This is a genomic window from Rhizobium sp. 01N447_2 (assembly GCF_056399245.1).
Genome location: NZ_JBFTQY010000012.1, coordinates 56499 through 110939, shown reverse-complemented (window position 1 = coordinate 110939; position 54441 = coordinate 56499). Strand labels below are relative to the sequence as shown.

Here is a 54441-nt window from a genome sequence, read left to right as displayed (position 1 = left end):
CCGCATTCAGCGGCGCGGGCAGATCCTGCACGGCATCGAGAAACATGCGCCGGGCCACCGCGACATTCGCATTCGCCGCAAGCTGGACGCCCCAGGGCGCCCATTCACCCTCCTGACGCCAGGGCGTGTCCTTCAACGTCCGTCTCTCCGCAAGCGCCACGCAGCCATCGAGGAARGACTTGTCCTTGTCGAGCGGGGCGGCCGCATCTTCCGGTGGGTTATCCTTCCATTCCTCGACCGTATGCGCGGTAATCGCCATGACGTAGCCACGCGTCTCGTAAGGTAATCTGCCTGACGTAAGGTAAGTAGAAAGGCCGTTTTCACCGGCATTATAGGCGGCGGCGGCAAGGCCGAGATTGCCGAAACGATTGCGCAATTCGTCGAGATACTGCGCCGATTTCCGCAGCGCTTCCAACACCTGGTAGCTGTCTTCAAGACCGCGCAGTTTCGCCGTTCCGGGCATGAATTGCGCAATCCCCTGGGCTCCCTTGAAGCTGACTGCATCGGGGCGAAAGGTGCTTTCTCGCCAGATGAGACGGGCGAAATAATCCGCTGGCAATTGATTGGCGCTGGCGAAATGCTCGATCGCGACGCAAAGGTCGTAGTTGAAACTGTCTTTCCGGATGCAGAGCGTCTCACCCGATCCCGCCGCCGAAGGACCTGAATAGAGACAGGCCGGCGCCCCAGCGCTTCCTTCCGGTTGGGCCATGATCGTGTCCACTTGAGAAAACAGAAGACAGAGCGAAAGCATGGCCTTCGTCGATCTCCTCGCAATGTCGGACTGACGCTTTCGACGTATCATCGGATCTCGGCAGGTTCGAACTTCCATCGCGACGCTGGATTCTAGATACCATCGATGAAGGCGTGACGCCTCCCCCATTTCCATACCTGCACCCGAATTGGTGCCGGGGACGGTCACAGGTTTCTAATTTCGCCATCGATTTTGGAACAAACATATTCGACCTGCCATGGTCGTAGCGTCATCCTGTTTGCCAGGAAATCCCGAGCAAACGAGGATACGCAGATGATTGATCTCCACTACTGGCCGACGCCGAACGGCAAGAAGGTTTCGATCTTCCTGGAGGAAACCGGCACGCCCTATCGGCTGGTGCCGGTCAATATCGGCCGGGGCGACCAGTTCAAACCCGATTATCTCAGACTCAACCCCAATCACCGCATGCCTGCCATCGTCGACCATGAACCTGCCGATGGCGGCGGCCCGTTGAGCGTGTTCGAATCCGGCGCGATCCTCTTCTACCTCGCCGAGAAGACCGGCAAATTCTGGCCGCAGGATCTGCGCGGCAAATACGAGGTGACGCAATGGGTGATCTGGCAGATGGCCAACCAGGGGCCGAAACTCGGCGAGGCCGGTCATTTCCGTCGCCTTGGTGATCGCGAAGGCGATCAGTCCTATGCGGTGCGGCGCTTCACCGACGAAGCCAACCGACTTTACGGCGTTCTCAACATGCGGCTTCGCGACCGGCGCTATCTGGCCGGTGACAAATTCACCATCGGCGACATCGTCAGCTATCCCTGGACCGTCAACTGGCAAGCACAGGGTCAGGACATCGACGAGTTCAAGCATTTCAAGCGATGGTTCGAGGAGGTTGGCGCAAGGCCCGGCGTCCAGCGCGGTCTYGCGGTCGGCGCCGATCTTGGCACCGACAACAGCAAGCTCTCCGAAGAGGAACAGGCGCGCATCCGCAAGATCCTCTACAACCAACGCGCCCTTCCCGTTCCGGATTGAGCACCGGCCCGGCCAAGGAAACTCGCTTCTTCGAGCCTCGCCTTGTTCAGGCTTTTAACGGACCTGCCTTGGCGGTCGCAAAAGCTCTTGCACCTGCATCGCGACCAAGGATAACCATATAGTGACAACCGAGCCGGCAGTCAGCCCGAGGCCGGTTCCGGTTTCGCGGCGTTGCAAATCACCTGCCCGAGGGGCCAGGCGGCTTGGGTGGCAGGCGTTGCGACTTGGGGTGTGACAAGCAATGGCAAGACCTGTAATCGGCATCATCGGGAACGCCCGCATCATCGAAAGCCGCTTCTCGACCCAGCTTGTCGGAGAAAACAATTTGCGGGCCGTGGCCGATGTCGCCGAAGCGTTGCCGCTGATGTTTGCCGGCAATCCTAAACTGGCCGATATCGCGGATCTACTGGCTGTCGTCGACGGCATTCTGCTGACGGGTGCCAGAGCCAATGTCCATCCCAGCCGATTCAACATGGTGCCGGATCCCAAGCATGAGCCTTATGATGAGGATCGTGACGGGCTGGCGCTGCCATTGATCGAAGCCTGTGTTGCGCAAGGCGTTCCTATTTTCGGCATATGTCGCGGTTTTCAGGAAATGAATGTCGCCGCCGGGGGCTCGCTACATCCCGAAATCCGGGAATTGCCCGGACGCATGAATCACCGAATGCCGCGCCTTGAGACCGGCGAGATCCATCCCGACCCCGCCATCGTTTTCGGCGATCGTCACGACGTTCGACTTATAGAGGACGGGATGTTTGCACGCATCCTCGGTCGGGAGACGATCCGGGTGAACTCCCTGCATGGGCAGGGCATCCTCGACCTAGGCGAAAGAGTCGTTGCCGAAGGCATTGCCGAGGACGGGACGATCGAGGCGATACGGTTCAAGGACGCGCCGGGATTTGCGCTCGGTGTGCAATGGCATGCCGAATACGATCCGCAAACCAACCCTGTTAATCGTGCGCTGTTTCAGGCATTCGGCGATGCGGTGAGAGCCCATAAAGCCATCGCTTAGTCTGATCAGTAAAAAGCCGCCGCGAAGTGCTTTCACGGCGGCTTAGGGAATGGCTTGAAAGCAGTAGTCAGGCCGTCGGCTGCTTGGTCTTCCTGAGATAGGGCAGAACCGTATCGAAGGAGCCGAAACGCGTGATTGCGTCTTCGTTGGAAACCGCGGCGGTGATGATGACGTCCTCGCCCTGGTTCCAGTTCGCCGGCGTGGCCACCTGGTGCTTGGCCGTCAGCTGGATGGAATCGATGGCGCGCAGGATCTCATTGAAATTGCGGCCCGTCGTCATCGGATAGGTCAGGATCAGCTTGATCTTCTTATCGGGACCGATGATGAAGACCGAACGCACGGTGGCATTGTCGGCAGGCGTACGGCCTTCCGAGCTCTCGCCGGCGCCGGCCAGCAGCATGTCGTAGAGCTTGGCGACCTTGAGGTCCTTGTCACCGATCAGCGGATATTCGACGTCGAAGCCGGTGGCGGTCTTGATGTCGTTCTTCCACTTGGCATGGCTTTCCACCGGATCGACGGAGATGCCGATGACCTTGGCGCCACGCTTGGAAAATTCCCCGGCCAGGCCGGCCATGGCGCCGAGCTCGGTCGTGCAAACCGGCGTGAAATTCTTCGGATGCGAGAACAGGACGGCCCAGCCGTTGCCGATCCACTCATGGAAGCTGATCGGTCCCTGGGTGGTGTCGGCGGTAAAATCGGGGGCAATATCGTTGATGCGTAAGCTCATGGTCGGCCCTCCAAAGCCTTGTGTTCAATGTTGTTTATCTCAAATCGAAGCCATGGGATCCGTCCGCCGGAAGCGGTAGCAACATTGCGGTCAACAGGACCGCACCGGCCGAAGGTAAAAACTTCCCATTCCAGGATTTTAAGTAAGTTATATACCACGATCCCCGAAGGCATGCTCTTTCGATTTCCGGCCTGCTCCGGCATTATTTTTCCGGCAAGTGYGCGCGATGAAGAGACCGACGGTTTTCCATCGGTCCCCGTTCAAAGCTGCAGCAGAACCGTCCGCCGCTTGCTCAGGCGGCCTGGATCGATTTGATCCTGTCGATGCCGCCGACAACCGGCGCGAAATCGTCCCACACACCCTGGGCGCCCTTCTGCCATTCGTCGAAGGCTTCCGGCTTAAAGAGCTTTCCGCCGTTGGCAAGCGCCGTCTCGACGGACTTGGACTCGTCGTCGACGATCAGCTGGTTGAAATAGGCAGCCCCCTCGCTGGAAGCCTGCTGGAACACCGCCTTCTGCTCGTCATTGAGACCGGCCCAGAAGGTCGAGGCATAATAGATGACGCCGGATGCCCAGATGTGACCGGTCTCAGTCATGTCAGGCACGACCTCATAGAGCTTGAAACCGGCATAGGCCGATTTGGTCAGGTCCATCGCGTCGGCGACACCGGTTGCGAGCGCRTTATAGGTCTCAGTGATCGGAATGCCGATCGGCGTCGTGCCGAATGCGCTCCAGAGCTTCGTGTGCAGCGGGCTCTGAATGACGCGAATGCGCTTGCCCCTGAGCTGCTCTGGCCGCGTCACCGGTTCCTTGGTCAGGAGATGGCGGGCACCGTAATTGATGAAATCGCCGACGACGAAATTCTGCGCCTGCAGTTTCTGCTTGAGATCGGCGCCGACATCGCCGCCAACGGTCCTGCGGACATGGTCGGCATCGCGGAAGAGGAAAGGCAGATCGAGGATCTGCAGTTCCGGCGCCCAACCGGAGAGCGACGAGACCGTTGAAAGGCTGGCCTGGATGGAGCCGAGGCGCACGCCTTCGGCCACTTCCTTCTCGCCGCCGAGCGCACCGTTCCTGACGATATTGAACTTGAACTGGCCGGGAAGCTTCGCTTCGACCAATTCGCCGATCTTCACCCAGATCTTCGTCTCCGGCTTGTCGTCGCCGAGCAGCGAGGCGATCGTGATCGTCGTCGTGCGGGCGGCGGTCGTGCGGACGAAGGCGGGCGCTGCTAGCGCCGTTCCGGCGAGAGCGGCAGTCTTCAGGAAATTGCGTCGGTTGAAATTGTCCATGGGGTTGTCCTGTTTACGAGAAGATGATGGCCCAGGCGCAAAGGATTGCCAGCGAGACCAGGAGGGCGAGCAGATAGGGAACCACCGCCCGGAAGAGCTCTGAGGCGGGAATGCGCGTGACGCCGCTGACGACGAAGATCAGCATACCGAGCGGCGGCGTCAGCCCGTGGATCATCAGGTTGACGACGATGATCACGCCGAACTGAATGGGATCGATGCCGGCGGCGACCGCCGCCGGCAGCAGGATGGGGCCGAAGAGTAGGATCGCGGCGCCGATATCGAGAACGAGGCCGACCACCAGCAGGATGACGTTCGACAGCAGGATGACCGCAAGCGCACTGCCGCCGAGCACCGTCGTCAGATGCGAGATCAACCCGGATACGTCGTCAACCGCCAACAGGAAGGCAAAGGGGCCGGCCGTGCCGATGAGAAGGCCGATCGCTGCTGCCTCCACAGCCGCCTGACGAAAAGCGGCATAAAGTGAAATAATGCCGAGGCGCGCGCCGATGCCGAGTAGCAGTGTGTAGAAAGCGGCAAGCGCTGCCGCTTCCGTGGTGGTGACGATGCCGATGCGGATGCCGACGACGACGATGACGCCGAGCCCGAAGGCTGGGATCGCCTGGACCGCCGATTGCCAGCGCTGTCTCGCATTTGCGCGCGGCAAAGGCACCTGCTCACGCACGGTCAGATGGATAGCGACCGCCAGGCATATGGCCATCAGGCCGCCGGCGAAGAAGCCACCGACGAGCAGCGAGCCGACGGAAAGATTGGTCGCGGTCGCAAGGATGAGAAATGCGATCGACGGCGGGATGACATTATCGAGAACCGATGTCGAGGCGATGATTGCGGCCGCCTGCGCCGGCCGATAGCCGTGTTTGACCAGCTCGGGTTGGAAGGTCGATGCGCCGAAAGCGGCATTTGCGACCGACGAGCCGGAGGCGCCGGAAAAGAGAACGCTGGTGAGCAGTGTCGTCTGCGCCAGTCCGGCCCTGCGATGGCCGACCATGGCGGCTGCAAAGCGCACAAGCTGGTTGGCGACGCCGGAGGCAGTGAGAAGACCGCCGGCGAGCAGGAAGAAGGGAATGGCGAGCAGCAGGAATTTCGAGATGCCAGTGACAGTCGCTGAAACGATCGCCGGCTCCGGCAGGCTGCTGCCGAAGGCGACGACGACATAGGCTGCGGCAAGAAAGGCGTGCGGCAGCGGCGCAGCAAGCACGAGACCGACCGCGGCGATCAGTCCGAGGAAGATGCTCGGCGGCCAGTCGAGATCGAGCGCGACATGCGGGATACCGGCATAGAGCGCAACACCGACGGCAAGCGAGATCACAACCGGCAGGATCTTACCTTCGGCGATACGCTGCAGAAGCAGCATGACGAGGATCAGCGCGCCGCCGGCACCGAGGAAGCCGAAGCGGATCCATTCCGGCACACCGAGCGTCGGTGAGACACCGCCGAGCATCGTCATGATCTCGCTGCCGCCGAAGCTCAGAATCAGCGCCGAAAGCACCGTGAAAACATCGGCGCCGATCCGCGTCACCTTCTGCAGGTTTTCCGGCAGCATCTTGACGAAGACATCGAGGCGCATAGCAAGCGCGCTGTTGAGGCTGAGTGGCGCGCCGAGCGCGATCAGGCCCACATGCAGCCAGATGCCGAGATCCTCGGCACCGATGAAGCCGGCGCTGAAGAAATAGCGCAGGCACACTGTGACCAGCACCATCAAGAGCAGCACGGCGAGAACGAGTGCCGCAGCAATGCCGAGAATCGCTTCGACCACCCTCAGAACGCGTGCCGCCATGCGGTCATCCGGAGCAGTCTGTTCAATCGGATGAAATTCGCCGGTAGCCACTCAACTTACCTTCCGCCCTGAGGATCAGGCGTCCTGACAATCAAAAGATCGCGATCAACAAGTATCGACCGGGTGTCCTTCGAGACTCCCTGCTGAGACCGAACCGCGGCTGCACCTTTTCGCTGAAACAAAAGACTTCCTCAAGCAGCCGCATGCAGGAAAAGACAACAGATCGACGTCAGCCATTGATCGGATTAGAATGTATGCGAGACTATAACTGCGCCTAAAAGCGGYAGTTTGATTATTTTTTGTGCGCATGCATTTATGCACACTTTTAAGGCGGGCGCGCTTGCCAAAATTGCTGCAGTGCGTCATGAGTATAACAATGACGCATCTCGATCTGACAATTCTGGTGATCGACGAAAATGCCATACGCGCCTCCATCATCGAAGAAGGACTGCGCGAGGCAGGGCATGTGCGCGTCACCGTGGTCCACGAGGTCAACGGCATCGCGCGAATCATCGAAACGCTGACGCCCGACGTGATCATCATCGATATCGAGAACCCCAACCGCGACATGATGGAGCATCTGTTCCAGCTGACGCGCACGGTCAGCCGCCCGATCGCCATGTTCGTCGATCGCTCCGACACGGCCTCGATCGAGGCTGCCGTCGATGCCGGCGTCTCGGCCTATATCGTCGACGGATTGAAGAAGGAACGCGTCAAACCGATCCTCGACATGGCCGTCAGCCGCTTCAATGCCTTCAACCGGCTACGGCGGGAGCTTGCCGATGCCCGCTCCGCGCTCGAGGAACGCAAACTCATCGAGCGCGCCAAGGGCATATTGATGAAGATGCGCGGCCTGTCGGAGGAAGAGGCTTTCGCCCTGCTGCGCCAGACAGCGATGAACGAAAAGAAGAAGATGTCGGAAATCGCCCAGAGCGTCGTCACTGCCGCGGGGCTGTTGATGTAATGGCCGACCTGATGAATTTCCGGAGGAAACCGGAGTGGATATGATGACGAAGACCTCCAACCCCGGCGGCGAGCTGCCCTCGCCCGTGCGGGTGAACAACGAAGGACCGAAAGTGCTGCGGGCCGGTTTCATTCCGCTCGTCGATGCATCGGTGCTGATTGCGGCGGCGGAATTCGGCTTCGCGCGGAAGGAAGGCCTGACGCTCGATCTCGTCAAGGACGTCTCCTGGGCGAATGTGCGTGACCGCCTGGCATTCCGCCAGTTCGACATTGCCCACATGCTGTCGCCGATGCCCGTCGCCTCCATGCTCGGTCTCGGCTCCAATCCCTCACCGACGATCACGCCGTTTTCGCTGGGGCGCGGCGGCAATGCGATCACGCTGTCGACGCGGCTCTTCGACAGGATGCGGGATGACGCGGGATTGCAGGAAACGGCAAGCGCGCTCGACAATGCCCGCGCCCTGGCAAAAACTTTGGCGGCAATGAAGGCCCGTGGCGAGCCGCTGCCGACTTTTGGGGTCACCTACCCCTTCTCCTCGCACAATTACGAATTCCGCTACTGGCTGGCAGCCGGCGGCATCGATCCCGACAAGGACGTCAAGCTTGTCGTGGTGCCGCCGCCCATGACTTCTGATGCACTGGCAGCCGGTGCGATCGACGGTTTCTGCGTCGGTGCGCCGTGGAACATGGTCGCTTCAGAGCGCGGCGTCGGCCGCATCGTCGCCGCCAAACAGGATATCTGGCCGTCGGCACCTGAAAAGGTGATCGGCATGCGGCCGGACTGGGCGGAAAGCCATCCGGAAACCGTTTCCCGGCTGATCGTGGCGCTCGACGCGGCAGCCCAGTGGTGCGATCGGCCGGAAAATCACGATGCGCTGGCGGCAGCTCTTGCCGACCCGCGCTATATCGCTGCCCCCGTCGAGATCATTCGCCGTGTACTCGCCGGCGAATTCAGCCTCGACGCAAAGGGTAACCGCCGCATCATCACCGATTATTTCATGTTCCATTCCGGCTTCGCCAATTATCCCCGACCGAGCCAGGCGCTGTGGATCTACAGCCAGATGATCCGCTGGGGACAGGCCGAGATCAGCCTTAACATGGCAAGGGCCGCAGCATCCGCCTACCGCCCGGATCTCTATCGCACGGCTCTGGGTGACGACAACGCACCTGAAGATGCCGATATCCGCATCGAAGGCAGTGACGAGGGCAACCGTTTCATGGACGGCCACGTCTTCGACCCGGCGAGGCTGCCGGACTATGTCGCAGGTTTTGCCGTCAAAAGCGCCCTCGCCTTCGTTTCCGTCGACGAGGTATAACCGATGCCGGCCTGCACAAAACGCCAGCAAGCATCTGCCCGCCTCACGACAAGCGCACAAAATATTTGCATGAGCGGGTGGCGGCCCGAAAAACAAGCAGGCGGCGCGTTTCGTAAAATATCATTTTTATTCAGCAGCTTGAACGTAAATCACCAAACTGGCACGCAGCTTGCATGACCTTTATAGCGCCGGTCAATGACGATCAGCGCAGAATGAGCGCGCGATAGACGCTCACGGAAGACACAGAAATTGCTCTTCAGATTGAAGAGGTAGGTTTTAGCTTGAGCAATCCGGCCAACGGATTGCCTCCAGGCAAATGGGCCAGAAGGCCCAAGAATTCGGCGTCCAACGGCGGGCGCCACCAGCAAAGCCGCTGATCAGGATATTTCGCGCACCTCGTGTATGCGCGTCCTGACCAGCGGCTTTTTGTTTTAACCCTCAGCGATGGATCGGCACGACCTTGTCGGGCCCCGGAGAAGTTATGTCTGTCATCGAGAAAGCACAGCCCATGTCGGCCGGCGAACCAGCCAAAGCATTGTGGATCTCCACTGTAGCCTTCACCCTCTGTTTTGCCGTCTGGACGATCTTCGCGATCATCGGCATTCGCATCAAGCAGGATCTCGGCCTGAACGAGGCCGAGTTCGGATTGCTGGTCGGCACCCCCGTGCTCACCGGTTCGCTGGTGCGTATCGTTCTTGGCATCTGGACGGGCCGTTACGGCGGCCGTCTCGTTTACACGCTCACCATGCTGGCCGCCGCATTGGCGACCTTCCTGCTCTCCTACGCCCAGACTTATACGCAGATGCTGATTGCCGGCCTCGGCGTCGGCCTAGCCGGCGGCTCCTTCGCAGTCGGTGTCGCCTATGTCTCGCCTTTCTTCCCGGCGGAGAAGCAGGGGACCGCGCTCGGCATCTTCGGGGCAGGCAATGTCGGCGCGGCCGTGACCAAATTCGCCGCTCCCTTCGTGCTGCTCGCATGGGGCTGGCAGGCAGTTGCAGAAATCTGGGCAGTCTGTCTGGCGCTGATGGCAATCGTCTTCTGGTTCACCACGACCGATGATCCGGCCTTTCGTCTGCGCCGCGAATGCCGCGCTGTCTCCAAGAGTTTCGCACAGGAATTCGCGCCGCTGCAGAACGTTCAGGTCTGGCGCTTCTCGCTCTACTATTTCTTCGCCTTCGGCGGCTTTGTCGCCCTGTCGCTGTGGCTGCCGCGCTACCTAGTCGGCGTCTACGGCTTCAACCTGGAAACCGCCGGCATGGTCGCCGCCGCCTACTCCATCCCGGGCAGCATCTTCCGCGCCTTCGGCGGCGTGCTGTCGGATAAAAAGGGCGCGCGCAGCGTAATGTATACGATGCTTGCCGTATCGGCTGTGGCCACCCTCATCCTTTCGCTGCCGGCTGCTTCTGGTGGCGGGACGGGTCCGGCGTTCGGCATCACCCCTGTCATCTTCATCGTCGTCATCTTCGTGCTCGGCTTCTTCATGAGCCTCGGCAAGGCTGCCGTCTACAAGCACATCCCGGCCTATTACCCCGAAAACGTCGGCGCAGTCGGCGGCGTCGTCGGGATGATGGGCGGCCTTGGCGGCTTCATCCTTCCGATTGCCTTTGGCCTCCTCAAGGACATGACCGGCCTTTGGTCCAGCTGTTTCCTGCTGCTCTTTGCGATCGTCGTGATCTCTCTCATCTGGATGCACCTGTCCGTCAAGCAACTGTCGCGCCAAGGGCACTCGGCGCCCGTGGCTGCAACCTGATCTAAGGACCTGGAAATATGACCGAAAAACTTGTCATCATCGGCAATGGCATGGCGCCCGGGCGCATGCTGGAGCACCTCTTCGAGCAGGCGCCGGGTCGCTATGAAGTTACGATCTTCAATGCCGAGCCGCGCGTCAATTACGACCGCATCATGCTGTCGCCGGTTCTCTCCGGAGAAAAGGACTACGAGCAGATCATCATTCACGGCGACGGCTGGTACATCAAGCATGGCATCATGCTCTACAAGGGCCACAAGATCGTCAACATCGATCGCGCCGCCAAGACCGTGACCTCCGACCACGGCGTCACCGAAAGCTACGACAAGCTGGTGATCGCAACCGGTTCCGTGCCCTTCATCATTCCCGTTCCCGGCAAGGATCTGCCCGGCGTCATCACCTATCGCGATCTCGACGACGTGCAGGCGATGCTGCTTGCCGCCCAGTCGCGCGAAAAGGCTGTCGTCATCGGCGGCGGCCTGCTTGGCCTGGAAGCAGCGGCCGGCCTTGCCCAGCGCGGCATGGACGTCACCGTATTGCACGTCATGCCGACGCTGATGGAGCGCCAGCTCGACCCCGCCGCCGGCTATCTGCTGCAGAAGGCAGTCGAGGAACGCGGCATCAAGGTCATCTGCAAGGCCAATACCAAGGCGATCGTCGGCAATGGCAAGGTCGAGGGCATCGAGCTTGACGACGGCCGCATCATCCCGGCAACGCTGGTCGTGATGGCCGTCGGCATTCGTCCGAGTGTCGGCCTGGCGAAGGACGCCGGTATTGCTGTCAATCGCGGCATCGTCGTCGATGCAGGCATGCAGACCTCGGACGGCGATATTCTCGCGCTCGGCGAATGCGCCGAGGTGGGCGGCATGGTCTATGGCCTCGTTGCGCCGCTCTATGAAATGGCCCGTATCGCCGCCTCGCATCTCTCCGGCGATCGCTCGCCCGCCTTCGTTCACGCGGATACGCCGACCAAGCTCAAGGTCACCGGCATCGAGCTTTATTCGCTCGGCGATTTCGCCGACGGCGACGACCGCGAGGAGATCGTGCTGCGCGATGCTTCAGCCGGCGTCTACAAACGTCTCGTTCTGAAGGACAATAAGATCATCGGTACCGTGCTTTACGGTGAGACCGCCGATGGTGCCTGGTTCAACGACCTGAAGAAAAAGGCGACCGATATTTCGGAGATGCGTGAGACGCTGATCTTCGGACAGGCCTATCAGGGAGGGTCGCCGCTGGACCCTATGGCGGCCGTTGCAGCCTTGCCGGATGACGCGGAGATTTGTGGCTGCAACGGCGTATGCAAGGGCAAGATCACTTCGACGATTTCAGGCAAGGGGCTGACGTCGCTCGACGACGTACGCGCCCACACGAAGGCATCCGCCTCGTGCGGTTCCTGCACCGGCCTCGTCGAACAACTCATGGCGCTGACTCTCGGCGACAGCTACAATCCGACTGCGGTCCAGCCGATGTGCACCTGCACCGAACTCGGCCATGACGACGTTCGTCGGCTGATCAAGGCCAAGGGTCTGAAGAGCATCCCTGCCGTCATGCAGGAGCTCGAGTGGAAGACCTCGTGCGGCTGCGCCAAATGTCGGCCGGCGCTCAATTATTACCTGGTCTGCGATTGGCCGGACGAATATGCCGACGACTACCAGTCGCGGTTCATCAATGAACGTGTGCATGCCAACATCCAGAAGGACGGCACCTATTCCGTCGTTCCGCGGATGTGGGGCGGTGTCACCAATTCGAACGAGTTGCGCGCCATCGCCGATGTCGTCGACAAGTTCGAGATCCCGATGGTGAAGGTGACCGGCGGCCAGCGCATCGACCTGCTCGGCATCGAGAAGGAAGACCTGCCCGCCGTCTGGGCCGATCTCGGCAAGGCCGGCTTCGTCTCCGGCCAGGCTTATGCCAAGGGCCTGCGCACCGTGAAGACCTGTGTCGGTTCGGACTGGTGTCGTTTCGGCACGCAGGATTCCACCGGCCTCGGTATCCGCATCGAAAGGTTCATGTGGGGCTCCTGGACGCCGGCCAAGCTGAAGATGGCCGTCTCCGGCTGCCCGCGCAACTGCGCGGAAGCAACCTGTAAGGACATCGGCGTGATCTGCGTGGATTCCGGTTTCGAGATCCATTTCGCAGGTGCGGCCGGTCTCGACATCAAGGGCACGGAGGTCCTTGGGCTTGTCCGGACCGAGGACGAGGCGCTGGAGCATATCGTGGCGCTGACGCAGATGTACCGCGAGCAGGCCCGCTATCTCGAGCGCATCTACAAATGGGCCAAGCGCATCGGCCTGGAGGAAATCCGCCGCCAGATCATGGGCGATGCCGAAAAGCGCAAAGCCTATTACGACCGCTTCGTCTTCTCCCAGAAATTTGCCCAGGTCGATCCCTGGTCGGAGCGTGTTTCCGGCAAGGACAAGCATGAGTTCAAGCCGATGGCGACGATCGGCTATCCGCAGGCTGCAGAGTAAGGAGATGGACATGAACTGGATCGCAATCGGTGACATCTCCGACATCCCGCTGCGCGGGGCGCGCTGCGTGAAGACGCCGCAGGGCAAGATCGCCGTCTTCCGCACGGCCGAAAACGAGGTCTTCGCCATCGAGGATCACTGCCCGCACAAGGGCGGCCCGCTCTCCCAGGGCATCGTCCACGCCAAGTCAGTCACCTGCCCGCTGCACAACTGGGTGATCTCGCTGGAAACAGGCAAGGCGCTCGGCGCCGACGAAGGCGAGGTCCGGACGATACCGGTGCTGAACGAAGACGGCAGGCTGTTCATCGCCTTGGAAAGCCTGATGATGGCGGCGGAATAGATGGCGGCTGAGGTCAAGACCACCTGTCCCTATTGCGGTGTCGGCTGCGGCGTTCTCGCCACGATCGACGAGGCAGGCGCAGTCAGCGTCAAAGGAGATCCCGAGCATCCGTCGAATTTCGGCCGGCTCTGCTCGAAGGGTTCAGCCCTTGCCGAAACCATCGATCTCGATGGCCGGCTTCTCTATCCCGAGATCGAAGGCGAACGGAGTGATTGGGACGAGGCGCTTGATCTGGTCGCCCGGCGTTTTTCTGAAACGATCGCCGAACACGGGCCTGACGCCGTTGCCTTCTACGTCTCGGGCCAGTTGCTGACCGAGGATTATTATGTCGCCAACAAGCTGATGAAGGGCTTCATTGGCTCCGGCAATATCGACACCAATTCAAGGCTCTGCATGTCCTCTTCCGTGGCGGGGCATCGCCGCGCTTTCGGCGCCGATACGGTGCCCGGGACCTATGAGGATATCGAACTTGCGGATCTGGTGGTCCTGACCGGCTCCAACCTTGCCTGGTGTCATCCCGTCATCTATCAGCGGCTTGCCGCCGCAAAGACGGCGCGGCCAAACATGCGGATCGTCGTCATCGATCCGCGCCGGACGATGACCTGCGATATCGCCGACCTGCATCTCGCCATCCGCCCGGATGGTGACGTCGCGCTGTTCATGGGACTGCTTGCCCATATCGCGACAAGTCCGGCAATCGACCAGAATTATATCGCCGCCCATACCGAAGGTTTCGGCGACGCTTTTGCCGCCGCCGCCGCGCTCGATATCAACGATCTCCTGGAACGGACCGGCCTGCCAGCCATGCAGATCAGGGAATTCTTCCGCCTGTTCGAGACGACGCTGAAAGTCGTGACCTGCTACAGCCAGGGCGTCAACCAATCCTCCTCCGGCACCGACAAGGTCAATGCCATCATCAACTGYCATCTGGCGACCGGCCGCATCGGCCGCCCTGGCATGGGACCGTTTTCGCTGACCGGCCAGCCGAACGCCATGGGCGGGCGCGAGGTCGGCGGTCTTGCCAATATGCTTGCCGCCCATATGGCGATCGAAAACGCCGAAGACCGGGATCGCGTACAGCGCTTCTGGAACTCGCCCGTCATCGCCGCAAAGCCCGGCCTGAAGGCGGTCGACATGTTCCAAGCCGTGGCCGACGGGCGCATCAAGGCGCTCTGGATCATGGCGACCAATCCCGTCGTCTCGATGCCGGATGCCGACAGTGTCGAAAGCGCGATCGCCGCCTGTCCCTTCGTCGTCGTCTCGGACATCCTGAAAGAGACGGATACGACCCGGCACGCAAATGTGCTTTTGCCCTCGCTCGGCTGGGGCGAAAAGGATGGCACCGTCACCAATTCCGAACGGCGCATTTCAAGGCAGCGACCGTTTCTCGACGTCCCCGGCGATGCAAGGGCCGACTGGTGGCAGCTTGCGGAGGTGGGACGCCGCATGGGATTTGCCGGCGCCTTCGATTTTGATGCACCGGCCGCAATCTTCGACGAACACGCCGCGCTTTCCGCCTTCGAAAATAACGGCAGCCGCGATTTCGACATCGGCGCGCGCGCCGGCATGAGCGGCGGCGCCTATGACGAACTGTCGCCCTTCCAGTGGCCGCAGGCGGCAGGGACAGAACCAAGCATCACCCGCTTCTTCGCCGAAGGTGGTTTCTTCCACCCCGATCGCAAGGCGCGCTTCGTCGCGGTCAAACCGCCCGCAACGGATCGCACCAATGCCGAGCACCCCTTTACGCTGAATACCGGGCGCATCCGCGACCAATGGCACACGATGACGCGAACCGGAAAGAGCGCGCGGCTTTCCGCCCATATCGCCGAACCCTTTGCCGAGATCCATCCGCGCGACGCGATCGAGACCGGCATATCAAGTGCGGGCCTCGTCGAAATCGACAGCCCGCACGGCAAGGCAATCGTCAGGGCGCTGGTCACCGATCGCCAGGCGCGCGGCGGCATCTTTGCGCCGATGCACTGGAACGACCAGTTCGCCGCAAGAGCGCGGATCGACGCCGTGGTCGCACCGATCACCGATCCTGTTTCCGGTCAGCCGGCATCGAAGAACGTTGCCGTCGCCGTCCGGCCGTTTCGCGCCACCCATTACGGTTTCGCCGTCTCCGCCACAAAACCTGCCACACCTGACGCCGCCTATTGGGCGCTGGCAAAAGCCGCCGGCGGCTGGCGGCTGGAGCTTGCCTTCGGAGAAAACGTCGAAGACTGGACGGCCTGGTGCCGGGCGGTTTTCGCCATTCCGGCAGAGATCGAACCGCTTGGTTATGCCGACCGGCAATCCGGCGACCTCAGGCTCGCCTTCTTCGATGGCGAGGTCTTGCTTGCCGCGCTATTTCTGGCTCGCGAGCCCGTCGCCGTCGCGCGCAACTGGGCGATCTCGCAGCTTTCAGCCTCGCATGGCGACCTCAGGAAGCGCTTTGCGCTCGTTGCGGGTCGTCCCGGTGCCGGCAGGCCGGATCCGGGCGCCACCGTCTGCTCCTGCTTCAGTGTCGGGGTCAACCAGATCGCTGCTGCCGCGCGCGGCGGATGTCACAGCGTCGAGGCGGTCGGCAAGGAAACCAGCGCTGGAACCAATTGCGGCTCCTGCCGCAGCGAAATCGGCAGGATCATCGATCGCTGTCTTGCAGCCGCCGCGGAGTGAACCGCGCAAAAGCAAGCAGGACGCGATCGGAGCACTTTCAGGCCGCGTTCGGGACGATAAGCATCCTGTGATCGGGGGAGATGCGGATCGAGATCTCGTCATAGGATGACAGGGTCAGGTGCGGCGTCTCCATCTTGTCGTGATGTGTTGCCGTGATGACCATGACATCGGCACCCGCCGCCTCGCCGGCGGTGATGCCGGCTGCGACATCCTCGAACACAAGGCAATCCTGGGTGCTGACGCCGAGGCGCTCGGCGCCGAGAATATAACATTGCGGGTCGGGTTTTCCGACCTTCACGTCCTCAGCCGTCACCATGAATTTCGGCAACGGCAAGCCTGCTGCCTCCAGTCGCCGGTGAGCAAGGCGCAACGGCGAGGAGGTGACGATCGCCCAGCGATCCGGCGGCAATGAACTCAGAAAGGTCGCGGCGCCGGGAATGGCAACGACGTCACTGACATCGGCGATTTCGGCCTCGGTCACCAGCTTCGATTCATGTTCGGGATCGACTCCCGGCAGGTTCAGCCGGGTGATCGTGTCAATGCCGCGCGATCCATGCATCTTCGGCAAAAAGGCGGCGACATCGAGCCCATGACGTCTCGCCCAGTCGCCCCACACACGCTCGGCCGCGCGGATCGAATTGAGGATGGTGCCGTCCATATCGAACAGGAAGGCGGCATAGGGCTTCTCGAAGCCGTGGGGCATCGGCATAGACAAAAGGCTGGATCCTTCAGGGAAAGAGTCGGACGGTGGACGCTATCGAGCGATGAAACGGCAAATCGCTGCGTTTTGCAAGCTTCCGGAAGATGGGCGGTGACCGCCTTCAAACTGCCTTCGCCTAGAAAGCCGCAGTACCGGAGGTGACGATCAAATCGCAGGAAAGCCGGAGGCCGATCAGGTCATGGCAGAGGTCATCGGCACCATCGGCGAGTTCCAATGCGGCCGGAGCATCGGCGCGCAGGTAGGCCTGCGTAGTCGGATCGACGCGCATCGGAGCGGCGGTCCATAACGAGGGACGGCTGACGTCGAGCGCCGAAATACCAGCCTTCTCGCCGCCCACGGCAGACGACGCGATCGCCATGCCGCTTGCCGTCAAGGCGAGCGCAAGCGCTATCTGGAGACTGAGATCGGCGGCTTCGCGAAAAGAAACGAACATAGCGGCCTCATGCCACGGTTTTTTAGTATCTCCGCATGCAGGTAGGGCATGCGCCGGCGCCGATCCAGCGACATCGCCCGTTAAGGTTTACGCATAACCATGCCGTACAGGCCGCGCCTGAATGCAGGTTTTCTGCAAATTTCGGAACAATGAATCCATCAGGCAGTTACCCCAAGGTCATCCAAGATGAAAATCAAAGGAGGATATCCTATGACTAAATCCCTCATCGCCGCTTCGCTACTTGCCATCGGCATGGCGTCGTCGGCCTTTGCCCAATCGAACCCGGATCCGATCGGGCCAACGAACGGCGGTTCGACCGACCCGAGTTCCGGCACCTATTCGTCCGATTACACCAATAGTGACAACGGCATTCATCCGGTAACGGTCTCACCGGTCGATCCGACGACCACCCAAAGCATCGGCCAGCCGAGGACGATTGAATGCCCTGGCATGCCGCAACAAATGTCCGGCGTCGACACCCGCGGTGGCCAGAGCGGCGCATCCATCAGCGAAGCCTGCCGCGAGTACGACAACTAAAGCGCGTCGCGATCTTTCAGATTCGCTCCTTGCGCTTTAGGTCTTTGTTTTTCCGCATGTCGTTATCGCAAAACCGCTGCACACTTTTGCGCGACATGCTTTAAGCGACAGACTCCCGCTCTCAGAAAAAGGCCGGTTCACGCCGGCCTTTTTCATGTCGCCGACAGCCGTGAAAACTTTTTCCACCGGATGAAACTTTTGATCCGGGTGGTCCGTACATCCGTAGCGGGTTGAAAAGAACACAAGCGGGGAACGGCTTCATTGGCAAAGGACGCGGCACCACCTGTTATCCTCTGGTTTCGCAAGGACCTGCGACTTGACGACAACCACGCGCTTGACGCCGCCCACCGCTCCGGACGGCCGATTATCCCGCTCTATATTAGAGAACCGGAGGCAGCAGGCACCGGTCCGCTGGGTGCTGCGCAGGCATGGTGGCTGCATCATTCACTCGAAGCGCTGGACAGGTCGCTGCGCAAGCGGCAGGGACGGTTGGTGCTTGCAAGCGGCGAGGCGCTTGAAGTGCTCTGCGCCTTTATCAGGGAGAGCGGTGCCGAAGCCGTCTTCTGGAACCGACGCTACGATCCATCAGGGACGTCGATCGACATCCGTATCAAGCGCGAACTGGAGAAGCAGGCGATCGACGCGAGAAGCTTCGGCGGCCAGTTGCTGCACGAACCTTCCCGGCTGATGACCGGCAACGGCACGCCCTATCGCGTCTACACGCCATTCTGGCGCGCGCTGGAGGGCTCCGGTGAACCGCAGCCGCCGCTGGACGCGCCGGCGAAGCTGCGGCTGGCATCGCAATTTCCGGCATCGGAAAGGCTTGAGAGCTGGAAGCTGCCGCCGACGAAGCCGGACTGGGCAGGCGATTTCGTTGATCTCTGGACGCCCGGCGAAGATGCCGCGCATGAGAAGCTCCGCGCCTTCGTTGAAGACGCGCTCGAGAGCTACAAGGAAAACCGAGACTATCCAGCGAGACCGGCGACGTCGATGCTGTCGCCGCATCTGGCGCTGGGCGAGATATCCCCTGCCCGTATCTGGGATGCGACACGCGGCCTGTCGCAACGGGTGCCGGCGGCCAACATCGTGCATTTCCGCAAGGAGATCGCCTGGCGCGAATTTTCCTATCACCTGCTTTTCCATTTTCCGCGTCTTGCCTCAGCCAACTGGAACGATCGATTCGACGGCTTCGAATGGCGCAACGACAGCGGAGATTTCGAGGCGTGGCGCCGCGGCATGACCGGCTATCCGATCGTCGATGCCGGCATGCGCCAGCTCTGGCACCATGGTTGGATGCACAATCGCGTGCGCATGATCGTCGCCTCCTTCCTCATCAAGGATCTGATGGTGGACTGGCGCCGGGGCGAAACCTGGTTCCGGGATACGCTTGTTGATGCCGATCCCGCCAACAATGCCGCAAGCTGGCAATGGGTGGCAGGTTCGGGAGCCGATGCCTCGCCGTTCTTCCGCATCTTCAATCCGGTGCTGCAGGGCGAAAAATTCGATCCCGACGGCGACTATGTCAGGACCTATGTGCCGGAGCTTCGAGGGCTCGAGTCAAACTACATCCACCGGCCGTTCGAGGCGCCGAAGAGCATGCTCGACGAGGCCGGCATCACGCTTGGCCAAACCTATCCGAAACCAATCGTCGATCACGCGAGCGCCCGCAACCGGGCGCTCGCCGCTTACAACGCCACGAGGGATGCTGCATGAACGCGCACTTCCGTCCCGCTCCACGCCGGCTGAGGATCGCCGTCATCGGCTCCGGCATCTCCGGCGCCTCCGCAGCCTGGGCGCTGTGTCAGGTGCACGACGTTACGCTTTATGAAAGCCAAGCGCGGGCCGGAGGCCATACGGCGACGGTCGACGTGGATTACGACGGGGTTCAAATTGCGGTCGATACCGGCTTCATCGTCTACAACGAACAGAATTATCCCAATCTCACGGCGCTGTTTGCCGAGCTCGGCATCGCGACGCATGCAAGCGACATGAGCTTTTCGCTTTCGCTCGACCGCGGCAGACTGGAATGGAGCGGCGGCGGGCTGTCCTCGGTCTTCGCGCAGAAGCGCAACCTGCTGAGGCCGTCTTTCCTGTGGATGATCCGCGAGATCCTACGCTTCAACCGCACCTGCCTCGAAGATCGGGCAGCCGGTCATCTCTCCTCGCGCTCGATCGGCGATTATCTCGACTGGCGCGGCTTCTCGCCCGGTTTCACCAACAACTATCTCGTGCCGATGGCGGCGGCGATCTGGTCGACACCATCAGCCCGCATGCTGCAGTTTCCCGCCGAGCAGTTCGTCAATTTCTTCGACAATCACCGGCTGATCTATCGCCGGCAACACCAGTGGCGCACAGTGACCGGCGGCAGCCGCACCTATCTCGACCGGCTGCTTCGGCCGCTCGGCGAACGCGTGAAACTTTCCTGCGGCGTACGTGGGGTCATCCGCTCCGAGCGCGGCGTCACGATCATCGACGAGACGGGGATCGAACACCCGTTCGACAAGGTGATCTTCGCCTGCCACAGCGATCAGACAGCCCGTCTGCTCGCCGATGCCACCGATCGGGAAAGCAGGCTGTTTGCGGCCATTCCCTACCAGCCGAACCGAGTCGTCCTGCATCGCGACCAAACGCTGATGCCGCAGCGGCGCAAGGTTTGGGCCTCATGGAATTATCTGCGTTCCAGCCGTGAAGACGGAAACGCGGACGTCGCCGTGACTTACTGGATGAACCGGCTGCAGGGCATCGACGAAAAATTCCCGCTGTTCGTGACCCTCAATCCCGACCGCGAGCCGGCCCCCCATAAGATGTTTGCCGAATTCACCTACGAACATCCGCAGTTCTCGGCGGACGCCATGGCTGCGCAACAGGCGCTTGTCACCATTCAGGGACAGAACAATTGCTATTTCGCCGGTGCCTGGACGGGGTACGGATTTCACGAGGATGGACTGGTTTCCGGTCTGGCGGCGGCAGAGGCCTTGGGCGGGATCATACCCTGGCGAACGGCCCTCACCTCCCGACAACCTCAACCGGATGCGGCGGCATGACAGGGCACGGCGAAAAACGTGGCATGAACGCGGTGGCCAACGGTGCGCCACCGAATGCTGCGGCGGCGCTCTATGTCGGCGAGATCATGCATCAACGCATGAAGCCGTTCGGCCATCGCTTCCGCTACCGTGTCTTCTCGCTGCTTATCGATCTCGACAGGCTGGACGAGGCCGGCGGGCTGTCGGTGCTATTTTCCGTCAACAGACGCAATCTCGTCTCGTTTCACGAGAAGGACCATGCCGACATCGGGGACACGTCGCTGCGCGCCTATGCCGACCGGCTGCTCGCCAAGGCAGGGCTCGACCGCGCGGACAGGATCCTGCTCGTCTGCTATCCCCGAATTCTCGGCTATGTCTTCAACCCGCTTTCCGTCTATCACGCCTATGATGCCGGTGGCACGCTCGTCGCGATGATCTACGAAGTGCGCAATACTTTCGGCGAGCGGCACAGCTATATCTGTCCGGTCGGCCACGGCGAGATGTCGGAAAGCGGGCTTCGCCAGAGCTGCGACAAGCTCTTCCATGTCTCGCCCTTCATCGGCATGACGGCGCATTATCATTTCCGCATGCTGCCGCCCGGCGCCGAAATCCGTTGGCGCATCCTGGAAAACGACAGCGAAGGCCCGCTTCTCTCGGCGACGTTTTCCGGACGGCAGGTGCCGTTGACCAGCGCCTCGCTCCTGGGGTTGACGGCGCGCATCCCCTTCCTCACCTTCAAGATCATCGCCTGCATTCATTGGGAAGCGCTGAAATTGTGGCTGAAAGGCGCGCGCTACGTCAGGCGTCCAGCGCCTCCGCCAGAAGTCAGCATCCGGCAACCCCTCCCGCTTGCGGACGCGGCGGAATGACATTACAGCGCCGCGCGTCTTTTCAGACGCGCAAAGGACGCTGTAACGCTTTGAACTGCTGCATAATTTTATCCGCAAATCGGTTCCGATTTACGGAATTATGCAGTAGCCTTCGGTGCAATAGCCGGGGGTCGGTCGAGCGCATCGTCGCGGATGTATAAGCATCTCTAACCGGCAAGAGAATACTGGAGGAGGAGAGATGAGCAAGGCGCAGGACTGGAATCTGCTGGCCCGCGACGCGGTGACGCTGACGGGGGAAAACATATCTCGTCTGGTGAAGGGTCTGCCCTTCAAGGCGAAGTTGGCGTTGCGCGGGCTTCTGCGCATGCAGCACGGCTCGCTTGCCGTTACTCTCCCCGACGGTCGCAAGCTGCTGGTGGAGGGCAAGCAGCCCGGGCCGAAGGCGGCGCTCAGCCTCAACAACTGGAATCTTGCCTATCGGGCGCTGACGAGCGGCACGATCGGGGTCGCCGAAACCTATATGGACGGCGACTGGGACAGCCCCGACATCACCGCCTTCCTCGAACTCTTCCTCGTCAACGGCGAGGCCGCGCACAGCTATGCCAATGGCAAGGGCGGCCTTGGCCGCCTCTTTGAGCGCCTCCGCCATTGGATGAACACCAATACCAAGACGGGCTCGAAGCGCAACATCTCCGCCCATTACGATCTCGGTAACGATTTCTACAAGGAATGGCTCGATCCGAGCATGACCTATTCCTCAGCGCTCTATTCCACGGGCGCCAACGATCTTCAATCGGCCCAGAATGCCAAATACCGGGCGCTCGCCGAGGCAACCGGCATCGGGCCCGGCGATCACGTGCTGGAGATCGGTTGCGGTTGGGGCGGTTTTGCCGAATTTGCCGCAAGTGAGCTGAACTGCAAGGTGACCGGGCTGACGATCAGCCGCGAGCAGCTCGCCTTTGCCCAAGAACGTATCCACAAGGCCGGCCTCGACGACCGCGTGGAGTTCCGCTTCCAGGATTACCGAGATGAAGCAGGGCTCTATGACCGGATCGTCTCGATCGAGATGTTCGAAGCGGTCGGCGAGAAATACTGGCCGTCCTATTTCTCCAAACTCAGGCAATGTCTGAAGCCGGGCGGCAAGGCTGGCCTGCAGATCATCACGATCAAGGACGAGTCCTTCGACCAATATCGCAGCAATCCCGACTTCATCCAGAAATACGTCTTTCCCGGCGGGATGCTGCCGACGCGCAACCATCTGGCCGAACTCGCCGGCAAGGTCGATCTGTCGCTGGTCAAGGACTTCGGCTTCGGGCTCGATTACGCCCGCACGCTTGCCGAATGGCGCGAGCGCTTCTGGTCGGTCTGGGAACGCATCCGCCCGATGGGCTTCGACGACCGTTTCAAGCGGCTCTGGGAATTCTATCTGTTCTATTGCGAGGCCGGCTTTCGCGCCCGCAATATCGATGTACGCCAGGTCGTGTTCTCGCGCCGTTGATCATTCCGCCGCATGCGGCGTCACCGGATGGTGACCCGTCAATGACGGCCGCTCCCGCCAGCCGGTCACGCGGTTCACCAGCGTGAAATAAGCGCCATAGGGGAGCAGGCGGGCGAGCTTCAGCATGGTGGTGAAGCGCTTCGGGAACGTGATCTCGAAGGCCTGCGATTTCAACCCGGCAGCAATCTCCCGGGCGGCCTCCTCGACCGATACCAGAGCCGGCATCGGAAAGGCATTCTTCCTCGTCGCCGGCGTATCGACGAAGCCCGGACAGACGAGCTGGATGCGGATGCCCATCTTGTCGAGATCGAATTTCAGGCTTTCCGCCATATTGATCAGCGCCGCCTTGGTGGCGCCATAGGCAGCCCCCGTCGGCAGGCCGCCATAGCCGGTGACGGAGGAAACGATGGCGATCTGTCCCTGCCCTTTCGCCTTCATATGGCGGATCGCCGGCAGCAGGCAGTTGACGACGCCGGAGAGGTTGACGGCAAAGCTCTTCTCGAAATCGGTGCGGTTCAGATCCTCGGCATGGACCGGCAGGTAGACGCCGGCATTGAGGATCGCCATGGCGAGCGTGCCGTGCTCATATTCGATCGAGGCCATGACATGCTCCATGTCCTCGGCATCGGTAACGTCGCCGTCAAGCACAATGATACTGCCCGAAAGGCCATTGGCCTCGGCTTGCAGTTCGACCAGCTTTTCGTGGCTTCTGGCGGTGACGGCGACCTTGTATCCTTCGCCAGCGAGCTTTAACGCAAGCGCCCGGCCGATGCCTGAACTTGCGCCCGAAATCCAGACGATTCCATGTTCGGGATGGGCAATGAAATCACGCATGACATGTTCCTCCGGGCTGCCTGATCAATGCGAAAACAGGTCCGGAAGTTCCTCAACCCCTCCGGATTTACGGCTCTATCACACCATTGTGGCTGCTTTCAGCCGATCAGGTCGCCGATCATCTGACGAAAGGATCCGGTGAGCTTGACCGGTCCGTCCGAGACGGCAAAGGCGATGCACGGCCTGTCCTTTTCGGCAACCGGCCGGTGGTCGACCGTCTCGTCGGCGATGGAGATGTCGCCGGGACCGAAATGGCCGCGTTCATCGTTGAAGGCGCCGTCGAGAATGAGGATCAGTTCCATGCCTTTGTGGGTGTGCGCCGGCAAGGCGCGACCCGGCCGGATCCACATCAGGCTGACCTCGCAGCCGTCCATGTCGAGCGAATATTCCCTGAAGCCCGGCAACCGCTTGCGCCAGGGCACGTTCTCGGCATCGAAGCCCAAGAGATCGCGCAACGCTTGGGGAAACAGCGCATTTTCCGGCCGCGCGGCCGTCCGTGGCGCCGGGACGGGAGACGCCGAGGAAAAGATCGCCGCAAGCCGCCCGTCGCGATCGGCAATGGCAACTTCGGGCGCGCTTTCCAGAGCTTCGCCGGCCAGCAGCTCGAGGCTGTTCACCAGGCTGCGATTGTCCGGTTTCATTTCCARATGAGACTGCACCAGCACACGCGCCGGCTCGGGCAAGGAGCCGGCAACATAATGCGCCATCAATGCATCGATCGTGTCGATCTGTTCGTGAACCATGTCGGTTTCGGTCACGCCCTGTTGCCGCGCTGCGTTTTCGCTTTGTCGTCATCCGTACGGGGAAAGTCAATCTTCGGATCACCCTTCACACGGCGGGATTGCGGGCCATGCGTCATTTCGGGGGAGGAAAGCAAATTTTATCGTGTCCGCCAGAGGCGTGGAATAGCATTTCTTGCCAACTCAGCCTTGTGAAGGGAAAAGACCATTCCTAAAGTAAGAGTTCGAATAGAGGCAGATTCCATGACCTTCCACCCCTCCGTCCTCGAAGCCATCGGCAACACGCCCCTGATCAAACTCAAGGGCGCCTCAGAGATGACCGGCTGCACCATTCTCGGCAAGGCGGAGTTCCTGAACCCCGGCCAGTCGGTAAAGGATCGCGCCGCGCTCTACATCATCCGCGACGCAGAGCGGAAGGGATTGCTTCGTCCGGGCGGCGTCATCGTCGAGGGTACGGCCGGCAATACCGGCATCGGGCTGACGCTGGTCGCCAAGGCGCTGGGTTATCGCACCGTCATCGTCATCCCGGAAACGCAGAGCCAGGAAAAGAAAGACGCGCTGAAGCTGCTCGGCGCCGAACTCGTCGAAGTGCCCGCCGTTCCCTACAAGAACCCGAACAACTACGTGAAGGTATCCGGGCGGCTGGCAGAGCAGTTGGCGAAGACCGAGCCGAACGGGGCGATCTGGGCAAACCAGTTCGACAACGTCRCCAACCGTCAGGCGCATGTCGAAACGACGGCAAAAGAAATCTGGAAAGACACCGACGGCAAGGTCGACGGCTTCATCTGCTCCGTCGGCTCCGGCGGCACGCTGGCAGGCGTGGCTGCCGGCCTCAAGGCTTTCAAGGCAGACGTCAAGATCGGCATCGCCGATCCCGACGGCGCCGCACTCTATGAATTCTACCAGAACGGCGCGCTGAAATCCGAGGGATCCTCGATCACCGAGGGCATCGGCCAGGGCCGCATCACCGCCAATCTCGAGGGTTTCACGCCTGACTATGCCTATCGGATCCCGGATGCCGAAGCGCTTCCTTATCTCTTCGACCTCGTCGAGAACGAGGGCCTCTGCCTCGGCGGCTCGACAGCGATCAACATTGCCGGCGCGGTCAATCTCGCCCGGGATCTCGGACCTGGTCACACGGTGGTGACGATCCTCTGCGATTACGGCAACCGCTATCAGTCAAAACTCTTCAACCCGGATTTCCTGACGTCGAAAGGACTGCCCGTTCCGGGCTGGATGGCCAAGTCGCCCGATATCCACGTTCCCTACGAGCCCGTGTGAGACCCTATGCCCGTCAATGCCCTCTATCGTGACGACTTCTATCTCTCGACGTGCGAGGCGGTCGTCACCGCCGTTCACGAAGACGGGGGCATCGAACTGGACCAGACCTGCTTCTATGCGACATCAGGTGGCCAGCCTGGTGACACCGGAGAGTTCGAACGCGCCGACGGCAGCAAGATCGCGCTCGGCCAGACGAAGCATGGTCCAAGCAAAGATGTCATCATCCATGTACMGCTCGAAAACGAGCCGCGGCCTGTGGTCGGCGAGACGCTGGTGCTGCATGTCGACTGGCCGCGCCGCTACAGGCTGATGCGCATGCACACGGCCTGCCACCTGCTTTCCGTCGTCTGCTCCTATCCGATCACCGGGGCTGCCGTCGGCGAGGAGGAAAGCCGCGTCGACTTCGACATGATCGAGACGATCGACAAGGACGCGGTGACGGCCAAGCTGATGGAACTGGTCGAGCAGAACCATCCGGTCACCCTGCAATGGATCACCGACGAGGAGCTTGTGGCCAATCCCGACATCGTCAAATCGAAGAACGTGCGCCCGCCGATGGGGCTTGGGCGCGTCAGCCTCGTCTGCATCGGCGAAAACTCCTCGATTGACAGCCAACCCTGCGGCGGCACACATGTCTCCGAGACTCAGGAAGTCGGCCGGATCCATATCGCCAAAATCGAAAAGAAGGGCAAAGAGAACCGGCGCTTCCGCATCCGCTTCGGCACGCCCGGCGACGAAGCCTGACCATCAAGGGAGACCATCATGAGTGAGACCAAGAGCCGTTTCGTCGTTTCGGCCGACTGGCTGCAGTCCGAGCTCGGCAAAGCTGACCTGCGCGTGCTGGACGCCTCCTTCTATCTGCCGGCGCAGAAGCGCGATGCCGATGCCGAATATGCGGCCGGCCATATTCCCGGCGCCATCCGTTTCGACCAGGACAAGATCGCCGACCATTCGACGTCGCTGCCGCACACGATCCCCTCGCCCGATTATTTCGCCGCCGAAGTCGGCCGGCTCGGCATCAGCGAGAACGATCGGATCGTCGTCTATGACGGTATCGGCCTGTTCGCCTCGCCGCGCGTTTGGTGGCTTTTCCGGGTGATGGGCGCGAAAAATGTCTTCGTTCTCGATGGCGGTCTCGACGGCTGGAAGGCCGAGGGCCGTCCGCTGGAAACCGCAGCACCCAATCCTGCGTCGGCGACCTTCACGCCCAAATTCGATGAAAGCCGCGTGGTGACGCTTGATAGGATGCGTGACATCGTCTCCAGCGGCGCGATGCAGATCGCCGATGCCCGCAGCGCCGGCCGCTTCGCAGCCGCCGAACCCGAACCGCGTGCCGGCATGCGCTCCGGCCATATGCCTGGCGCCCGCAGCCTGCCCTCCGGCGTCTTCGCCAGCCAGGGCCGATTCAAGTCGCTGCCCGACCTCAGGCAGACGATTGAGGATGCCGGCATCGATCTTTCCAAATCTGTCGTCACCTCCTGCGGCTCGGGAATCACCGCGGCGATCATCACGCTGGCGCTGGAATCGCTCGGCCATCGCGATAACAAGCTTTATGACGGCTCGTGGAGCGAATGGGGCAGTCGTGACGATACGCCCATCGTCACCGGTCCGCCGACGCCGGTCAAAGCCTGATCGCCATGGGGAAGACACCCGCTTCGCTGAAAGCTCACATCACCCGGCTCGAAATGACGGCGCCGCCGAAGGCGAGCATGCCGGTGCCCGTCAACATCCAGACGGCGATCATGCGCACTCCGGAGATCCCGCTGCCCTTCTACCGGTATCTCTACCGGCAGGTGGGTGCGCGCTGGCAATGGGTGGATCGGTTGCGCATGAGCGACGAGCAGCTTGCCGAGACGCTGAACGACAAACGCAACAATATCAGCGTTCTCTACGTGAACGGCGCGCCCGCCGGCTTCTATGAATATTTCTGCGAAGACGAGGATATGATCGAGCTCAGCCATTTCGGCCTGATCGAACATGCGCTCGGTCTCGGCATCGGCAAATGGTTCCTGCTGCAGGCGCTCTATGCCATCTGGTCGCTCAATCCTAAGCGGGTTACCACCACCACCAATAATCTCGACCATCCGCGTGCGCTGCAGCTCTACCAGATGTACGGCTTCTCCCCCGTGTCCACAGGCACCGGCATCGTCCGGCCGCTCAGCGACAAGGAGCTTCTGGAGATTGCACGGAAAAGCTGACGGCTTCTTCCCGACGTAAGAGGAGGCGACTAACGCTGCGTCAGGCTGTTCGGGCGGCGCGGGTCGTTGCGGCGCTCGAAATCGAGCGTGCGGCCCGACTGTTCCTTCAGTTCCGCCACTTCCCGGCGCAGAGCCTTGAGCTCTTCCAGTATTTCCGCATTCTGTTGCGCCAGCAGCGCGAGATCGATGTCGGGCATAGGCTTTTTCCTTTTCGTCATGCAGTTTTGCGGAATTCGATAGCAAATGCCAGCCATGTCGGCTTGGCCAAAAGCCGACATTCACGCTGAGCGGAAATCACTTAGCGCGCAGGGGACTGTCGCCGTACCGGCGGCCGGTGATCAGCCATGCGCGCGAATCGAATTGAATTCCGTGGGGTGTCCGGTGCTCCTCCAGCATGTCGAGCAGCCGCGCCCGTATTTCGGCTGTCTTGGCGGGACGATCGAGGGCGTTCTTCACATTTTCAAATGTCTGAATCGTCACCAATGCAGTCTCGGGATCCGGACCGTAGAACACAGGCTCGTTGACTTCATGAAACTCGATGGCAGTGAACCCCGCCGTTTCTAGCAGTCCAGACGTTACCGAGGTTTCGCTCAGCGAAAAGGCTTTGCTAGCCGCAACCGGACCGGTTGAATCCGGATCAAGCGCCTCCTGTATGGCGGTCGCCCACTCATTGTGGTCTCTGCCCTGCCAGACCATGAAAATGAAACGCCCACCCGGGCGTACGGCGTTGGCGATGTTGGCGAAAGCCACCGCCGGATCGGCGAAGAACATGACACCAAATCGACTGATGCAAAGGTCGAATTCCCCTTTTGCGAAGACATGGTTCTGTGCATCCGCCAGTTCGAACGTCGCATTGGGTAGTCCCTCCTCGGCGCTGCGCCGGCGGGCAATCTCCAGCATCGTGGCGGACAGGTCTATCCCGTGCGCCCGTCCTGCTTCGGCAGCGCGAGCGGCGTCACGTGTGGTTTGTCCGGCGCCGCAACCGATATCGAGAACACGATCAGACCGCCCGACCGCGGCGGCGACCCGAAAATGCGCGTTATGGAGAGCAAGCTCGGCATCATAGAAGTCCGCGAAGTTCAATGCTGCTTCTTCGGCCATCATCTGTCCCTCCAAACCGAAATTCGTGATGGGTTAGCCACCCAGCCAGCGCACCCTCTCAAAACCGAGCAGCGGCCCGACCATGGGCCATCCGATCGTGTACCACGGTATGAAGACGCCCAATATGCCCGGCGCACTCCCGCAGTGTCTGAGGTTACGAGGAGGTGGGAGTGTGCGCTTTGCGAAAGAAGCAAACTCCGCGTTTCACTCGATCGCCAATGCCTGCGGTGCGCAAGAATCGGGTGGCTTGCACACTCGTCCGGGTGCATTTCATGGCTATCACAAAGGAGATCTGCCATGACCGCCATTCGTTTTGTTGCCATGCCAACGACCGACGCCGAACACCTCTGGAACGGCGGGCGCGACGCCTATGACGGGCTGCCCGAGACGATAGTTTCCGACGGTGACGGCAATCCCTGCCGCCACTGCTTGGGGAATATCGAAGAAGGCGAGGAACTGCTGGTTTTCGCCTACCGGCCCTTCCCCGCGCTGCAGCCCTATGCCGAAACCGGCCCGATTTTCCTACACAAACAGCCCTGCCGACGTTACGCCGCCGAAGAGATCCAGCCGCCGATGCTGGCGATGAGCCCCGACTTCATCGTCCGCGGCTATAGCGCCAACGATCGCATCGTCTATGGCACCGGTGCGGTGACTGATATTGCTGAGATTCAGGCCTATGCCGAGACATTGCTCGCGCGGTCGGAGATCGGCTATGTGCATGTGCGCTCAGCGCGCAACAACTGCTTCCAATGCCGGATCGACAAGGTAAAGGCGCCTGCCCTGGCGGAAGCCGGCGCCTGATAGGCGGCCGGCGAGGCCAACGAGAAGTCGTCAATTCGCCGGCACGCTCCTTCTGCTGTGATCGGTGAGGCGACTTCGGTTTCCCCTGACGTGTGCTGTCGGGATCGCACGCCCTCGAATGTTATCAAACGCCGCGCAAGGCAATGATCCGCGAACCTGCGGCAGTCTGCCGTTGGTGTGCGAGCGGCGCATATTCGGGCGATGCAAAGAGGCCACGGATGGCATCCATATCGAGAAACTCGATGATCAGCATATTGGTCGCCTGCCAGCCTTCGAGTTCGAGGGGCGCGTCATCGAGGGCGATGAGGCGGCCGCCGGCCTTTGCCACCAGGGGCAAGGCCTTCGAGCGGTAATCGGCAATGGCTTCGGGGTCGTGGATATCGAGATCGACAACGAGGTAGGCGGACATGATGATATCCTTTCAATCAGTGTGAAGTTTAGGGGATGTGTTTTTCGCGTGCGGCGGGGCGCCTTATGGCAAATGCCGCCACTTCACCATGCGCTTCCGGAGATCGAGCGTGCCGCCATCGACGGTGAAGCTGCCGTTACCGCGATGATGCATGGTCCGTCGTTCCTTGCGGGTCTCGTCGGTCCAGATCCTCTTCGCTTCGAGGATAAAGAGATTGTATCGATCGACGAGACCCGGATCGGCAACACGGCATTCGATATTGGCAAGGCAGTCCACCAGCAACGGCGCCGCGACATCCTTTGCTGGACGAGTCCTCAAGCTGAACCGCTCGAACTTGTCCACCGTGTCACCGGAGCAATTACCGATGTCCACCACGGTTTCGGCAAGATCGACAGCTGGAATCGCAATCACGCATTCGCCGGTATTTTTCAGGGTCCGGTGGCTGAAGTCCCAGGGGCCGATGACGCAACCGATCAACGACGGTGCGTGCTGGATCACCATGTGAAAACCCATCGTCATCACATTCTGCGTGCCCTCAAGGCTCGTCGTCACAAGGACGATCGGGCCGGGTTCGAGCAGGCGATAGGCCTGGGAAGCGGAAATCTCTTTCATCGTGCGGCTCCTTCGCGAGTCTCTTCCCCACACCTATGCGGGGAAGCTGAAAGACGTTCTGGCGTGATTACCAGCCCTGTTCGACCGGCAGAACGAAGAGTTCCGCGACATTCACATGTGCTGGCGCCTGCGCCGCGAAGACGATGGTGTCGCCGATGTCCGCGCCCTGCAGGAACGTCATCTGCTTGGCAAGGTCGTCCATCTGCTTGATATAGCCAGGCTCCGTGATGTGATCGTACAGCTCTGTTGCCACGGCGCCCGGCTGGATGCAGGTCACCCGGATATTGTGCTTCTGGCCCACTTCCATCCGCAGGCCGTCGGAGAACGCAGCCACCGCATGCTTGGTGGCGCAATAAACCGACAGGCCTTTGAAGACCTTGCGGCCAGCAATCGACGACATGTTGAAGATGTGGCCCGAATGTTGATTGATCATCTGCGGCAGAACGGCAGCCGTAGTATTCAGCAGGCCTTTGACATTGACGTCGACCATCCGGTGCCATTCGTCGACTTTGAATTGATCGACATCCGAAAGCGGCATCAGACCGGCATTGTTGACGAGAATGTCGATCGAACCATAGGCACCCACCAGCTTTTTGACGCCGGCTTCGACGGAGGCTGGATCGACAACGTCCATTTCGATCACGAGGGCTTCACCGCCCCTGGAGGCGATCTCCTTTTGGAGGCCTTCAAGCTTGTCGGTGCGACGGGCGGCGATCCCAACCTTCGCGCCGGCCTCGGCGAGCTTCAATGCGGTTGCGGCGCCGATGCCGCTCGAGGCGCCGGTGACCAGCGCGATTTTTCCATCGATATTCGTCATGGTTTATCTCCTTGTCTTGGCGCCCTTCCAACTGAAAGGGCGGTCGTGTTCGACGCGGAGGAACATAAGGAGGAGGGCTTGATCCCTCTCTCGGGACCTTGTGAGACCTGTCGGGATCTTGCTCAAATCAGCAACTCTAACGCATGTCGCGCAAAACTGTGCAGCGGTTTTGCGATAACGACATGTGTAAAAACAAAGACCTAAAGCGCGAGGAGCGAATCTGAAAGATCGCGACGCGCTTCAGCTGCGACGGTAGTCGCTGGGGGAGACGCCGGCCTCCCGGCGGAAAATTTGAGCAAAATGGCTGGGGCTCGAATACCCCACGGACATGCCGATCTCGATGATACTGGTACTGGTTTCCTGCAGAAGTTGCTGGGCCTTGGCGATGCGTTGGCGAATGAAATAATGGGATGGGGAAAGGCCAGTGGCCTTCTTGAAGAGGCGGCTGAAGTGAAACGCGCTCATGCCGGCCGTTTGCGCCAGACGTGCGAGATCAAACGGCTCCTGAAGGTTGGCTTCCATGAATGCAATGGCCCGCCGTAGCTTTGCGCCCGGGAGGGCATTTGACGGCCGTGCCTCTGCGTCAAATGTTGCGTATTGCCGGATAAGATGAACGGCGAGCGTCTGCGCCAATCCCTGCACGAAGAGCCGGCTTCCCTCCCCTTCGGCCGTCAGTTCAGCATGGATCAGTTCCAGCATGCTGGAAAGATGTTGGTCGCGGCCGCCCGATATGTCGCGCAGGCGCATGGCACTGGCAGCCTTGCCGAGAACCGCTTCCGCCACCCGGTCAAACAACGGAACGGAGAGATAGAGATGCATTACCTGGAAAGGTTCGTCTCCCTCGGCATGCCAGCGCATTTCGTATGGCGTTGGCGACCGCGTCAGAAAAAAATCCCCGACTCTGACTGTATTGGCCTCCCACTCCCCACCCAGATCGCGTTCCTCCACGCATGCCTGACCTGAGATCACCCAAACAACGAGAGGCTCGGCGACCGCCGGAACAAGAAAGGGTTGTTGCACTGTCAGGCGGGAAAACACCTGCACGAATAGATCCGTCCAGGCTGGTCCATCCCCGCTGACGAGTGTTCTGCCGGCAATATATGTTTCGAGGCCGGCAGGTGACGTTCGAAGCGGAACCGGCGATATTTCCTCTCGACGATCAACCGTCATTGCTGCTCCGTTTAGATGGCGAGTGCCCATCAGCATGATACGATAGACACTGATCGGCGGGACACAACTCGTCGCGCTGCGTGACAAGGAAAAGTACAACTCCAACGCCGCCAACGGTCGCGGTTCGATTACAGGTACGCGGTCATACAAAGAAGGCGGCATCCCCTCGGATACCGCCCTGCCGGCCGAAAAATAGCGCTGTAAGTCGTCAGCTAGAGTCAGCTAGCTTACGCTACGTTCAGCACGCTCTCCGGCGCGAAGGCCTCGTAGCCCAGCGCGTCGGCGACCGGCTTGCTGGTGATGCGGCCCTTGTGCACGTTGAGGCCGTTCCTCAGATGCTTGTCTTCGGCGATGGCGCGCAGGCCGCGGTCGGCAAGCGCCAGGCCATGAACCAAGGTGGCATTGTTCAGCGCGTGCGCCGAGGTGACCGGCACGGCGCCCGGCATGTTGGCGACGCAATAATGCACGACGCCGTCGACTTCGTAAGTCGGATCGGAATGGGTCGTCGCATGCGAGGTCTCGAAGCAGCCGCCCTGGTCGATGGCGACATCGACGATGACGGAGCCCTTCTTCATGCCGGACAGCATCTCGCGGGTAACGAGCTTCGGAGCGGCAGCACCCGGGATCAGCACGGCGCCGATAATGAGATCGGCCGAGAAGACTTCCTCCTCCAGCGCCTGGATGCTGGAATAACGCGTGTGGATTCGGCCTGCGAAGATATCGTCAAGCTGGCGCAGACGCGGCAGCGACTTGTCGAGGATGCTGACATCGGCGCCGAGGCCGGCGGCCATCCTGGCCGCATGCAGGCCAACGACGCCGCCACCGATGACCGCGACCTTGGCCGGCAACACGCCGGGCACGCCACCGAGCAGGACGCCGAGGCCACCATTGGCCTTCTGCAGCGCCGTCGCTCCTGCCTGGATCGACAGGCGTCCGGCGACCTCCGACATCGGCGCCAGCAACGGCAGGCCGCCGCGCTCGTCAGTCACCGTCTCATAGGCGATCGCGGTGACGCCCGAGGCGATGAGACCCTTGGTCTGTTCGGGATCCGGCGCCAGGTGCAGATAGGTGTAGAGAAGCTGGCCGTCACGGAGCTGCGCCCATTCGGCAGGCTGCGGCTCCTTCACCTTGACGATCATGTCGCACTTTTCGAAGATATCCTTGGCGGAGGCGGCGATCTTGGCGCCAGCCGCGGCATAGGCAGCATCATCAGCGCCGATACCGACGCCTGCCTTGGTCTCCACCCAGACCTCGTGGCCGTGGGCAACATATTCTCGCACCGAAGCCGGCGTCAGGCCGACGCGATATTCATGATTCTTGATTTCCTTCGGGCAACCGACACGCATGGGCGTTTCCTCTCATTTTATCTCCGCGGCCGCGGATTTTTTCAGATGAGGAATCCAACCATCAAGACAGTGAAATGTCCTTGCAAAGACGATTTGCGAAGACGCGATTTTTCGGCGATTATTGCATTCATCCTATCTTTTTTCGAAGGTTCTTCGAATGGCTGATCTCGATACCATCGATCTTGCGATTCTTCGGGCATTGCAGGCCAATGCCCGGATCACCAATGCCGAGCTTGCCGAAAGGATCGGATTGTCGCCTTCGGCCTGTTCGCGCCGGCTCGACATCTTGGAAAGAAGCGGCGTCATCGGCGGCTACCATGCGCGGCTTTCACACAAGGCGCTCGACTACAAGATGATCGCCATCGTGCATATCTCGCTCTCCGGCCAGTTCGCCAAGACGCTGGCGGAATTCGAGGCAGCGGTGAAGCTCTGCCCGAACGTGCTCGTCTGTTACCTCATGTCGGGCGAATACGACTATATCCTCAGGGTCGCCGCCCGCGACCTCGAGGACTATGAGCGGATCCACCGCGACTGGCTGTCGGCCCTGCCCCATGTCGTCAAGATCAATTCCAGCTTCGCGCTCAGAGAAATCATCGACAAGCCGAATGTCGGGCTTTGAGGCCTTGCATCTTCGCCGAAAGCCTGCCCAGACTTTTCACGCTCGCGGGCGTTTCCCGCTCATTGGCAAGTCATGACATCGAAGACCCAAGGCTATATTTTCGTTCTGCTGGCGCTCACCATCTTTTCACTGCAGGACGCCATCTCGAAACATCTGGCGACGGCCTATCCGCCGATCTTCGTGACGATGATCCGCTATTGGGCCTTTGCGCTTTTCACGATCATCCTCGCTTCGAAGATGCGCGGTGGGATCAAGGCGACGGCCCGCACCAAACGCCCCTTCCTGCAGGTGACGCGCGGCGTTCTGCTTGCAGTCCAGGTGGTTCTCGCCATCACCTGCTTTGCCGTGATCGGCCTTGCCCGTTCACAGGCGATCTTTTCCGCGACGCCGATCCTGATCGCGCTGCTGGCGATGCCGATCCTCGGCGAACGGGTCGGGTGGCGGCGGTGGGCAGCGATCGGCGCCGGACTGTTCGGAGTGCTGCTGATCCTGAAGCCCGAAGGCGAATTTTTCGACCTTAAGCTGCTTCTCGCCGTCCTTTCCTGCTTCAACTTCGCCTTCTACGTCATCGCCACCCGCCTGGTCAGCCGCGACGACTCGTCGATGACCAGCTTCTTCTATACCGGCGTCGTCGGCGGCGTCACGATGACGCTGGTTGGGCCGTTCTATTGGAGCTGGATGGCGCCGGGCGACTGGGGCTGGATGGCGCTCGTCTGCATGACCAGCATCTCCAGCCATTATTTCCTGATCCGCGCCTACGATGTTCTCGATGCCGCCGCCGTCCAGCCGCTGACCTATCTGTCACTTGTCTACGCTTCTATCTTCGGCATGGTGATCTATGGCGAAACGCTCAGCTTCAACATGATCGTCGGCTCGGCGATCGTGGTCGCCGCCGGCATCTTCACCGTCTGGCGCGAACATGTGGTGGGACGCAGGGCCGCTGCTGCCAATTGACGTTTCACTGCAATTTTAGCCAAGCCCCTAAAACCATTTCAATTTTCCGGCGCTATGCTCCCTGGCTATATCAAGGGAGACAGTATGACCCGCAACTTGAAAATCACGGCCCGAAAGGCCGATCGGAAAAACTGCCGCGTGTTCGGCCATGTCAAATACCTGAACAGCCAGGTGGATGCCCGCATCCTCAACCTATCGCCAACCGGTGCCGCCCTGGAGATGAAGGGGCCGCTCCATGCTGCCTCCGGCAGCAAGGTGCGCATCGAGGCCGAAAACCTCGGGCTGCTCGAAGGTGTCATCCGCTGGAAGCATAATGGCCGCGTCGGCATCCAGTTCGACGTGAATTCGAATGCGCGGGCGCAGATCTCCTCCTATTTCCRCTTTTTCCATAAGGAGATGCGGCCGGTACTGGCAGTACGCCCGCTGGTTAGAACCGCCGTCAACGTCGAGCGGACGCCCCACTTAACAACATCGACGCCAAACTCGTAAGGTTGCCCGGCCTTTGCGCCGAAGGAGCGGCTGAGATGCTCCAGCGGCTGCGGTTGACGCTGACGCCGAGGGTGACCGCGCCTTGCGTTTGCGGCAGCCTGGCGCCGACTGACTGAACCATAAATTGCATTTCAGAGCCATGACGCTTTTCCGGCGGATTGTTTTGACGTCCTGTCATTTTCGCAGTGTACTCCTCGCCAAATCGTCCTAATTCTGACGGGCCGGACGATGCATGACCCTGAAGGAGAGTTTCCATGTCTTCCAATTTCGATGTTGGCGTAATGAGCCGCCGTTCCCTGCTCGGCGGCCTCGCCGCCACTTCCGCCCTGGTGCTGCTGCATCCTTTCAGCGCCCGCGCCAGCGCCAACCAGGCGCATCTCAGGCTCATGGCAACGACCGACATTCACGTTAATGTCTTCCCCTATGACTATTATGCCGACAAGCCGAACGACACGATGGGTCTTGCGCGCACCGGGACGATCATCGACGGGATCCGCGCCGAGGCTATCAACTCACTGCTGATCGACAATGGCGACGTGCTGCAGGGCAATCCGATGGGCGACTACATGGCCTATCAGCACGGCATGAAGGACGGCGACGTCCATCCGGTGATCAAGGCGATGAACACGCTCGGCTATACGGTTGGCACGCTCGGCAATCACGAGTTCAACTACGGCCTCGACTTCATGTTCAAGGTCCTATCAGGCGCGAACTTCCCCTTCGTCTGCGCCAACCTGACCAAGGGCCAGCTCGCCTCGGACCCGAAGCAGGACGATCTCTTCTTCAAGCCCTACATCATTCTGGAAAAGCAGATCAAAGACGGCGCCGGCAATGAGAGCCCCGTCAAGATCGGCTTCATCGGCTTCGTACCGCCGCAGATCATGCTCTGGGACATCAAGAACCTCGAAGGCAAGGCGCAGACGCGCGACATCGTCGAGGCCGCCAAGGCCTGGGTTCCCGCCATGAAGGAAGCCGGCGCCGATATCATCATTGCGCTCTCGCATTCCGGCATCGACGGCAGCGCACCATCCGAAAAGATGGAGAACGCCTCGCTGCATCTCGCCGCCGTCGATGGGATCGACGCGATCTTCACCGGCCACCAGCATCTCGTCTTCCCCGGCCCGAAGAGCTGGGACGGCGTCGCCAATGCCGACCCCGCCAAGGGTACGCTGCACGGCAAGCCCGCCGTGATGGCCGGCTTCTGGGGCTCGCATCTCGGCCTTATCGACCTGCTGCTCGAAAAGGACGGCAACAGCTGGAAGATCGTCGATTTCACCTCGGAAGCACGGCCGATCTATCATCGCGACGACAAGAAGAAGGTGGTTGCCGACTACGCCGACAAGAAGGACGTGGTCGAAGCCGCCAAGGCCGAGCACGAAGCGACACTTGCCTATGTCCGCACCCCGGTCGGCAAGACGTCAGCACCGCTCTATTCCTACTTCGCACTCGTCGCCGACGATCCCTCGGTGCAGGTCGTCAGCCAAGCCCAGACCTGGTACATCAAGCAGATGCTCGCCGACACCGAGTTCAAGGACCTGCCGGTGCTTTCGGCGGCGGCTCCCTTCAAGGCCGGCGGTCGCGGCGGCGCCGATTACTATACCGATGTTCCGGCCGGCGATATCGCCATCAAGAACGTCGCCGACCTCTATCTCTACCCGAACACGGTGCAGGCTGTTGCCATCACCGGCGCCCAGGTGAAGAACTGGCTCGAAATGTCAGCCGGCATGTTCAATCACATCGAGGCCGGCTCGAACGATGCGGCGCTGCTCAATACCGATTTCCCCTCCTACAATTTCGACGTGATCGACGGCGTCACCTACCAGATCGACCTGTCGCAGCCGCCGAAATATGATTCATCAGGCAAGCCGATCCATCCGGACGCCAACCGCATCCAGAACCTCGCCTTCAACGGCAAGCCGATCGACCCGGCTCAAAAGTTCGTCGTCGTCTCGAACAACTACCGCGCCGGCGGCGGTGGCAATTTCCCTGAGATCACCGCGGATAAGGTGATCTTCCAGGCGCCGGATACCAACCGCGACGTTATCGTCCGCTATATCCATGATCAGGGCACGATCAATCCGTCGGCTGACGCAAACTGGACCTTCAAGCCACTCGCGGGCACGACCGCGACCTTCGAAAGCGGCCCGAAGGCGAAGCAGTTCCTCGCCGAGGTCAAGAGCGTGAAGATCGAGGATGCCGGCGAAGGGGCCGATGGTTTCTCGAAGTTCAGGCTGGTTCTTTAAGCCGAAGAGGATGCCGGCGAAGGCGCGTCCGCCGCGCCTTCGTCATTCGGCCGCGAGCGGTGTCGCGGGTTCCTGGAGTTCCGCCATCTGCGCATGAAAATCGGCCTGGTTCGGGCAATGGGAAAGCCGCGTGCGGAACGCGTCGATCATCCAGGTGGCGGCAGGTCCGGGCGGGTTGGCGAGTTGGCGCACCGAATATATCGGATACTCCCCCTGTTCGTAGGCATCCAGATCGAGATGGACGAGCGTGCCGCCAACGAGATCGTCATGGATCACGGAAGCCGGAAGGCCGCCCCAGCCAAGGCCGGCCTTGATGAGCTGGTGCTTCGTTGCAATATCACTGACGCGCCATGTCTTGTAGGACAGAACGTTGAAATCGCGCCCCTTCGTCCGGCCCGACGCATCGGTGACGACGAGTTGCACTTCCTCGCGGACGTCGCCGAGCGTCAGTGGCCGGCCGATCCCGGCAAGCGGGTGGTTGCGCGCGGCAACCGGCAACATGAAGGAATGACCGATCCGTTCCGTGACGATCGAATCGTCCTGCTTGACGACCGCGCCACCAATCCCGATCGTCGCCTTGCCGCTGAGGACGAGATCCATGACCATTCCGAGCTCGCCGACATTGAGGCTCAACGAAACGGATGGAAACATCTCGCGGAATTCGTGGAGGACGTCCACCAGGGCTCGCGAAGGCACCATGACGCTGATGGCGACCGAAACCTCCGCTTCGAGCCCTTCCCTCAGGCTCTTGACGCGCGCCCGCATGACCTGCAGGTCGCCCAGAATGCGCCGCGCATCCTCCAGCATCGCCTTGCCAGCCTCCGTCAGCCTCGGCTGGCGTGCGCCGAAGCGCTCGAAAAGCGGCACTTCGAGCTGTGCTTCCAGATTGGCGATCGTATAGCTCACGACTGACTGTGCCCGGTTCAGCGCCCGCGAAGCGGCCGAAAAGCTGCCGGTCTCGGCAACGGTCAAAAACACCTGCAATTGGTCCAGAGTCGGGTTCGGCAGCATCTTCTATCCATTCCATCGATAGTTTCGATCGACATTATCACCGTTTTTTCGATAGCAGGCCAGACCTATTTTCCTCATCGAGACTGCGGCTCACCTCCCAGCAACGGGCCGTCAAATCCCATTCGAAAGGAAATGCACCATGTCGTCCATCCTTCTTCTGACGTCCAGCCCGCGCGCCGAATCGCTCTCGACGCCGATCGCCGTCGATCTCGCCGAAAAGCTGAAGAGCCAGAATCCGGGCAGCGTCGTCGTTCGCCGCGACCTTGCCGCCAACCCGCTGCCGCATATCGATGACCTCTTCACCGGCGCGATCCGCAAGCCGCCCGAGGCCCGCACCGCTGAGGAAACCGTTGCCGTCAAGACTTCCGACGAGCTTGTCAACGAACTGCTCGCCGCCGACACGATCGTCATCAGCACCGGCCTCATCAACTTCAACATCTATTCGTCGCTGAAGACCTGGATCGACAACGTCGCCCGTGCCGGGCTGACCTTCAAATACACGGAAAGTGGTCCGGTCGGCCTCGCAACCGGCAAGAAGGTTTATGTGGTGCTCGCCTCGGGTGGCGTCTACTCGCAGGGCCCGGCCGCCGCCTTGAACCATGCCGTACCGTACCTGAAGTCGGTTCTCGGCTTCCTCGGCATCAGCGATATCGAGACCATTTATGTCGAAGGCCTGGCCTTCGGTCCGGAAGCTGCCGAAAAGGCCATCGACGCCGCCAAGTCGCGCGTCCAGGAAATCGCACTGGCGGCCTGATCGGCTCTTCGACGCTCCATGGAACGGCCGGCCTTTGCCGGCCGTTTTTCATTTGTCGATATCGGCGACAAAATCCCGGACCGTTGCCAGGATTTCGGCCGAGAGTTCCTCATCGGACGAAATCCTGGCAAGGCCGACCCCGCCGGTCATCATCGCGAAGGCCATGATCGCCCTGCGCCGCCGTTCGCTATCGTCCGCTCCCGCAGCCTTGCTCGCCAATGACGCGAAATTGCGCCGGAGCCCGTCCGTCGCAATCCCCCGCGCCTTCTCGCCGCTGCGTGATATATCGGAGGTCAGCGCGGCAAAAGGGCAGCCTTCACCGGGATTGTCGCGATGATAGGCGCTCACATARCGATCGGCGACATCGGCAGCCGTCATCTCCGCCGGGTTCACCCCCTCGGCCTCCAGCTTGCGTCCCCATGAATCGAAAGCGGACTGGATCGCCTCGGCGACCAGATCGTCGCGGGAGGCGAAATGCTTGTAGAAGCCGCCGACGGTCAGTCCGGCCTCCTTCATCAGGTCGGCGACGCCAATACCTTCGAGCCCCTCCTCGCGCAGCCGCTTCGACGCGGTCTCGACAATCTTCTCGTGCGTCTTCTGTTTTTCCAGCTGCGAACGACCCATCGGACATCTCCCCGGCACCAATCGAATGAGCATGATGTCGGCCGAAAACCGCTTACACTTTTCGGCATCATGCTTCTCTTGACTCATGTGGATTATCATCATAATCCTTATGGATAACGATCATAATCCAGATCGTTGCCAATTCCAAGAGGAGCATGAATCATGCGTCTAAGAAATAAGGTCGCCCTGATTACCGGCGGAAACAGCGGCATCGGTCTTGCGACCGCCAGGGTCTTCATCGACGAGGGTGCCAGTGTTGTGATCACCGGCCGCAACCCGGAAACGCTCGCTGCCGCCGAAAAGGCGCTCGGGGCCGGTGTGCTGGCGCTGAAGGTCGATGTCACCGATGCCGCCGCCACCGAGAAGGCCTTTGCGGAAGCCGCCGGAAAGGTCGGCAAGTTCGACATCGTCTTCGCCAATGCCGGTATCGGCGGCGCGACGCCGCTCGGCGAGACATCGCCGGAGCAGTTCAACCAGATCATCAGCACCAATCTCACGGCGGTTTTCTTCACCGTGCAATCGGCCCTGCCGCATCTCAATGACGGCGCTTCGGTGATCCTCAACGGTTCGGTGCATGCCGTGCTCGGCGCTCCCGGCTGGTCGGCCTATGCGGCGACCAAGGCGGCGGTCCGTGCAATGACGCGCAATATGGCATCCGAGCTTGCGCCGCGTGGCATCCGCGTCAATCAAGTGACGCCCGGCGGCACGAAGACGCCGATCTGGTCGCCGATGGCCCAGACGGAAGACGCCATGTCGGCACTCGAGGCGCGCATCGGCGGCATGAGCCCGCTCGGCCGCATGAGCGAAGCCGACGAGATCGCCAAGGCGGCGCTCTATCTGGCCTCGGATGATGCGGCCAATGTCACCGGCATCGAGATCACAGTCGACGGCGGCATGACGAGTGCGCCCTCCGGCGCCAAGATCTTCCGCGCTGCCTGAGTGAGCCGGGCTGGGCAGGTCAAGCTTGCCCGGCCCCTCGCCGACCTCGGTCACCCGTCATAGAGTGCTTGTATTGTCTCTTACGGATGCTTTGTTTCGTTCTTGCGTTGCACGGTGGGCAACACGAAAGAGGACGATTGCCAAATTCAGGACGGCAAGCAGGAGCAAGACACAGAGCATGGTCTGGATGCCGGAGGAAACGATCAGATTTCCGGCGATTAGTGGAAAGCCGAAGACGCCGATGGAATAGGCGAGCGAGAATAACAAAAGCGACTGCGGCATAAGGCCAGTTGGAGCCTCATTGGCCGCCAGGCCGTTAATAACGGAATAGGTCAACCCATAGCCCACCCCCAGCATCGTTGCGCCTCCCAGATAGGCAAGCTGATTTGATGTCAGCATCAGGAACAGCAGGATCGATGCCAGCGTCAGGCTTGTCAGGACCAAAAGCGAATAGAGTGGGTCTTTCTTGACCACATATCCCGCCACGAACAGCCGACTCAGAATCGCGGCGGACATGAAGCCGATGAAGAACAGGGAGTAGTCGAACCCGTGCGCCTTGGCGTAGCTGGTCTGAAAGCTGGACAACCCGCCGAAAATCGCGCCGCCGATGCCGACCATAATGATGGAATAGATGGCCTGCGAGCCGATCACCTCACGTGCTGAACCAAACGAGATCTTGTTGACATGAGGCAAAATCTTGCCGGCCTTGGTCAGTCGGATATGGAGCAAAAAGTAAAGCGCACCGCCGGCAAGACTGGCAAGGAACGCAAATGCGAAGGCCGCCTCGATCGGCATCGACCAGCTGGTAGCAATGCGGCCAATGATCGGTCCGGCGCCGATGCCCGACATCATTGATCCCGAAAGCAGGGCAAAAAACCTGATCCGGTGTTCGGGTTCGACGATCGCAGCGACCAGAATGGGTCCGAGCGCATAGAAGGTACCCCAGCCTATGCCGAGGATGAAACCGACCGCCATCAGGCTCAGCCCAACTGAGGGAACCATGGCGAATCCCAGCGCTGACGCGGCAAGAAACAGCCCCGAAACAGCCACCGCCCGCGCCGAGCCGATGGCATCCGCGATGTGGCCGGACAGGATCACGAGAATGACGGTGCTAACAGTCGCAGCCGAAATGATCAGGCCGGCCAGCGCCTCGTCGCCGCCACGCTGGCCAACCAGCACCGGGATCAGAAAGGTCACGCCATAAGCGATCGAAAGAAGAAACCCGCCGATACACAAAACGGTAAACTCGCCGCCATCGACTTTCTTCCGTGCAATTGAATCACTCATGTCTCCACGCCCCTCGCAGGAAAACTCATCCGGGATATTTCCGCAATGGAGATCACGTTTGCATTTTACGAACAAGCCGTTTTTATGTTTCTAATAACCTATTGAAAATACATATATAGACAGGCAAGTGTTTCGGTTTAAGCAACATCCTCAACATCCCCGGCCGAAGCACTGCATCGATCGATAATTAGGAAGCCGACTCCCGCGCCATCAGCATCGATGCGCGCAAGCGTATTCAGGCGAATCTCGAGGATACCTAAGGGTTGGCCACGTTCAGCCAAATGGTGGAAGTGCCTCAATCGAGGCCGGCCGGACCAACTGGGTTGGTCGGGCTAACTGAGTTAGCCGGGCTAACTGAGTTTCACCACGCCGGAGCGGCCGACGACGCAGTTGCGGCCGCTCTTCTTTGCCGCGTAGAGCCTGCCGTCGGCAGCCGTCAGCACGGCGGTGAAATCGACGCCGTCTTCGTCGGCGGTCGCAACGCCGATACTGACCGTGACCGGCCTGTCATCCGGYGTCTTGACGCTGGTCGCGATCGTCCAGCGCAGGCGCTCGGCAAGCAGCAGACCTTCTTCATGGTCGGTGCCCGGACAGACGGCGACGAATTCCTCGCCGCCGAAGCGGAAGACGCGGTCGCTGGAACGCAGTGTCGTACCGAGCCGAGCGGCGATCGCTTTCAGAACCTCGTCGCCCTGGARATGGCCGTAGCCGTCATTGACATCCTTGAAGTGATCGGCGTCGATAATAAGGACGGTGGCGAATAACCCCTGCTTCAGTGCCTCGAGCAGCATCAGCGGCGCTTCCATTTCCATGCGCGTCCGATCGTAGACGCCAGTGAGCATGTCGCGGCCGGTGCGCTCCAGAAGAGCGTTGTAGCGCTCGCGGAACGTCAGGTCGCCGAACACGTCGCTGATGGAGCGTGCGGACCCGGCTGCTCCGCCGCGGCGAATACGATATTCATAGAATGCAAACATCGCCGCGTAGAGGCAGACGGCAAGCATTTTTGCCTTCCAACCGCCCCAGAATGCGGCGATCGGCACGTCTAAGAAATAATGCAGCGCGGCGAAGAAGCCGATCTGGTCGAAGGTCAGCAGCACGAAGCCCGAAATCAGGAAACGTAGGACGACGCGGCGGCGGAAGAAATCGCCGAGTTTTTCGTAAAGCAGAATGATGCCGAGCGAATCGACATAGAGCAGCGCCGTGCCCCAAACCATCAGCCAGCCCATCTCCTTGAGGAAATCGACGTCGGGTGTGTGGTTGGTCGACATCTGCAGCGGCTGGTGCAACTGCAGCACCCAGGCAATACCGACGGTGAGCAGGTTGCCGAGGAACAGGCCGTAGATCGGCTGGCGCACCGTCGCGGCATCCTCCTGCAGGTAAAGCATCAGGATCATCATCAACTTGCCGGAGAAGAAGACGGATGAACCCGGCGACACATCCCCGAACGGCAGCGAGACATAGAAGACCGCCGCCAGATAGGTCTCCATGAAATGCATGACGCCGAGCGCCGTCAGGAAAACCCCGAGACCGAGCCGATGACGGAAATGCAGAAGCGTTACCATCAGCACGAAATAGGCGATGGCTTCGACGACGAAGAGAAGGAGGTTGAGTGTCTCCATCATGAGACCTCGGCTCCGGACGTTCGGCCTCCTGCTGGCGCGGCGATCGCGACGGCGAATCCTTTGGTCAATCGTCCGAAACAGTCAAACACGGGGGGTGTCCTGCAAATCCTGCAGGCGATACCTTTCACCGCAATCCTTTAAGATTGCGTGAGTGAGAAGGCGCTCGCTGGAGCGCACCCGGGTCACACACAGGAATAGTTGCAGCCGGTATCCAGGAGCTATGCCCGGATCCCGATTCAGACCTGACGAAGCTTCTCGCCGTCACCAAAGAGCGACGAACCATGCTGATCGATGATCTGCTGCGCCTTGCGCACTGTGCATTCGATCGCATCGTCGGAGGACGTAAACAGATCGGCGCGGATGAAATTGCGCACTAGCACCTCCTCGCCGACCTTCTTTTCAATGCGGCCGGCAAGGCGATACTGGCTGCCTTCCCTACGCGGTTCGGCATAGATCGTGCAATCGCCGTAAAGCTGCGGCTCGCCGGAAGGGCCTGCCGCTTCCGTAGCCGGTTTGCTGCCGCCGGAGAACATCGAAAAGATATTTGAAATGAACGAAGCCATGCTCCGCCTTTAGCACGGCGATATCGCTGTCGCCAAGTCAAATGATCAAGTTGGCAAGGATCTCGTTTTCGGTAATATCCTCGTAACCCATGCCGGCTGCTTCGAAATTTCCGATCAGCCGGGCGAAATTCTCAGGCGCTTTGGTTTCGATGCCGATCAGGATGGAGCCGAAGTTGCGCGCCGATTTCTTTAGATATTCGAAGCGGGCGATATCGTCGTCGGGGCCGAGCAGATTGAGGAAATCCCGGAGTGCACCAGGGCGCTGGGCGAGCCGCAGGATGAAGTATTTCTTCAGCCCTGCGTAACGCATGGCTCTTTCCTTTACGTCAGGCAGACGCTCGAAATCGAAATTGCCGCCGGAGACGACGGCAACGATGGTCTTGCCGCGGATCGCTTGGCCGTCCATCGCGGCGATCGCCGTCAGCGACAGGGCGCCGGCCGGCTCCAGCACGACGCCCTCGACATTCAGCATCTCCTGAATGGTGACGCAGATGGCGTTCTCCGGCATGAGTTGCACTTGCTCGGCCGGAAAATCGCGAAGAGCCGCGAAATTCAGGTCGCCGATGCGCGCCACTGCAGCGCCATCGACGAAATTGTCGACCTTGGGAAGCGTCGTCACCTTGCCCGCTTCGATGCTGCGCTTAAGGCTCGGCGCGCCGGCCGGCTCAGTGAAGACGAAAGCCGATTTCGGCACCGTGCCGTCGAGATAGCCGGTGATGCCGGCGGCAAGTCCGCCGCCGCCAACCGGCAGGACGACCATGTCCGGCACTGTTCCCTCCGGCAGCTGCTGCATGATTTCGGCGGCGACGGTCGCCTGGCCTTCGATGATGTCGGCATGGTCGAAGGGCGGCACCATGACTCCACCGACCGCCTCCACATGTTCGCGGGCGGCTTGGTAGCACTGGTCGAAGAAGTCGCCGAACAGCCGGATGGTGATGAATTCAGCGCCGAACATACGGGTCTTGTCGATCTTCTGTTGCGGTGTCGTCACCGGCATGAAGACGACGCCCGGCACGCCGAAATGGCGGCAGACGAAGGCAAAGCCTTGGGCGTGATTGCCGGCCGAGGCGCAGACGAAGGTCTTTCCGGAGGCACCCTGCCCGATCGCCTTGCGGAAGAAATTGAAGGCGCCGCGGATCTTGTAGGAGCGCACCGGCGACAGGTCCTCGCGCTTCAGCCAGATATCGGCCCCATAGCGGGCCGAAAGGTGATCATTGAGCTGCAGCGGCGTTGCCGGAAAAAGGCTGCGCATCGCCTCTTCGGCGCTTTCGACATCAAGTCTCGTCACAGGCGTGGTCCATTCTCTCAATTAGCCACCGCCGCTATTGCACAGGCCGACCGGCAAAAGAAAGCCCGTTTCGGCCGTTTCCGGTTCGCTCCCGGACCGGTTCGCTCCGAGGAAGGCTTTCTTAAGCCAATCGCGAAATTGGCGGCACATGAACTGATTTTAACTGTCAATGAAAAGGGCGGCCACTTATATGAAGCTATGATGATCTTTAAATTCGCAAAACCGCTCGCCTGGCTGCTGCTCGCCTTCATCATTTTCGTCACGGTTTCGCCGATCGGAGAGAGGCCGGATACAGTCACGATGGTCGATGTTGACCGCGCGGTTGCCTATCTACTCCTCGGCCTCGCCTTCGCGCTTGCCTATCCGAAACAATGGAAAACGGTGGCCGTGCTGCTGATCGTCGGCGCATTCGCCATCGAATGGCTGCAATATTTCGCGCCGAGCCGCCATCCGCGCCTGCATGACGCGAGCATCAAGGCGATGGGCGCAGCCCTCGGGCTTCTGGCCGGCTGGGTGATTAACAGGTGGCGCGATACGAAGGCGCCAAACGCCCTTCCGTTCGCAGAACGCTGATTATCAGCGGGATCGGCTAGAAAGCGCGCAATTGCACCGCCCAGAAGAACAGTGGTATCGCGGCCATCGCAGTTGCGAGAACAAGCGCGACACTGGTCTTGAAGACGCGGATGCGCCTAGTCCTTGCCCCACTCCAATCGTAAACCATCGTCTTACTCCCACAAGACAACACTTACTCAACCGCCGCGGCGCAATCCTTGCACCGAAAATGCCATATGCAAGCAATAACGCGCTTTTATCCACAAAATACACGCATAATACAAGCATATTCGAACGGGATTATGAAGGTGGTGCGGGCGACGGGGGTCGAACCCGTACAGCCAAGGCCGAGGGATTTTAAGTCCCTTGCGTCTACCAGTTTCGCCACGCCCGCTTGCGGCGTTTTCAATATCTTGCGTCATGGGCGATGGGAAGAGCCACAGCCGTAAAAATCATGCCTGTTTTGGCCAGTTGCACCGCAGAATGATCCGTCACACATTTTCCGCCCGAAAGCCGCGGCCGAACAAGGGGCACTCGGTCTGTCGCGAGAGAAAACGGAAAAGACGCGGCGAGCCTCACGCCCGCCGCGCCTTTGTCATTTCAGTATCAAAGATCAGGCGAGCTTGGCAGCAAGCTTGGCGACATGGGCGCCCTGGTATTTTGCGCCTTCCAGCTCGATCTCGGAAGGCTGGCGCGAGCCGTCGCCGTTGGTGATGGTGGAGGCGCCGTAGGGCGAGCCGCCCTTGACTTCCTCGGTGCCCATCTGGCCCTGGAAGGCATAAGGCAGGCCGGCAACGACCATGCCCTGGTGCAGGAAGGTGGGGATGAAGCCGAGGATGGTCGTTTCCTGGCCGCCGTGCTGGGTTGCCGAAGAGGTGAAGACCGAACCGAGCTTGCCGACGAGTTTGCCGGCGAACCAGAGGCCGCCCGTCTGATCCCAGAAATTGCGCATCTGCGAGGCGACCGTGCCGAAGCGGGTGCCGGCGCCGACGATGATCGCGTCATAGTCCGCCAGTTCGTCAACGGTGGCGATCGGGGCCGCCTGGTCGACCTTGTAATAGGAAGCCTTGGCAACATCTTCCGGAACCAGTTCCGGAACGCGCTTGACGGTGACGTCGGCGCCGGCCGACTTCGCGCCTTCGGCAACGGCATAGGCCATGGTTTCGATATGGCCGTAAGCCGAATAATAAAGGACGAGAACCTTCGCCATCTTCAATCTCCCTTGGAGCACTGGTTGAATTTCTTGACCGAGGAGTTCTATCAGCGCCTGTTTCGGAACACAGCCATGCCGTGAAGAACTCAGTGTTCAACATCCGTAGACGAAAATTCACTTGCGTTTTCATTTCAGCAAAAATGAACGTATCCGGCGGCTGTTTGCAAAGCGGCCGAACGGCACTACCTATTCACCAGCCTCAGATCACGGAACATCCCATGAGCCAAGACATCGTCGTCACCGCCGCCATGCTCGCCATCGGCGACGAACTTCTTTCCGGCCGCACCAAGGATAAAAATATCGGCCACCTCGCCGATTTGCTGACGCTTTCCGGCATCGACCTCAAGGAGGTGCGCATCGTCGCCGACGACGAGGAGGCGATCGTCGAGGCGTTGAACGCGCTTCGCGGCAAATATGATTACGTCTTCACCTCGGGCGGTATCGGGCCGACGCATGACGACATCACCGCCGATGCCATCTCCAAGGCTTTCGGTGTGCCCTGCGAATATGACGAGACGGCAATGACGCTGCTTGCCGAGATGTACCGGCGCCGAGAGATGGAATTCACCGAGGCGCGCCAGCGCATGGCGCGCATGCCGCGAGGGGCTGCGCATATCGCCAATCCGGTCTCAACGGCGCCCGGCTTCATCATCGGCAACGTCCATGTCATGGCCGGCGTGCCGCAGGTCTTCCAGGCGATGGTCGACAATGTGCTGCCGACGCTTCGAAGCGGCACGCCGGTGCTTTCGCTCGCCATCGCCTGCCCTTACGGCGAAGGCGAGATCGGCACGCCCTTGACCGCTATCCAGAAAGCACATCCGGAAACCAGCATCGGTTCCTACCCGCGCTATATCGGCCAGAAATTCTCAACAGAGATCGTCGTGCGCGGCCGCTCGCAGGCGGCAATCGATGCAGCCGGCGCCGAGGTGCAGGCTATGATCGACGCCATCCGCCAAAAGAAGGACATCGCCGAAAACCATTCCGCGGAGGCCTGAGGGAAACGCCGGAACTCAAAGGCCATCCTTGATCCCTATCAAGGAACAGGAGAACGGTCCGGTGCATTCCTTCCCTCGCGCACGCCATTTCAGCGCAAGGAGAATTGATATGTCTTACAAAACCATTCTCGCCATTCTCGATACATCAGACAATAGTGCTGCGGTTGCCGATTTCGCCTTTGCCATTGCTGCTCAAAGCGGCGCCCATGTGATCGGCCTGCATGCCGAAATCATCTCCGCCGTGCCGCTGGTGGCGCCGATGGAAATCCCCGATCCCGTTGCCGTGCAGGCGCTGCAGGACATGGCGCATAGCGAAACGATTGCCGTGGAGCGCATCTTTCGCGCGAAAGCTGAGGCATCAGGCGCCTCCTCCGAATGGCGCAGCTTTGCCACATCCACCGGATACGGCTCCGCACCGCTGATCGAAAGTGCCCGCAGCGCCGACCTCTTGATCGCCTCACAGGCCGACCCGGCCAGACCTTCCGACAGCCACGTCGACGTTGACAGCTTTCTCTTCGAAAGCGGCCGGCCGGTGCTGATGATCCCCTATATCATCCGCCAGCCGAAGCCGATCAAGCGTGTGCTGATTGCCTGGAACGGATCGAAGGAGGCGGCGCGCGCGACCTTCGACGCGCTGCCGATCCTCAAAGCCGCCGACGAGGTGGAGATCTTTTCGGTCGATCCGGCCGACACGGCGCTGCAATCGCCGCTGACCGCAGGCGCCGACATCGCCGCGACGCTTGCTCGTCATGGCGTGAAGACGACGCTTTCGACGGCCCAAAGTGTGGACAAGAGCGCATCCCATGTCATCGAGAACCGGCTTTCGGACAGCAGCATCGACCTTCTCGTCATGGGCGCCTATACACATTCCTGGCTCTGGCAGATGATCTTCGGCGGCACGACCAAGACCCTGCTGCAATCGATGACGGCGCTGACGCTGTTATCGCGTTGATTGGCTGCTCTTGCCTTTTGCCGRCAAATCCCGCTAATTGCGGCGACCGATGACAGCTTCGAGCTCGGCCCCCTCTCGCGCAGTTCCGGCTGCGCGATTTGCGTTTTGCCAATCGCCGCTTCAAGCCCGTCCGGTCGCCGGCAAACGGCGTGTCGTTTTTTCATGCCGCGGAGCAGCCCGATGTCCCTTCCCGATAAAGCCTTTCCCGTTTCCTGGGATCAGTTCCACCGCGATGCGCGCGCCCTTGCCYGGCGGCTTGCCGGCCTTGATCAGACGTTCAAGGCGATCGTCTGCATCACCCGCGGCGGCCTCGTTCCGGCCGCGATCATTTCGCGCGAACTGAATATCCGGCTGATCGAGACCGTCTGCGTCGCGTCCTATCATGACTATGTGAACCAGGGCGACATGGTGCTGCTCAAGGGAATAGCGCCCGAACTTATGGAAAATGGCGGCGAAAGCGTGCTGGTCGTCGACGATCTGACGGATACCGGCAAGACCGCCGCACAGGTGCGCACCATGCTGCCGAAGGCACATTTCGCCTGCGTCTACGCCAAGCCGAAAGGCGTGCCGACCGTCGACACTTTCATCACCGAGGTGAGCCAGGACACCTGGATCTATTTCCCCTGGGACATGGGCTTCACCTATCAGGAGCCGATCGCCAAAGGCGCGGGCTGATCGCCACCGATCACGGCGCGCAACCATCGTATTTACCACTTGAAATTGTTCCAGATTTTGTCAGCGAGGTTTCCCGAATCCGCTATCAGGGTCTGCACATCTATTTTACCTTGACCTAATAGACTTGGCGACGTGCGAATCATGTCAGGTTGCGCTTAAAGCGTGCAACGAACGATGCGACATAAGGAAACAAGATGGCGCGGTGGTGGCATATAAGAACGGTTGTGACCTTCGGGCTGGCGACCTTTCTGTTTCCGCTGGCGCCTGTCCGCGCCGAGCCTGCCTATATTCCCCTCGTGCGCGACTATGTCGACAAGCAGATCCGGCCGATGGTGGAAACGCCCTTGGTGCTGAACGCCATTGCCGAGCAAAACGCGCAATTCGACAATGTTAGCGAAATGGATATGCGGGTGCTCGACGAGACCTACCGGTCGGAGGTCGATCAACACCAGTTGCATATGGTCAAGCTGCTGCTCGACAAATCCGTGTCGCACTACCTGAAAGCCAGGCAAGACACCTCGCAAGGGGTGATCGTCGAATTTTTCGTCACCGACTCGCATGGGCTGAATGTCGGGCAGAGCACCATCACCGCCGACTATTGGCAGGGCGATGAGGAGAAATATCTTAGAACCTTCGCCAACAGTTCCCGGGAGATCTTCATCGACCGGGCCGAACGCAACGAATCCACCCAGAATCTCGAAACRCAGGCCAGCTTCGTCGTCATGGACGAAGAGAACAGGCCGATTGGCGTCGCCATCGTCACCATCGCCATCGATGCGCTCTAAGAGCATGTCGCGCAAAAGTGTACGGTTTTGCGATAACGACGCGCTTTAGGAGCGCTGATTTCACCGGCGAATCGGCATGCGCATTTGCGCCGGAAATGCCATCACAAGATTTGCCGCAGGACGCTTTTTTGCCGTTTCGACCTTTTCCTTAGCCGGCAACACCTGCAAGCCATTGTAATTTCAGCGCTCCCCGGCTTTCCCCAATCTCCACAGGCGCATCCACAACATGTTGTGGTTAGCAATCAATTAAAAGCCAGCCCTTGACGGAATCAGCTGTTTCAAACTTTACTGTTACTGATGTTGCGGCGGCGACAGGACCGGAGGTAACGAGCCCGGTTCCCTTTTGAAAATTAGGACGCAGAATCAGGGCGATGGACCGGGAACGGTTCAGGCCTGACAGGTTTTTGCGCGGTTTTCAGCCTCCAAAAAAAGTGACATCGGGGCTGGCGATAATAAGCTGTTAATACTATATTTAGTGTTTGCAGCCACCATCACCACAAGATACAGGAAGATCATCTCCGGATGACACCCCTGTCACGATACGGAAACGAGACTGGCTGCACGACCAAAAAAGTGCCGCCGGATAGAAATTTTGCGCCCCGGTCGCGGGGACCGGGCGCCAACACGAGGTCAAGACCATGCGCATCGAACGTCGTTTCACGAAGGCCGGCCAAGGCGCCTATGCGGATATCGAATTCCGCAAGGCGACGAGCGAGATCAAGAACCCTGACGGTTCGATCGTGTTCCGCCTCGAGAATATCGACGTTCCCGCGCAGTTCTCCCAGGTCGCGACCGACGTTMTGGCGCAGAAGTATTTCCGCAAGGCCGGTGTTCCCACCCGACTGAAGAAGGTCGAGGAAAACGACGTTCCTTCCTTCCTGTGGCGCTCCGTTCCCGACGATGCTGCGCTGAAGACCCTGTCCAAGGACGAGCAGACCGGCTCCGAAATCGATGCGCGCCAGGTCTTCGACCGTCTTGCCGGCACCTGGACCTATTGGGGCTGGAAGGGCGGCTATTTCTCCTCCGAGGAAGATGCCTCGGCCTTCAAGGACGAGCTTGCCTATATGCTCGCCACCCAGCGCGTCGCCCCGAACTCGCCGCAGTGGTTCAACACCGGCCTGCACTGGGCCTACGGCATCGACGGCCCCGGCCAGGGCCATTTCTATGTCGACCCCTTCACCGGCAAGCTGACCAAGTCCAAGTCGGCCTACGAACACCCGCAGCCGCATGCCTGCTTCATCCAGTCCGTCGAGGACGATCTCGTCAACGAAGGCGGCATCATGGACCTCTGGGTGCGTGAAGCGCGCCTGTTCAAATACGGCTCCGGCACCGGCTCCAACTTCTCGATGCTGCGCGGCGAAGGCGAAAAGCTTTCCGGCGGCGGTCGTTCCTCCGGCCTGATGAGCTTCCTGAAGATCGGCGACCGTGCCGCCGGCGCCATCAAATCGGGCGGCACGACGCGCCGCGCCGCCAAGATGGTGGTCGTCGACATCGACCATCCGGATATCGAGGAATACATCAACTGGAAGGTCAAGGAAGAGCAGAAGGTTGCGGCTCTCGTGACCGGCTCGAAGGTCGTCGCCAAGCATCTGAAGGCGATCATGAAGGCCTGCTTCAATTGCGAAGGCGGCGATAACGGCGATTGCTACGACCCCAACAAGAACCCTGCCCTGAAGCGCGAAATCCGCGCCGCCAAGAAGGATCAGGTTCCCGAGAACTACGTCCAGCGCGTCATCCAGTTCGCCCGCCAGGGCTACAAGGATCTCCAATTCAAGACCTACGACACGGATTKGGATTCGGAAGCCTACCTCACGGTATCGGGCCAGAACTCCAACAATTCCGTATCGATCAAGGACGACTTCCTGCGCGCCGTCGAGAATGATGGCGAATGGAACCTGACCGCACGCAAGGACGGCCGGGTGATGAAGACGCTGAAGGCCCGCGATCTCTGGGAAACCATCTCCTACGCTGCCTGGGCTTCGGCCGATCCGGGCATCCACTTCAACACGACGATGAACGACTGGCACACCTCGCCGGCCGGCGGCCCGATCCGCGGCTCGAACCCGTGCTCGGAATACATGTTCCTCGACGACACGGCCTGCAACCTTGCCTCGCTGAACCTGCTGCAGTTCAAGGACAAGGCCACCAAGCGCATCAACATCGCCGATTACGAACATGCGGTTCGCCTGTGGACAGTCGTGCTCGAAGTCTCGGTGATGATGGCGCAGTTCCCGTCGAAGCGCATTGCCGAACTCTCCTACGAATACCGCACGCTCGGCCTTGGCTACGCCAATATCGGCGGCCTGCTGATGTCGTCAGGCATTCCCTATGACTCCACTGAGGCCCGCGCCATCGCAGGGTCGCTGACCGCGATCATGACCGGCATCTGCTATGCGACCTCGGCCGAAATGGCTGCCGAACTTGGGCCCTTCCCGAACTTCGCACCGAATCGCGAGAG

53 protein-coding genes and 1 tRNA gene (1 of these 54 cut by a window edge) are annotated in these 54441 nt (G+C 60.5%); 30 read left to right on the top strand and 24 right to left on the bottom strand.

Annotated features, from left to right (window positions below; genetic code table 11):
* Positions 1–829, bottom strand: an 829-nt coding sequence (locus tag AC1ECN_RS10230; RefSeq protein ID WP_477952904.1) for a lytic transglycosylase domain-containing protein, incomplete at its 3' end; no start/stop codon positions are given.
* Positions 830–1024: 195 nt separating this feature from the next.
* Between AC1ECN_RS10230 and AC1ECN_RS10225 the strand changes: the two genes are divergently transcribed.
* Both AC1ECN_RS10225 and AC1ECN_RS10220 read left to right on the top strand, forming a co-directional pair.
* Positions 1025–1747, top strand: coding sequence for a glutathione binding-like protein (locus AC1ECN_RS10225; protein ID WP_130655260.1), 723 nt, complete (start codon positions 1025–1027; stop codon positions 1745–1747).
* A 241-nt stretch (positions 1748–1988) separates the two neighbouring features.
* Positions 1989–2759 (top strand): gamma-glutamyl-gamma-aminobutyrate hydrolase family protein, encoded by a 771-nt coding sequence (locus AC1ECN_RS10220; RefSeq protein WP_130655259.1) that lies wholly within the window; start codon positions 1989–1991, stop codon positions 2757–2759.
* A 67-nt stretch (positions 2760–2826) separates the two neighbouring features.
* Here the strand turns inward: AC1ECN_RS10220 and AC1ECN_RS10215 are convergent, their stop codons facing one another.
* The 3 genes from AC1ECN_RS10215 to AC1ECN_RS10205 all read right to left on the bottom strand — a co-directional run bounded on the left by AC1ECN_RS10215 (position 2827) and on the right by AC1ECN_RS10205 (position 6623).
* The gene (locus AC1ECN_RS10215) at positions 2827–3486 is read right to left on the bottom strand and encodes a peroxiredoxin (protein WP_477952902.1); all 660 of its coding nucleotides are present in this window, start codon (positions 3484–3486) and stop codon (positions 2827–2829) included.
* 292 nt (positions 3487–3778) lie between these two features.
* Positions 3779–4777, bottom strand: a complete 999-nt coding sequence (locus AC1ECN_RS10210) for a TRAP transporter substrate-binding protein (protein ID WP_130672451.1) — start codon at positions 4775–4777, stop codon at positions 3779–3781.
* 13 nt (positions 4778–4790) lie between these two features.
* The gene (locus tag AC1ECN_RS10205; RefSeq protein WP_130672450.1) at positions 4791–6623 is read right to left on the bottom strand and encodes a TRAP transporter large permease; all 1833 of its coding nucleotides are present in this window, start codon (positions 6621–6623) and stop codon (positions 4791–4793) included.
* A gap of 325 nt (positions 6624–6948) precedes the next feature.
* On the opposite strand from AC1ECN_RS10205, the gene AC1ECN_RS10200 reads away from it, so the two are divergent.
* From AC1ECN_RS10200 to AC1ECN_RS10175, 6 genes are all read left to right on the top strand, one after another.
* The gene (locus AC1ECN_RS10200) at positions 6949–7536 is read left to right on the top strand and encodes an ANTAR domain-containing response regulator (RefSeq protein ID WP_032995983.1); all 588 of its coding nucleotides are present in this window, start codon (positions 6949–6951) and stop codon (positions 7534–7536) included.
* A gap of 34 nt (positions 7537–7570) precedes the next feature.
* Entirely contained in the window at positions 7571–8851 is a 1281-nt protein-coding gene (locus AC1ECN_RS10195; protein WP_018073333.1) for a CmpA/NrtA family ABC transporter substrate-binding protein, read from the top strand.
* A gap of 481 nt (positions 8852–9332) precedes the next feature.
* Positions 9333–10601, top strand: a complete 1269-nt coding sequence (locus AC1ECN_RS10190; protein WP_130672449.1) for an MFS transporter — start codon at positions 9333–9335, stop codon at positions 10599–10601.
* Positions 10602–10618: 17 nt separating this feature from the next.
* Entirely contained in the window at positions 10619–13069 is a 2451-nt protein-coding gene (gene nirB, locus AC1ECN_RS10185) for a nitrite reductase large subunit NirB (protein WP_024320620.1), read from the top strand.
* A gap of 4 nt (positions 13070–13073) precedes the next feature.
* A complete protein-coding gene (gene nirD, locus AC1ECN_RS10180; protein WP_018073330.1) occupies positions 13074–13409 on the top strand; it encodes a nitrite reductase small subunit NirD in 336 nt (111 codons plus the stop codon).
* On the top strand, positions 13410–16067 hold the full coding sequence (locus AC1ECN_RS10175) for a nitrate reductase (protein WP_130672448.1): 2658 nt from the start codon (positions 13410–13412) through the stop codon (positions 16065–16067).
* A 37-nt stretch (positions 16068–16104) separates the two neighbouring features.
* Here the strand turns inward: AC1ECN_RS10175 and AC1ECN_RS10170 are convergent, their stop codons facing one another.
* Both AC1ECN_RS10170 and AC1ECN_RS10165 read right to left on the bottom strand, forming a co-directional pair.
* Positions 16105–16782, bottom strand: a complete 678-nt coding sequence (locus AC1ECN_RS10170; RefSeq protein ID WP_130672447.1) for an HAD family hydrolase — start codon at positions 16780–16782, stop codon at positions 16105–16107.
* A 121-nt stretch (positions 16783–16903) separates the two neighbouring features.
* A complete protein-coding gene (locus tag AC1ECN_RS10165) occupies positions 16904–17221 on the bottom strand; it encodes a hypothetical protein (RefSeq protein ID WP_018481253.1) in 318 nt (105 codons plus the stop codon).
* Between the two features lie 210 nt (positions 17222–17431).
* On the opposite strand from AC1ECN_RS10165, the gene AC1ECN_RS10160 reads away from it, so the two are divergent.
* From AC1ECN_RS10160 to AC1ECN_RS10140, 5 genes are all read left to right on the top strand, one after another.
* Positions 17432–17758, top strand: a complete 327-nt coding sequence (locus tag AC1ECN_RS10160) for a hypothetical protein (protein ID WP_018073326.1) — start codon at positions 17432–17434, stop codon at positions 17756–17758.
* 261 nt (positions 17759–18019) lie between these two features.
* The gene (locus AC1ECN_RS10155) at positions 18020–19471 is read left to right on the top strand and encodes a cryptochrome/photolyase family protein (RefSeq protein WP_130672446.1); all 1452 of its coding nucleotides are present in this window, start codon (positions 18020–18022) and stop codon (positions 19469–19471) included.
* Positions 19468–20802: an NAD(P)/FAD-dependent oxidoreductase gene (locus tag AC1ECN_RS10150; protein WP_130672445.1), complete on the top strand. Its 1335-nt coding sequence runs from the start codon at positions 19468–19470 to the stop codon at positions 20800–20802. The genes AC1ECN_RS10155 and AC1ECN_RS10150 overlap by 4 nt, the downstream gene beginning before the upstream one ends.
* Positions 20799–21650 (top strand): DUF1365 domain-containing protein, encoded by an 852-nt coding sequence (locus tag AC1ECN_RS10145; RefSeq protein ID WP_130672444.1) that lies wholly within the window; start codon positions 20799–20801, stop codon positions 21648–21650. Before AC1ECN_RS10150 ends, AC1ECN_RS10145 begins: the two co-directional genes overlap by 4 nt.
* Before the next feature lie 199 nt (positions 21651–21849).
* Positions 21850–23109, top strand: a complete 1260-nt coding sequence (locus AC1ECN_RS10140) for an SAM-dependent methyltransferase (protein ID WP_018496679.1) — start codon at positions 21850–21852, stop codon at positions 23107–23109.
* Here AC1ECN_RS10140 and AC1ECN_RS10135 read toward each other — a convergent pair whose 3' ends face one another.
* Together AC1ECN_RS10135 and AC1ECN_RS10130 are read right to left on the bottom strand one after the other, a co-directional pair.
* Positions 23110–23943, bottom strand: coding sequence for an SDR family NAD(P)-dependent oxidoreductase (locus tag AC1ECN_RS10135; protein ID WP_024320612.1), 834 nt, complete (start codon positions 23941–23943; stop codon positions 23110–23112).
* 98 nt (positions 23944–24041) lie between these two features.
* Positions 24042–24701, bottom strand: coding sequence for a ChrR family anti-sigma-E factor (locus AC1ECN_RS10130; RefSeq protein WP_024320611.1), 660 nt, complete (start codon positions 24699–24701; stop codon positions 24042–24044).
* 225 nt (positions 24702–24926) lie between these two features.
* Here AC1ECN_RS10130 and AC1ECN_RS10125 point away from each other — a divergent pair, with 225 nt between their 5' ends.
* Genes AC1ECN_RS10125 through AC1ECN_RS10110 form a run of 4 tightly spaced genes read left to right on the top strand, consistent with a single transcriptional unit; the run spans position 24927 to position 28162 of the window.
* Positions 24927–25964, top strand: a complete 1038-nt coding sequence (locus tag AC1ECN_RS10125) for a cysteine synthase A (protein ID WP_477952895.1) — start codon at positions 24927–24929, stop codon at positions 25962–25964.
* A 6-nt stretch (positions 25965–25970) separates the two neighbouring features.
* Complete coding sequence (locus tag AC1ECN_RS10120; protein ID WP_477952893.1) at positions 25971–26708, top strand: alanyl-tRNA editing protein; 738 nt, start codon at positions 25971–25973, stop codon at positions 26706–26708.
* Positions 26709–26726: 18 nt separating this feature from the next.
* Positions 26727–27596, top strand: a complete 870-nt coding sequence (sseA, locus tag AC1ECN_RS10115; RefSeq protein ID WP_130672443.1) for a 3-mercaptopyruvate sulfurtransferase — start codon at positions 26727–26729, stop codon at positions 27594–27596.
* A 5-nt stretch (positions 27597–27601) separates the two neighbouring features.
* Positions 27602–28162, top strand: coding sequence for a GNAT family N-acetyltransferase (locus AC1ECN_RS10110; protein ID WP_018073316.1), 561 nt, complete (start codon positions 27602–27604; stop codon positions 28160–28162).
* Positions 28163–28191: 29 nt separating this feature from the next.
* Here the strand turns inward: AC1ECN_RS10110 and AC1ECN_RS10105 are convergent, their stop codons facing one another.
* Together AC1ECN_RS10105 and AC1ECN_RS10100 are read right to left on the bottom strand one after the other, a co-directional pair.
* The gene (locus AC1ECN_RS10105; RefSeq protein WP_231286820.1) at positions 28192–28359 is read right to left on the bottom strand and encodes a hypothetical protein; all 168 of its coding nucleotides are present in this window, start codon (positions 28357–28359) and stop codon (positions 28192–28194) included.
* A 97-nt stretch (positions 28360–28456) separates the two neighbouring features.
* Positions 28457–29266, bottom strand: a complete 810-nt coding sequence (locus AC1ECN_RS10100) for a class I SAM-dependent methyltransferase (protein WP_024320609.1) — start codon at positions 29264–29266, stop codon at positions 28457–28459.
* A 294-nt stretch (positions 29267–29560) separates the two neighbouring features.
* Here AC1ECN_RS10100 and AC1ECN_RS10095 point away from each other — a divergent pair, with 294 nt between their 5' ends.
* On the top strand, positions 29561–30064 hold the full coding sequence (locus AC1ECN_RS10095; protein ID WP_130672442.1) for a DUF1203 domain-containing protein: 504 nt from the start codon (positions 29561–29563) through the stop codon (positions 30062–30064).
* Between the two features lie 124 nt (positions 30065–30188).
* Here the strand turns inward: AC1ECN_RS10095 and AC1ECN_RS10090 are convergent, their stop codons facing one another.
* The 5 genes from AC1ECN_RS10090 to ald form a co-directional block, all read right to left on the bottom strand.
* Positions 30189–30473 (bottom strand): DUF1330 domain-containing protein, encoded by a 285-nt coding sequence (locus AC1ECN_RS10090; protein ID WP_029873032.1) that lies wholly within the window; start codon positions 30471–30473, stop codon positions 30189–30191.
* Positions 30474–30536: 63 nt separating this feature from the next.
* Positions 30537–31085: a flavin reductase family protein gene (locus AC1ECN_RS10085; protein WP_130672441.1), complete on the bottom strand. Its 549-nt coding sequence runs from the start codon at positions 31083–31085 to the stop codon at positions 30537–30539.
* 67 nt (positions 31086–31152) lie between these two features.
* Positions 31153–31902, bottom strand: coding sequence for an SDR family oxidoreductase (locus tag AC1ECN_RS10080; protein ID WP_130672440.1), 750 nt, complete (start codon positions 31900–31902; stop codon positions 31153–31155).
* Between the two features lie 240 nt (positions 31903–32142).
* Positions 32143–33072 (bottom strand): helix-turn-helix domain-containing protein, encoded by a 930-nt coding sequence (locus AC1ECN_RS10075; protein WP_130672439.1) that lies wholly within the window; start codon positions 33070–33072, stop codon positions 32143–32145.
* Between the two features lie 227 nt (positions 33073–33299).
* Positions 33300–34418 carry an alanine dehydrogenase gene (ald, locus tag AC1ECN_RS10070; RefSeq protein WP_020049625.1) on the bottom strand — a complete coding sequence of 373 codons (1119 nt, stop codon included), beginning with the start codon at positions 34416–34418 and terminating at the stop codon, positions 33300–33302.
* A gap of 157 nt (positions 34419–34575) precedes the next feature.
* On the opposite strand from ald, the gene AC1ECN_RS10065 reads away from it, so the two are divergent.
* From AC1ECN_RS10065 to AC1ECN_RS10050, 4 genes are all read left to right on the top strand, one after another.
* Positions 34576–35037: an Lrp/AsnC family transcriptional regulator gene (locus AC1ECN_RS10065; RefSeq protein WP_003538804.1), complete on the top strand. Its 462-nt coding sequence runs from the start codon at positions 34576–34578 to the stop codon at positions 35035–35037.
* A 72-nt stretch (positions 35038–35109) separates the two neighbouring features.
* Entirely contained in the window at positions 35110–35991 is an 882-nt protein-coding gene (locus AC1ECN_RS10060) for a DMT family transporter (protein ID WP_017993714.1), read from the top strand.
* Positions 35992–36075: 84 nt separating this feature from the next.
* The gene (locus AC1ECN_RS10055; RefSeq protein WP_477952888.1) at positions 36076–36480 is read left to right on the top strand and encodes a PilZ domain-containing protein; all 405 of its coding nucleotides are present in this window, start codon (positions 36076–36078) and stop codon (positions 36478–36480) included.
* 254 nt (positions 36481–36734) lie between these two features.
* On the top strand, positions 36735–38723 hold the full coding sequence (locus AC1ECN_RS10050) for a bifunctional 2',3'-cyclic-nucleotide 2'-phosphodiesterase/3'-nucleotidase (RefSeq protein ID WP_130725853.1): 1989 nt from the start codon (positions 36735–36737) through the stop codon (positions 38721–38723).
* A gap of 42 nt (positions 38724–38765) precedes the next feature.
* On the opposite strand, the gene AC1ECN_RS10045 is transcribed toward AC1ECN_RS10050, so the two are convergent.
* Entirely contained in the window at positions 38766–39734 is a 969-nt protein-coding gene (locus tag AC1ECN_RS10045) for a LysR family transcriptional regulator (protein WP_027689014.1), read from the bottom strand.
* A gap of 139 nt (positions 39735–39873) precedes the next feature.
* On the opposite strand from AC1ECN_RS10045, the gene AC1ECN_RS10040 reads away from it, so the two are divergent.
* Entirely contained in the window at positions 39874–40488 is a 615-nt protein-coding gene (locus AC1ECN_RS10040; protein ID WP_018073305.1) for an FMN-dependent NADH-azoreductase, read from the top strand.
* 48 nt (positions 40489–40536) lie between these two features.
* Here the strand turns inward: AC1ECN_RS10040 and AC1ECN_RS10035 are convergent, their stop codons facing one another.
* The gene (locus tag AC1ECN_RS10035; RefSeq protein WP_018073304.1) at positions 40537–41112 is read right to left on the bottom strand and encodes a TetR/AcrR family transcriptional regulator; all 576 of its coding nucleotides are present in this window, start codon (positions 41110–41112) and stop codon (positions 40537–40539) included.
* Between the two features lie 162 nt (positions 41113–41274).
* Here AC1ECN_RS10035 and AC1ECN_RS10030 point away from each other — a divergent pair, with 162 nt between their 5' ends.
* Positions 41275–42051 (top strand): SDR family oxidoreductase, encoded by a 777-nt coding sequence (locus AC1ECN_RS10030; protein WP_018073303.1) that lies wholly within the window; start codon positions 41275–41277, stop codon positions 42049–42051.
* Positions 42052–42108: 57 nt separating this feature from the next.
* Here the strand turns inward: AC1ECN_RS10030 and AC1ECN_RS10025 are convergent, their stop codons facing one another.
* The 4 genes from AC1ECN_RS10025 to ilvA all read right to left on the bottom strand — a co-directional run bounded on the left by AC1ECN_RS10025 (position 42109) and on the right by ilvA (position 46811).
* Positions 42109–43338, bottom strand: coding sequence for an MFS transporter (locus AC1ECN_RS10025; RefSeq protein WP_024320602.1), 1230 nt, complete (start codon positions 43336–43338; stop codon positions 42109–42111).
* 350 nt (positions 43339–43688) lie between these two features.
* Positions 43689–44960, bottom strand: coding sequence for a GGDEF domain-containing protein (locus AC1ECN_RS10020; RefSeq protein WP_477952884.1), 1272 nt, complete (start codon positions 44958–44960; stop codon positions 43689–43691).
* Positions 44961–45196: 236 nt separating this feature from the next.
* The gene (locus AC1ECN_RS10015) at positions 45197–45523 is read right to left on the bottom strand and encodes an HlyU family transcriptional regulator (protein WP_024320601.1); all 327 of its coding nucleotides are present in this window, start codon (positions 45521–45523) and stop codon (positions 45197–45199) included.
* A 37-nt stretch (positions 45524–45560) separates the two neighbouring features.
* On the bottom strand, positions 45561–46811 hold the full coding sequence (ilvA, locus tag AC1ECN_RS10010; RefSeq protein ID WP_018073299.1) for a threonine ammonia-lyase: 1251 nt from the start codon (positions 46809–46811) through the stop codon (positions 45561–45563).
* Between the two features lie 138 nt (positions 46812–46949).
* On the opposite strand from ilvA, the gene AC1ECN_RS10005 reads away from it, so the two are divergent.
* Positions 46950–47384 carry a VanZ family protein gene (locus AC1ECN_RS10005; RefSeq protein WP_018073297.1) on the top strand — a complete coding sequence of 145 codons (435 nt, stop codon included), beginning with the start codon at positions 46950–46952 and terminating at the stop codon, positions 47382–47384.
* A 16-nt stretch (positions 47385–47400) separates the two neighbouring features.
* Here the strand turns inward: AC1ECN_RS10005 and AC1ECN_RS10000 are convergent, their stop codons facing one another.
* The 3 genes from AC1ECN_RS10000 to wrbA form a co-directional block, all read right to left on the bottom strand.
* Positions 47401–47532 carry a hypothetical protein gene (locus AC1ECN_RS10000; RefSeq protein WP_003538776.1) on the bottom strand — a complete coding sequence of 44 codons (132 nt, stop codon included), beginning with the start codon at positions 47530–47532 and terminating at the stop codon, positions 47401–47403.
* A gap of 140 nt (positions 47533–47672) precedes the next feature.
* Positions 47673–47757: transfer RNA gene (locus AC1ECN_RS09995), tRNA-Leu, on the bottom strand.
* A gap of 219 nt (positions 47758–47976) precedes the next feature.
* Positions 47977–48573 carry an NAD(P)H:quinone oxidoreductase type IV gene (wrbA, locus tag AC1ECN_RS09990; protein ID WP_018073296.1) on the bottom strand — a complete coding sequence of 199 codons (597 nt, stop codon included), beginning with the start codon at positions 48571–48573 and terminating at the stop codon, positions 47977–47979.
* Positions 48574–48794: 221 nt separating this feature from the next.
* Between wrbA and AC1ECN_RS09985 the strand changes: the two genes are divergently transcribed.
* The 5 genes from AC1ECN_RS09985 to AC1ECN_RS09965 all read left to right on the top strand — a co-directional run.
* Complete coding sequence (locus AC1ECN_RS09985) at positions 48795–49571, top strand: competence/damage-inducible protein A (protein ID WP_024320598.1); 777 nt, start codon at positions 48795–48797, stop codon at positions 49569–49571.
* A 109-nt stretch (positions 49572–49680) separates the two neighbouring features.
* The gene (locus AC1ECN_RS09980; protein WP_024320597.1) at positions 49681–50523 is read left to right on the top strand and encodes a universal stress protein; all 843 of its coding nucleotides are present in this window, start codon (positions 49681–49683) and stop codon (positions 50521–50523) included.
* Positions 50524–50703: 180 nt separating this feature from the next.
* Positions 50704–51198 (top strand): xanthine phosphoribosyltransferase, encoded by a 495-nt coding sequence (gene gpt / locus AC1ECN_RS09975; RefSeq protein ID WP_477952881.1) that lies wholly within the window; start codon positions 50704–50706, stop codon positions 51196–51198.
* A 194-nt stretch (positions 51199–51392) separates the two neighbouring features.
* Positions 51393–51983 carry a hypothetical protein gene (locus tag AC1ECN_RS09970; RefSeq protein ID WP_130655239.1) on the top strand — a complete coding sequence of 197 codons (591 nt, stop codon included), beginning with the start codon at positions 51393–51395 and terminating at the stop codon, positions 51981–51983.
* Positions 51984–52621: 638 nt separating this feature from the next.
* Positions 52622–54441, top strand: the start of a protein-coding gene (locus tag AC1ECN_RS09965; RefSeq protein ID WP_477952880.1) for a vitamin B12-dependent ribonucleotide reductase. The gene runs 1996 nt beyond the window's last position; the window shows 1820 of its 3816 coding nt (coding positions 1–1820); its start codon is at positions 52622–52624; the stop codon falls past the right edge of the window.

Excerpts from the sequence above, each read along its gene's own strand:
- AC1ECN_RS10135 (WP_024320612.1), bottom strand. The coding sequence starts at position 23,943 with ATGCGTGATTTCATTGCCCATCCCGAACATGGAATCGTCTGGATTTCG.
- AC1ECN_RS10145 (WP_130672444.1), top strand. The coding sequence starts at position 20,799 with ATGACAGGGCACGGCGAAAAACGTGGCATGAACGCGGTGGCCAACGGT.
- AC1ECN_RS10150 (WP_130672445.1), top strand. The coding sequence starts at position 19,468 with ATGAACGCGCACTTCCGTCCCGCTCCACGCCGGCTGAGGATCGCCGTC.
- AC1ECN_RS10080 (WP_130672440.1), bottom strand. The coding sequence starts at position 31,902 with ATGACGAATATCGATGGAAAAATCGCGCTGGTCACCGGCGCCTCGAGC.
- AC1ECN_RS10165 (WP_018481253.1), bottom strand. The coding sequence starts at position 17,221 with ATGTTCGTTTCTTTTCGCGAAGCCGCCGATCTCAGTCTCCAGATAGCG.
- AC1ECN_RS10075 (WP_130672439.1), bottom strand. The coding sequence starts at position 33,072 with ATGACGGTTGATCGTCGAGAGGAAATATCGCCGGTTCCGCTTCGAACG.
- AC1ECN_RS10045 (WP_027689014.1), bottom strand. The coding sequence starts at position 39,734 with ATGCTGCCGAACCCGACTCTGGACCAATTGCAGGTGTTTTTGACCGTT.
- AC1ECN_RS10140 (WP_018496679.1), top strand. The coding sequence starts at position 21,850 with ATGAGCAAGGCGCAGGACTGGAATCTGCTGGCCCGCGACGCGGTGACG.
- AC1ECN_RS10105 (WP_231286820.1), bottom strand. The coding sequence starts at position 28,359 with ATGCCCGACATCGATCTCGCGCTGCTGGCGCAACAGAATGCGGAAATA.
- AC1ECN_RS10090 (WP_029873032.1), bottom strand. The coding sequence starts at position 30,473 with ATGTCCGCCTACCTCGTTGTCGATCTCGATATCCACGACCCCGAAGCC.
- AC1ECN_RS10095 (WP_130672442.1), top strand. The coding sequence starts at position 29,561 with ATGACCGCCATTCGTTTTGTTGCCATGCCAACGACCGACGCCGAACAC.
- AC1ECN_RS10000 (WP_003538776.1), bottom strand. The coding sequence starts at position 47,532 with ATGGTTTACGATTGGAGTGGGGCAAGGACTAGGCGCATCCGCGTCTTC.
- AC1ECN_RS10190 (WP_130672449.1), top strand. The coding sequence starts at position 9,333 with ATGTCTGTCATCGAGAAAGCACAGCCCATGTCGGCCGGCGAACCAGCC.
- AC1ECN_RS10030 (WP_018073303.1), top strand. The coding sequence starts at position 41,275 with ATGCGTCTAAGAAATAAGGTCGCCCTGATTACCGGCGGAAACAGCGGC.
- AC1ECN_RS10015 (WP_024320601.1), bottom strand. The coding sequence starts at position 45,523 with ATGGCTTCGTTCATTTCAAATATCTTTTCGATGTTCTCCGGCGGCAGC.
- AC1ECN_RS09980 (WP_024320597.1), top strand. The coding sequence starts at position 49,681 with ATGTCTTACAAAACCATTCTCGCCATTCTCGATACATCAGACAATAGT.
- wrbA (WP_018073296.1), bottom strand. The coding sequence starts at position 48,573 with ATGGCGAAGGTTCTCGTCCTTTATTATTCGGCTTACGGCCATATCGAA.
- AC1ECN_RS10200 (WP_032995983.1), top strand. The coding sequence starts at position 6,949 with ATGACGCATCTCGATCTGACAATTCTGGTGATCGACGAAAATGCCATA.
- AC1ECN_RS10160 (WP_018073326.1), top strand. The coding sequence starts at position 17,432 with ATGACTAAATCCCTCATCGCCGCTTCGCTACTTGCCATCGGCATGGCG.
- AC1ECN_RS10085 (WP_130672441.1), bottom strand. The coding sequence starts at position 31,085 with ATGAAAGAGATTTCCGCTTCCCAGGCCTATCGCCTGCTCGAACCCGGC.
- AC1ECN_RS10025 (WP_024320602.1), bottom strand. The coding sequence starts at position 43,338 with ATGAGTGATTCAATTGCACGGAAGAAAGTCGATGGCGGCGAGTTTACC.
- AC1ECN_RS10050 (WP_130725853.1), top strand. The coding sequence starts at position 36,735 with ATGTCTTCCAATTTCGATGTTGGCGTAATGAGCCGCCGTTCCCTGCTC.
- nirD (WP_018073330.1), top strand. The coding sequence starts at position 13,074 with ATGGACATGAACTGGATCGCAATCGGTGACATCTCCGACATCCCGCTG.
- AC1ECN_RS10040 (WP_018073305.1), top strand. The coding sequence starts at position 39,874 with ATGTCGTCCATCCTTCTTCTGACGTCCAGCCCGCGCGCCGAATCGCTC.
- AC1ECN_RS10100 (WP_024320609.1), bottom strand. The coding sequence starts at position 29,266 with ATGATGGCCGAAGAAGCAGCATTGAACTTCGCGGACTTCTATGATGCC.
- sseA (WP_130672443.1), top strand. The coding sequence starts at position 26,727 with ATGAGTGAGACCAAGAGCCGTTTCGTCGTTTCGGCCGACTGGCTGCAG.
- AC1ECN_RS10215 (WP_477952902.1), bottom strand. The coding sequence starts at position 3,486 with ATGAGCTTACGCATCAACGATATTGCCCCCGATTTTACCGCCGACACC.
- nirB (WP_024320620.1), top strand. The coding sequence starts at position 10,619 with ATGACCGAAAAACTTGTCATCATCGGCAATGGCATGGCGCCCGGGCGC.
- AC1ECN_RS10110 (WP_018073316.1), top strand. The coding sequence starts at position 27,602 with ATGGGGAAGACACCCGCTTCGCTGAAAGCTCACATCACCCGGCTCGAA.
- AC1ECN_RS09985 (WP_024320598.1), top strand. The coding sequence starts at position 48,795 with ATGAGCCAAGACATCGTCGTCACCGCCGCCATGCTCGCCATCGGCGAC.
- AC1ECN_RS10060 (WP_017993714.1), top strand. The coding sequence starts at position 35,110 with ATGACATCGAAGACCCAAGGCTATATTTTCGTTCTGCTGGCGCTCACC.
- AC1ECN_RS10065 (WP_003538804.1), top strand. The coding sequence starts at position 34,576 with ATGGCTGATCTCGATACCATCGATCTTGCGATTCTTCGGGCATTGCAG.
- ald (WP_020049625.1), bottom strand. The coding sequence starts at position 34,418 with ATGCGTGTCGGTTGCCCGAAGGAAATCAAGAATCATGAATATCGCGTC.
- AC1ECN_RS10220 (WP_130655259.1), top strand. The coding sequence starts at position 1,989 with ATGGCAAGACCTGTAATCGGCATCATCGGGAACGCCCGCATCATCGAA.